Below are 57,671 nucleotides of genomic sequence, written 5' to 3' on the forward strand. Positions count from 1 at the left end.
GAGACTTTCCCAAACTTTGTGTAACTGCTTATAATCCATAGTAAAGGAGAATAAGCAATGACAAAACAAACAGAACTAAAAAAACTAGCCGAACAAATGGCCAAACACGTTGGCAGCTTTGAAGACATCAAAGCATTTCAAAAAGAGCTCATGCAGTCATTTATTGACACTGCATTAGAAGCCGAGATGGAAGAGCATCTAGGCTATCCTAAGCATGAAAAGGCGGATACCCCAAACAAGCGCAACGGTCACACCAAAAAGACAGTGCGCAGTGACACAGGTGAGATTGAAGTATCTACACCCAGAGACCGTGAAGGAAGCTTTGATCCTGTATTGGTTGCAAAGCATCAAACTCGTATCACTGGGCTCGATGATAAAATCATCATGTTTTACGCCAAAGGCCAGACAACCACTGAGATTGTTGAGAGTATCAAAGATATCTATGACGTTGATATCTCAACCAGTCTCGTATCAAGGGTTACTGACAACATCATAGATGACATCACAGCATGGCAGAATCGTCCACTAAGTAGCTTATATCCTATCGTATATTTAGACTGCATTGTCGTTAAAGTACGTCAAGACAAGCAAATCATTAATAAAGCCATCTATCTGGCCTTAGGCGTCAATCTTGAGGGCAAAAAGGAGCTACTGGGTATGTGGCTATCGGAGAATGAAGGCGCTAAGTTCTGGCTAGGTATTCTCACTGAACTACAAAACCGTGGGGTTCAAGATATTCTTATTGCCTGTGTGGATGGTTTAAAAGGCTTTAGCGAGGCAATTAATACGGTATATCCAAACACACAGGTTCAGCTATGTATTGTGCATATGGTACGTTACTCTATGAAGTTTGTACCATGGAAAGATAGAAAAAAAGTAGCGGCTGGTTTAAAGGCGGTTTATGGTGCTGATACGCTTGAGCTGGCAGAGGCTAGCCTTGAGCAGTTTAATGAGATCTGGGGCGATAAATACCCGCATGTGGTTACCTCTTGGCGCAATAATTGGGAGGGCTTAACCGTGTTCTTTGATTACCCGAAAGACATTAGAAAAGCCATTTATACGACCAATGCTATCGAGTCATTAAATAGCGTGATTCGTACCGCTGTGAATAAGCGTAAGATATTCCCATCTGATCAAGCGGCGTTAAAGGTTGTTTATCTAGCGACTCAGCAGGCGTCTAAAAAGTGGTCGATGCCCATCCGTAACTGGACGTCTGCTCTTAATCGATTTATGATTATGTTCGATGAGCGTGTTAGTAAGCATTTAATCTAAATTGCAGTTACACAGAATTCAGGATGGGCTCATGATATCCATAAACACCATAGCCATTGAAGATACTAAAAGGCACTAATTTCATTTAAATTAGCGCCTTTCTTATTTTGGGAGCAATATTTATTCAACAGACCCTAGTAGAAGCGACATTTTTATTTGATGTTTTGATGGTGATTAATTTGATCTCGTAACCATGCTTTTAGGTCTTCTGACATGGTAGCAAGCTGATCGCTTAAATAGTCATCGATACGGCTCTCTAGTTCTTTGACAAACTTATCATCAATTTCACCTTCGGTCGTTTCAAATTTAAAATCAGCTGATGCAGCTGGGTTTATATCAGCCATTTTTATCTCTATAATGTCATCTGCTACTAGTATTTTCGTAGTGTTGGATTGATGGTCATTATTACTTTCACTGTCGTTATTGCCACTGCTATTATTGTCACCGTTATTATTACTTTCATTGTTACTGCTACTGTCAGTATTGCTATCTGTCTTAGCAGTATCTGCATCAACGGACTCGGTATTAAGGGCTTCTGTATTGGCAAGATGACTATCAACAATGGCATCATTATCTTCTAACCTTAACTCATCATCTTTCCTTAACTCATCATCAATTGAACTTGGATTAGAGTCTATACTTTGTTCGATAATTTGACGGTTAGAATCGTCCAGATTAGAGACATTCACATTTGGAGTATCTGAGGTTAATACGGTATCTGAATCAGGGGTCTCATTGTCCTGTGTTTCTCGGTACAGGCTATGCGCTTCTTGATGCTCTTGGCGCAATCGCTCTACTTCGAGTTGGGCGTCGTGCTCTTTTGCCAATGCAATCTCTTCCAACGCTATATCGGCATAAATACTATCAATATATTGATTCAAATCAGGATTGGTAAAACAAAAGGTATCTAAATCAGTGTCATCGTCCAATAGCAGAGTAATGTCATCTAATTCTTGAATAAGTGCGCCTTTCACTTGTTGAGGGGCATTCGTCCAGTGATGAGCAAATTGGTGCGAAAACGCTACTTGTGACATAGTTTAAAATCTCCATATTGATATAACACGAATGTGCGACTTAACGTTAATCAGACCATTTTGCAAACACTAAAGAAGCGTTAGTACCCCCAAACCCAAAGCTATTTGACATGCTAAGCATTAAGTTTCTAGTAGGACGTGCTTGATTTGCAACATAATCTAGCCGGCAGGCCTCATCTTGGTTTTCTATATTTATGGTCGGTGGTGCAGTCTGATACTGCAAGGCTAAAACACTAAATATAGCTTCAATAGCGCCCGCCGCACCCAATAAATGGCCTGTCATAGATTTGGTAGAGCTGACTAATATCTGATCACAGCACTGCTCAAACACATGTTCAATCGCTTTAGATTCCGCGATATCGCCCGACGGTGTGCTGGTACCATGTGCGTTAATATATCCAATATCACAAGGTGCAATACCTGCATCACTAATCGCACTTTGCATGGCACGTGCTGCCCCTCCGCCATTAGCGGGTGGCGCAGTAATATGATGGGCGTCATCACTCATACCAAAACCTGCAAGTTCTGCTAAAATTGTGGCGCCTCTAGCAGTAGCGTGTGCCAAGCTTTCTAGTACCAGCACACCAGAACCATCTCCTAATACAAAACCGTCACGGTCTTTATCAAAAGGACGACTGGCGCGCATTGGGTCATCATTGCGGGTAGATAGAGCGCCCATCGCAGCGAAGCCTGACATCCCAAGTGGGCTAGACCCTTTTTCACTACCGCCTGCAAGCATCACATCACAATCACCATAGGCAATCAACCGAGCAGCCAGACCAATAGCGTGAGCGCCAGAAGTACAAGCAGTCGCTGTCGCTAAATTAGGACCCCGTAAGTTGTGTTTGATGGCCACCATACCCGCTGCCATATTCACAATAGCGCCGGGTAGACTAAAAGGTGATACACGGCGAGCACCTTTTTGAGCGAGGGTATCTCGGCTATCTTCAAGGGTTTGTAGTCCCCCGATACCTGAGCCAATAATCACACCGATGCGATCTGCATCAATACGCTGTACAGGGGTAGGTTGTGACGTTATCTCATCAATAAAACCGGCCTGTTTTAATGCCATACTAGCGGCGGCAATACCATAGTGGACAAAGCTATCATAACGTCTCACTTCTTTTGTTGCCATATAAAGACTGGGGTCAAAATCTTCGATGGTTCCTGCAAACTGTGAGCGAAAAGTTGACGCATCAAAATGGGTAATGGGTTTAATACCACTTTTACCATTAATCAATTGTTGCCAAGAGGTTTCGACATCTAACCCCAAAGGCGTCACTGCCCCCATACCAGTAATGACAACCCGTTGATGGTCGTCACGAGTATGATAAGGCGCTTTACGACGTGTGGCGCTTGAAGCACTAAAAGAGGGTTGCATAGAGTTAAGACTCATAATAGATTATTGCCTTATAACTTTACTTTTCGCCATATACTTTTAAATTGGTTGAAAAGGCACATTGCTTCATACGCGCGGATTGCACAACAGCATCACGTTCGCCATATAAACGCGATAATTTAGCGTTTCGAGCATTACTATTGTTACTCTTTCCTACACCAATATTAATATTGGGGGAAACCCCCCAGCGCCCAGCTGAAATACCGACGCCAACACCAGTTGTGGTAATGCCCGAATAAGCGTTTTTTTCATTACTGATATAATTTTGAATACGGTTGTATTCTTGAGACAATCCGGAACAATTATAACTTTGGTAGTTGCTAGGCGGTATATATTGCGGCGTTACATTTGGTGTACTGGCGCAACCACTTAACAATAGGCTGCCCAATAACACACCAGTTGACGCAGGCAAAAGTTTTAACATAAAGTATGGCATAGTAAATCCTGAATTCATGATAGGGTTAAACCCGAGTTAAAGCAGACGTTGTATTACCCTTATTTATTAGACTGATTATAGAGTATCTACTGATATAAAAAATGGGATCACAAACATTCAAATTATATGATGTTACCTGGTTTTATAAAGGCCAAGGTTATAATCCCAATGTAGGCAACTAACGCAATTAAGATACCAGCTTTGCTTTGGGCTAGTGTGGCAGTCGGTCTAAATGCTTTTATACTAGCACTTATTGCAGCAACAAGTAATATAATCTTGCCTGCCACCCACTGAAGCGGCACGTTAAGGCTTAACAGTGGCATGACCAATACGATTCCTGAAATGATTACCAAAGCATATGCCATATGAGTGGCAATTTTACCCTTTTTATCAAAGCGTTCACCTCGATTGATGACTAAAAAACTTTGCCATATAAACAACACAATAATTATCGCTACCATCAGCATATGTAAGTGTTTCATAAAATCCCTTCGCGGTTACCGTCACTTCGTTTTAATAGATAAGACTATAATTTAGATAATATCATCGTCAAAATAAAATTATAAGTCCATCCCAAATTTACCTATTTATTTTGTCCTGCACACAGCGGACTTGCGGGAACATCTTGATTTTTCTCATAAAGTTTATCCCACTCATCTGGGGTATAAGCATGTATCGCTAAGGCATGAACTTCGCCACCCTGACTTGTCATTAAAGGGTTTACCAAAGCATATATTTGCTGATGGCGCCCGACCAATCGCATACCTGAGAATTCAGGGCTGACAATGATAAGTTTGAAGTGGCTTTGTTTACCCTCAAAGTATCCTGCATGATTCATAGATTCATTAATCAGCTCGACATGTTCAGGATATAGGGGAGATAAGCTTTCTATGAGTGCATTATGCGTATCCAATGCGGTAGTCTCCTAATTTGAGGTAATATAATAGAGTCTTTACGTGCCTTAGACACCAATGATATTAATGACATAAATTCAATTTAAAAACTGGGCTTATTTTGTCTTGTGTTATCTTATCAAGGATTATTGAGCCTGCTCTATAGTTTGAATGTGAAATTGCTCGAATGTGAGATGTTTTGAATGTGAGATAGCTTGAAAGTTAGATAGCTTAAATGTGCATAATAAAAGACTACTTTAGAAGAGTTAACTAAATTAAAATTGAATAGAACGAAAAAACAGCCAAAGCATCGCTATTGACTGTTTAATAACTTTGAATTAAATATAACGGTTTGACTCTAATAGTTCAGAGTTATCTAGTTGTTATAATAAGGCATAACCTCTGGAATCAAGCTTTGCAACGTAGCAATACGGTTTGCGCTTGAAGGGTGAGTGCTTAAGAATTGGGGCGGCTCACCTTGGCTGGCGCGCTGCATTTTTTTCCATAAGTTCACCGCTGCGTTGGGGTTATACCCCGCTCGAGCCATTAGTACCAGTCCGATTTTATCCGCTTCAGCTTCTTGGGTACGACTGTTTGGACGTGAGATACCCAAATCACCAGCAATATTGGCTAAGTCCGCTTGACCTTGCGATAAGCCAAATATACTCGCCGCAATACCGATACCTGCTTGGGTAGCATATTGACTTGATATACGTTCACGAGAATGCTCACGAATGGCATGCGCCATTTCATGTCCCATGATAGCAGCAATTTCAGCATCAGTTAGGTTTAAACGGTCGATAATACCTGAGTAAAACATAATTTTACCACCAGGTAATACAAACGCATTCAATTGGTCAGATTGAATGGTATGCACTTCCCAATCCCAGTTTTTAGCATCACCACGGTATAGCTCTGCTTGATTAATTAATTTACGTGCAATACGATTTAAGCGGGCCAATTGTGCAGGATTGGTATCTAATACCCCTTGTGCATTAGCTTCTCTTAATAATTGACTATAACTCTGAGCAGACATTTGTAATACTTGTTCATTAGAGACCAATAATAGCTGCTGCCTTTCACTACCGAGGACCCCTGAATTAGTGGTTGAGGTACAGCCAGTAAGTGCCATAGCTCCGATAGAAGCCGCTAATGTACTATGTATTAAAAATTTCTTCATTATAGTCCTCTCTAAGTAATATAATCCGTAAATATGGTTGAGTGGCTGGTAGTTATGGGCGGTTAACAGTTTTGAGTAGTTGATAGTTTTAAGTAATTGATGATTTCGAACAGCTGGAAGTTTTAGAGATAAATAATTTTGTAACTAGCTCTATTTATGGCTCTATTTATGTATCTTGCTTTATTTATATAGTCATTAATATCCGTAATCTGCTTTAAATAACCCTAATGTTCTATTAACTAAATATAAGATTTTTTGAACACCAACCTATACAAACACAAATGTATATAGGATTCTATATTAAACATAATTTTGCTTACCTACAGTAACAAAATAGGTTTTTATTGTAAATCTATGCGTATAGCCTGATAGAGATATCAAAAATATAGCTATTAAAAAAGTATTGACAGATGTTTCATTTCGTATATAATATCCCACCTATCAAGACGTAGTAGAAGTTTCAGTATAAGCGGGATTAGCTCAGTGGTAGAGCATAACCTTGCCAAGGTTGGGGTCGAGAGTTCGAATCTCTTATCCCGCTCCATATTTTAATATAGACTTTTAAGAATCGTTTGATAGATAATTTGTTGTAACTATTAACTCATATTTGTTAATGACTTCAAGTTCTTACCTTATGCGGGAATAGCTCAGCTGGTAGAGCACGACCTTGCCAAGGTCGGGGTCGCGAGTTCGAATCTCGTTTCCCGCTCCAAATATGCTTATTTTATCATTTGATAAATAAATAAAAAATATATAGCCAAAACCCCACCATTCAATTAAGAGTAGTGGGGCTTTTTGTGGTTGGTCGACTAATTAAAGTATCTACATTTTAACTTATTCGATCATTATTTAACTATCCCCTCCAAATGTAAATTCAGTTACACCCCTTTACCTTAGACCTACGTTCTATAGGTAGATACTTGTATTTAGTAATATCACTTACCTATAATCACTACAAACGCTTCACAGTAATAAATTTGTGCACTCATATACTTAATCAGGACTAAGCTTTAAGCCTGTAAAAACAAGATTTAATAAATGAGGGTATGAAATGTTGTTTATTATCTCGTTATAAACCCATTCGTAGATGGTTTTATTGTCTGGGAAGTTATTATCTCGCAGTTAATCCATCTGAGTGCTTATAGATTTAAATCACGAAGCTTTTGAGGAACAATAACTATTTTAGTTATTTCTAATTAATAAATTATTCAATAGGATGAAATCATGAAATTATTAACCAAATCAGTTTTAACTTGTGCAGTATTGGGCGGTGCACTAACTGTGAGTGCTTGTCAAAACACACCAATGAATCAAGGTAATGTTGTTACAACGACGCCGCAGGCTCAAAAAAATATGGTGGTACTGTCTGAAAATCAAATTCTAAAAGTATTAAGCACAGCAAACAATGGCGAGATTATGCAAGCTAAAGTGGCTATGCCAAAGTTACAATCTGCATCAGCACGTACATTTGCTGAAAAGATGATTGAAAAGCACACTGAAAATGAGATGAAAGGACAGGCTTTAGGCAAGCAGTTGGGCCTAGTGCCACAAGCCAGCCATACGAGTAATGCGCTGCAAGTAGATAGCAATAATATAGTCACTAAACTTTCTCAAGCTTCTGCGCCAGCCGATAAGATGTATTTGATGGATCAAGTTAAAGTTCATGCTAAAGTTTTAAACACTATTGATAATGAGCTTATGCCAAATGCAAAAACACCTGAACTACGTAATTTCTTAGCGCAAACCCGTGCAGCGGTAGCTATGCATCTAAATGTGGCTCAACAATTAGTTTCTGCAATGTCTTAATAACTTATGCCTATTATTAATAGGTTGTATATAAACTTAGGTCCTATAAGCATTTTTCATGCTTTTAGGGCTTTTTTATATATGCTCATTCATAAGATAGACATTTAAATCAATCAATAAAGTATTATAATAATATAACGTTACATATGGTCAATTTGTAGTAACTTTCAGCTATAGCAAATAAAGTATTAAATTTGCGTTTATATGTGATTGTTATCACTTAAATTACTTATTAATTAATTAGAGAATGAGTTAAAATCTACCAGTGGGTTATAAGGAGGCTCTATGGCACATCAAATCATACCCAGTCATTGGAAAGTTAAGCGTTCAACGCCTTTTTTCACAAAAGATAACGTACCCAAATCTTTATTAAATCATCACAATACTGCACAAGGTGTTTTCGGACAGATTTGTGTGATGCAGGGCGTAGTAACTTTTTATGGCTTTGCTAATGAACAGTCAACTGAGCCTGAGAAAAAAGTCATTATTAACGCAGGTGAGTTTGCGACCAGTCCTCCTCAATATTGGCATAAAGTTGAGTTAAGTGATGATGCTCAATTTAATATCGTATTTTGGGTTGAGAATATAAAAGAAAGTGGCAGTAAGCTTATGACTCAATCCAAAATTCATAATCAAGATATGCACGAGATATTTGATACGCCAAATCCGTAATCGATGCTTTTAATACTATCGCTAAATCATAAACCATACTCAGTCAAAACTTAATTTTAAAACGCATTTTTTCTTATAAAGGATGGATAAAAATCATATCCTCATATATAATAGGGGATAGAAAATTTATAACATTACTTATGATTTTCAAGCCAAAATACTTCAAGCCCTAAGCGAATTTATATAGCAATAGTTTATACTATAAAATTAATTGATTTCTTTTATAAAATTCGCCCCTTTAATATAGATTTATTAATAAAATTTCGCTCGATATTCAGTCAGTCTTCTACTAGTTTTATTTATTAATTATTTTAAAATAAGATTAGCGCATTTAAATTCAATGAATATAAAACATATGCTAATTTGTTGATAAGTTTGTTCAAATATCGTACTAATTATTGTTATAAAAAAATATAATAATTCTTTTCCTGCCAATTTTATACAGTCCCTAATACTTTGATTTTAATTCCCGTATATCACTACAAACATTAATACGTACAGCTAAGTACATATATATAAATACATAAAAAATAGTCTAAAGCCATAAAATTACCGGAAGGGGAAACCTATGCAATCAAATACTCAACCTGTAAAGCGTGAATGGTTAACAGTATTGATAATGTCATTTATTGCTTTGCCAATTATCGCGCTATTATTTATTTGTGCCTATGGCTTTATTGTTTGGTTTGGTCAGCTTCTATTTTGGGGACCACCAACTTAAGTCAAACTTGCTCAAAATTTATATAATACTGAGCATTATTTTATTGAGACAAAAATTTTAAGGTGGCATTTTAAAATTAGGTATCTCTCACTAATATACTAATTTAATTTCTCTACCTAGATAAGATTTGAATATGGCAAGGAATTATTATGAACGCAATTAAACGCTTTTTTGGCTGGCTGCGTCGGCTCTTATTTCAACCTTCCGCCAAAATTGGGCTAGGTCTGCTAATCATTATTGGTTTTGCAGGTGGGGTATGGTTCTGGGCTGGTTTTAATGCTGGATTAGAAGCGACAAATACTGAAGAATTCTGCTTGTCTTGTCATACGATGGAAGACAATATGTTGCCAGAATTACAAAAAACCGTGCACTGGCAGAACCGTACTGGGGTTCGTGCAGAGTGTCAAGATTGTCATGTACCCCATGACTTTACTGATAAAATTGCGCGTAAAATGCAAGCGTCTCGAGAAGTATTGGGCGAGATCGTGGGTAGCATAGATACCCGTGAGAAGTTTTTGGAGCATCGTGGTGTACTTGCACAGCGCGAATGGGCGCGGTTTAAGGCCAATAATTCCAAAGAGTGTCGTAATTGCCATGACTACGACAGTATGGACTTTAGCGCTATGCGTGTGACATCGCAAATGATTATGCGCAGTGCAGCAGAGCGTAATGCCAGTTGTGTGGATTGCCATAAAGGTATTGCTCATGAATTGCCAGTTCTAGAAGGTATGCATAATCCAGCCTTTGACTCATTAGTGTCAGAAGCTTCGGGTACTAAAATTACTGTTGGTGAAACATATTACAACATCGTACCTCAGCCGCTATATTTAGACTCTGAAAAATCAAAACAAGCCGGAACTATTGAAGTGGCTGCACCTGCTAAAGTTATTGCTCATGAAAATGGCATGACTCAGATTGAGCTTGATATGTGGCGCAAAAATAAAGGCTATGGCCGTGTTTGGTATACGCACTTTGGTTTAAATATTGTGGATGCCATTATTGACAAAGAGTTATCTCGTGATGAGTCATTGATTACGGTTAAGGAATCTAAAGAAGATCCATTAACAGGTCTAGAATGGCAAAAAGTCAGTGGTCAGTTCTGGGTAGAAGACGGCTTGATGATGGACAGTCTAGAGCCTGCTTGGGATATTGCGGGTCAAACCTATGCTGATAATTGTAGTGTATGTCACCGTCAGCCAGATCCTGCGGGTCATGATGCGAACCAATGGCCAGGCTTGTGGGCTGGTATGGTTGGATTCACTAATCTAGATGATGATACTGGCGCATTGGTATTGAAGTACTTACAGCTTAATTCATCAGACTTTTCACGTAGTAATCATGCACCAGGTTCGCCTGAGAATGCGGTACAGACTGCACGCCCATAAGGCACCAATACGTTTAAGATAAAGAGGTTATTATGAAAAATATGAATCGTAGGGGCTTTTTGAAATCGTTGGCAGCTCTATCGGGTACAGCCATGCTACCGATGCCGCTACTGGCTGATGATAGTATTTTGACTAATGCTACTGGCGAAAAGGCGCAAGATTGGAGCGGCTGGAAGATGTCAGGGGCTCACTGGGGCGCCTTTCGCGCCAAAGTTGAGGCGGATACTTTAATTGAAATCAAACCTTTTGAGTTTGATCAATATCCTACAAAGATACTAGATGGTGTACCCGGCATTATTTATAGCCCCTCTCGTGTTCGTTATCCAATGATTCGCGTAGATTGGTATCGAAACCGTGAAAACAGTGACCGCACTCAGCGAGGAGACAATCGCTTTGTTCGCGTAAGCTGGGATGAGGCGCTGGATATTCTTTATGAAGAGCTTGAGCGCATTCAAAAAAACTATGGCCCATGGGCACTGCATACTGCGAACGTGGGTTGGCGCTCGGTAGGTAACATCCATAGCTGTGGTAACCATATGCTTCGTGCGATCGCCATGCATGGCAAGAGTGTCGGAACGGCTGGTGACTACTCGACCGGTGCAGGACAGATGATTCTGCCTTATATATTGGGTTCTACTGAGGTTTATTCTCAAGGCACATCGTGGCCATTGATTTTAGAGAATTCAGACTTAATAATCTTCTGGGCAAATGACCCCATTAAGAACCTGCAAGTAGGCTGGAATACTGAAACTCATGAAGCTTACGAATATTATGAGATACTGCGCGATAAAGTTAAGAATAACGAGATAGAAGTTATTTGTCTTGATCCTGTTAAAAGTAAAACGCAAAACTACCTTGAGTGTGACCATCAGTATGTCAATCCAATGACTGATGTGCCTCTCATGTTAGGTATCGCTCATACGTTATATACCGAGAACCTTTACGATAAAGAGTTTATCGATATGTATGCGCTCGGTCTCGATGAGTTTACTCCATATCTTATGGGAGAGACCGAAGATAAGGTTGAGAAAACGCCTGAATGGGCGGCTAAGATATGTGGCGTAGATGCCGATACCATCCGTAATCTAGCTCGTAAGATGGCAAAGAGTCGTACTCAGCTTTGCTTTGGTTGGGCAATTCAACGTCAGCAACATGGCGAACAGCCCTATTGGATGGGCGCTATTATCGCAGCAATGCTAGGTCAAATTGGTCTGCCTGGCGGTGGTATCAGTTACTCGCATCATTATAGCTCTGTAGGTGTGTCCGCATCTGGTGCCTCTATGCCTGGCGCTTTCCCGCTTAACTTAGATACTGGTCGTAAAGCTAAATATAGCAATGGTGACTTTGAAGGGTACAGCTCTGTTATTCCGGTTGCTCGGATGGTGGACTGCTTGCTAGAGCCGGGTAAAAAGATTAATTTCAATGGTCATGAAGTCACGTTACCGCCACTGAAGATGGGTATATTTACGGGTAGTAACCAGTGGCATCGACATCAAGACCGCAACCGTATGAAAAAAGCATACCGCAATATGGAAACGGTTGTTTCTGTAGATTACAACTGGACCGCGACGTGTCGATTTGCTGACATCGTCCTGCCAGCATGTACACCATATGAGCGTAATGATTTAGACGCCTATGGATCGTATAGTAATCGTGGTGTGATAGCGATGCACAAACTGGTGGATCCGCTATATCGCTCAAAGTCTGATTTTGATATTTGGTATGAGTTCACCAAGCGTATGGGCCGTTCGACTGAGTATAGCCGTGCGATGAATGAAATGCAGTGGATTGAGGAGATCTATGAAAACTGCCGCGCTGAAAATCTCAAGAAAGATTTCTTCATGCCACCATTTGAAGAGTTCTGGGAAAAAGGATATGTTCTGTTCCCTGAGGGCGAGAACTGGGTACGCCATGCTGATTTCCGTGAAGATCCAGAAGTGAATGCTTTAGGAACCCCTTCAGGATTTATCGAAATAAGTAGCCGCAAGATTGCAAGCTATGACTATGATGATTGTAAAGGGCATCCTATATGGATGGAAAAAGCGGAGCGCTCACATGGTGGTCCAGGATCAGATAAATACCCATTATGGTTACAGTCTGTTCACCCAGATACGCGACTGCATTCACAGACTTGTGAATCTGAAGAGCGACGTGCGACTTATACGGTACAGGATCGTGAACCTTGTTATATTGGTCCTGAAGATGCCAAAAAACGTGGTATCAGCGATGGTGATTTGGTACGCGTTTATAATGATCGCGGCCAATTATTGGCGGGTGCGGTTGTCTCTGATAACTTCCCACCTGGTATTATCCGTATTCAAGAAGGCGCGTGGTATGGTCCTACTGGTCCAGAGATTGGGGCCATAGATACGTATGGTGACCCCAATACCTTAACGTTAGATATAGGCACCTCTATGTTAGCGCAAGGCCCTAGTGCCAATACTTGCTTGGTAGAGATCGAGAAGTTCAAAGGTGAAGCGCCAGCCGTAACTTCGTTTGGTGGTCCAATTTATGTCAATCCAGACGGTACTCGAGTCAAAATCTAGTCTTATTCGTATCGGTGTCTAATTTGGCTACATGATACAAGTACAAGTTGGGGGCTTTGCTTATTATAATGAGCAGAGCCTTTTGATTTGGCGACTTATGAATTAATAATACTCGGCAAAATACTAAGTTAAATCCATATTTTTAAATACTATCTATGCATTAGGAATACAATGATTGATAATCAACAATGGCAGGCAGCAAATCTGGCTCGTGCTGCTTTATATCGCTGGTTTGCAGATGTTTTTGCAAGTGAATTTACTAAACAAAACTTATCGGATCTAAAAGAACAATACTTAAGTCTGCATGAAGCTTTTGTGAATTTAGGGTTAGACTCGCAAAGTAGTAGACTACAGAAAGCTTTAAATGATTTAAAAGTCATTCCTAAAGATGAGCAAGCTTTAGAAGTTGCGGCAGACTTTGCCCATATTTTTTTATTAAGTGGCATTGAGAGCGCACCGCCTTACGCCTCATATTATCTTGAAAGCGACCAAATGCTATACGGCAAACCCGCACAGCAGATGGGTGAGTTTTTAAAGCATCAAAAGCTGGCTTTGCATCCTGAATTTAAAGAACCAAAAGATCATATCAGTATATATTTACAAGTAATGGCATTATGGATTCAAAACGATCATAAAGATACGGTAGATACCGACAGTAGTACGGTGTCTAGTAATGAGGTATCTAGTAACGTGGTATCTAATCACGCAGTATCTAATAAGGCAAGCGATCAAAAAGAGTTCTTGCAAGATGCGTTACTAACTTGGCTGCCAATGTTTAATAGGCGTTGTCAAATCATACGTGTCAAAACGGATGTGTATCCTGCATTAACAGAGTTACTCCTACATTTTGTTGAAGCTGATGCACAAGCATTAACAGACATCGACCTTTAATAAGGTTTAAGTTTAGTTATATAGCCATATTTATATAGTCATCAATACATAACAACCCATTTTTGAAAGAGCTATCTTATGATTACTGTTGAAGAGTTAAAAGCCGCCATCAGCGAGCGAATTACAGCTTACAATAAGGATGACTCGCCCTTTAATCAGCGCGGTACTGAAAGTCGTGATTTATTAAACAGCATTAATCATATTCTCGCTACGGATATCGATTCTCCGTTTGACATACCACGTCAAAACATTTCAGCGATGGACGGTTATGCCATTGCCACTGGCAGTGACCTTGTAGACGGTACGACCATCAATATAGTGGGTGAGTCTCAAGCCGGATCACCATTTACCGGCTCGCTTACTGCCGGTCAAGGAGTACGTATTTTTACCGGTGCGGTAGTGCCTACGGCATGTGATACGGTAGTGATGCAGGAAAACACCAACCTTGCTGATATAAAAGACAGCATTGATAAGTCACAAAGCTATCCCATTACCCTGACCAAAACCGCCAAAGCTGATAGTAATATTCGCAAACAAGGCGAAGAGATTGAGTCTGGCGAAACGGTGTTGCAGGCAAGCAAGCGTTTAACACCAGCAGATATCAGCTTATTGGCTAACCTAGGACTGGATAAGGTTGAGATTTATAAACCGTTAGTGGTCGGTATTTTAGCCACAGGTGATGAGTTGGTAAAAGTAGGACAGCCACTTGAAACGCTGGCGCAGATTTATAACTCAAATACGCCTACCTTAAAGAGCATGCTTGCTGATTTGCCAGTACAGATCCATGATTATGGCATTATCCCTGATCATTTGGAGATGACCAAACAAGCTGTACTTAGCGCCATGCAGGAGTGTGATGTATTGATTTCTACCGCAGGGGTATCTGTGGGCGATTACGACTTTTTGACCACAGTGATTGAAGAGCTGGGCCAAATTAATCACTATAAAGTGGCCATGAAGCCTGGTAAACCCTTTGTGTTTGGTGAGCTTACTCAAAATTTAAAGGTGCCTGTACTGTATTTCGGACTACCTGGTAATCCCTTGTCCACAGTGGTAGGTAGTTTACAATTTATTATCCCTGCACTCTGGCACTTATCCGGGGCCAAAGAGTCTGAAGTACCTTTATCATTAACCTTAAATGCAACGTTAACCAATGATGTAAGAAAATCAGCGGGTCGTGCTGATTTTCAGAGAGGATGTTTTAGTCAAAATGAAGTAGGGGAGTATGAAGTCAGTACTGCAGGTAAGCAAGATTCGCATCGTATTAAGCAGCTTAGTCTGGCCAATTGTTTGATCGTATTGGCTAAAGATTCAGGCAGCTTGAGTGCAGGTGAAAAGGTAACTATTCAACCGTTCCCTTGGAGTTAAGGTTACTAAGTTAGTTTAATAACTTATAGCTACTGAGCATTTTTTATTACGTTGTCTGAGTGGTAAAGCCAGAAGCTTAAAAAATAATACCCAGTATCTCTTAGATAAAACAAGACTAGTAAGAGCTTGTCAACTCAATACTACTAAAGGAGTATACTGCATAGTAGTGTCGCTCCTTTAGGGTAAGTATCTATTATTTTTTAAACTGCTATAATATCCTTTACCATATAAAGAACGTTACGAAAAAACTTACGAAAAACATTAAAATCATCTTATTAGAAATTAAACCCACAACCTGAGGCAACGCTTAGAGCACATTAACTTATAATGACTACGGTACCTATTATGACCCCTCTTACTTCTAACCTAGGGAAAGCTAGGCTGTATACTCCTTCCCCCAATTCAGCTATATTTGATGGTCATGACCGAACGTCATCTGTTAATTCTACCTTCGATAAGATCAGCCTTTATCCTCTATCGAAATCCTTTGCTATTGCTACGATGCCAGATTTTTTAGCTCCGGATCTTTTCGCTAAAGGCACGGTCAAACCCCCATCTTCTATCACTACCTCATCGCAGCCTGCTGATACCGATGCAGGGTTATTGACCGATGGATTTTCACGTCGTCTCACTTATTTGCGTTTATCCATTACCGACTTTTGTAATTTTCGCTGTGGCTATTGTTTGCCCAATGGCTATCAAGGCAAGCGTCCTGATAATGAGCTGACCTTGTCTGAGATTGATGTGCTTACCAAAGCGTTTGCTGCAGTCGGCACAAAAAAGGTTCGACTCACCGGCGGTGAACCTTCTATCCGTAAAGATGTGACCGAGATTATCCGTCTGGTTAAAAGCACTCCAGGGATAGAAACGGTGGCCATGACCAGTAACGGTTATAAGTTGGGCAAGCATATTGCTAACTGGCATCAAGCCGGCTTAGATCAGATTAATATCAGTGTTGATAGCTTTGATCCAGCTACCTTTAAGCAGATGACTGGCTTTGATATGTTGCCGCAATTGATAGAGGATATGGATACCTTGCTACAGACCACCGATATCAAGCTTAAGCTAAATGGTATCTTGATGGAAAACACCGCTTATGACAGCCTAATGTCTGCATTGGACTATGTCAAAACGCGTCCAGTTACTTACCGTTTTATCGAATTTATGCAAACCAGCGATAACAGTGATTTATTTTTTGCTGAGCATGCACAGTCGGCTTTAATCACTGAGTATTTATTAAATAATGGCTGGCAACCTCATCAACGCGCGCAAAATGATGGCCCAGCTATTGAGTATAGTCATCCTGATTATGTGGGCAGAATTGGTATGATTGCCCCTTATGCCGCTCATTTTTGTGATAGCTGTAATCGCTTACGAGTGAGTAGCTTGGGTAAGGTTCATCTGTGTCTGTTCGATCAAGGTAATTATGATATCCGTGATTATCTGCAAAACCAAAATGTGGATGGTCTAATTCAACAACTACACCAGTTTATGCCAATCAAGCCTGAGCATCATCATCTCGCTGAGTCAAATAGCGGCATTATGAATAATTTATCCATGATAGGCGGCTAAAGGCTAACCATTAAAAGCCGAGAATTAGAGCTAAAAACTAAAGCCTAACAATTGAAACCTAAGAACGAATACTAAGCTTTATCCCACAAAAAACTGCTATTAATTTATATTAATGTTAACTGTTAGTAAGGCGATACCATGTCAAAAGAAAAAATATTTACTGCTCTAAATGTGGCCGTTTTAACCGTATCTGATAGCCGTACCTTAGCAGAAGATACGTCAGGTCAATATCTTGCTGACTCGCTACAAGAAGCGGGTCATAATCTTGCTGATCGCCAGCTAATTACCGATGATATTTATAAAATTCGTGCTGTGATTAGTGGTTGGATAGCTGATCCTGAGGTTCATGCCGTGATTACGACGGGTGGCACCGGTTTTTATATTCGTGACAGTATGCCAGAAGCGGTTAGCATATTATTTGATAAGCAGGTCGATGGCTTCGGTGAGATGTTCCGGTTGATCTCTAAAGATGAAATTGGCATGTCAACCTTACAGTCTCGCGCCATTGCAGGTATGGCTAATAATACGGTGATTTTCTGCTTACCAGGCTCATCAGGTGCATGTCGAACGGGTTGGACCCAGATTATCAAAGAGCAGTTAGACAGCCGTACTGGCCCTTGTAATTTTGTTCCGCATTTAATGCGGGTGAATCCTGGCCATGACTGATAGTCAGAAAAACACTAATAATCTAGAAGTGGCTAACGAACAGTCAGAAAGTTTATTGGTGGACAGTTTGGAAGTGGACAGTTCCATATTAGGCAGCTTGGTAATAGACAGCTTAGCTGGGGTAGTGGTGTTAGCAGGGGGGTTGTCGACTCGAATGGGGTCTCCTAAAGCACTATTGACGCTACCTTCAGGAGAAACCCTACTGGATTATCATGTGCGCTGTGCTTCCAAGCTTGGAAAGCCGGTGTTGATTGCTGATAATGAGCAAGGGTTTCAGCCAAATATTGACAGTAGTATTGAGAATGAGCTTGAGAATGAGATTGAGCTTATTCATATTAATGACTATCAACCGCAAAGCAGCAATCCACATGCCAAGCTTAAACACTCAGCGGGCCCTTTAGGGGCTATATTGTCGGCCATGCAGCACTTGCTACCCTCAGCGTCAGCTTCTCAGTGGTTAATCGTTGTCAGCTGTGACAGCTTGGTTAGTGCTATTGATATCCATAATACTCGACATCAGCTAAATGAAAAAAACAATCTAGAACAAAAAAGTAATCTAGATCATAGCTATCCAGTGTATTGCTTAAAAGACGATGAGCGACTGTATCCCCTGTTAGGCAAGTATCAGCTAACTGTGGCTGAAAAGCTTAAAATCTATTTGGATACAGGCGAGCGTAGGGTGATGAATTTTATTACCCCGCTATGTCAGCCCGTGGTTATGCCTAAAGCGTGGTATCCACTATCTAATTTAAATACGCCGGAGCAGTTTAAACTGGCTTGTCAAAAGCTATAGATTTAAAAAAAACCTGCCTTCATATTAAGCAATCGGTCTTATTAGAATTGGTTATATTAATAAATTGGGTCAAAACGCACTATGTCAAAAACAAAATCAACTTCAAAGCTGTCACACTTAGACGCCGATGGTGATATCCATATGGTGGATGTGGGTCATAAAACAGTGACGACTCGAGAAGCTGTGGCGCAAGGGTTTGTGGTGTTCCCAAAGGATATCTATGCTGAGATTAAAGCGGCCGATGGCATGACCAAAAAGGGCAGTATTACCCAAACGGCACATATTGCTGGGATTATGGCGGCTAAGCGCACCCATGATCTAATTCCTTTGTGCCATCCACTGCCTTTGGATAAAGTGGGGTTAAGCTTTAGTTATGAAGATGATCTTAATGCGATTAAAGTAACGGCAAAGGTGCGTGTGACTCACAAAACTGGGGTCGAAATGGAGGCATTAACCGCTGTCAGTGTCGCTTGTTTGACCCTTTATGACATGACTAAAGCGTTGTCACATGACATTCTGATTGATGATATCGGGTTAGTGACTAAGACGGGTGGTAAGTCCGATTATAAAAAGGCTTAGACTATTAAAGAGGTTGAATACATTATGAATATTACGATTTTGTTTTTTGCAAGCCTAGCCGAAAAAGCACAACAAGGTCAGCAGCAGTTAAGTTTGGATAGCAAATTAAGCTTGCCTGAGCTTTATGCACAGTTAAAGCAAGATCATGGCTTTACCCTTGAGCCTAGCAAGGTACGAGTGGCGATTAATGATGAGTTTGCCAGTTGGGAGGATACGATTGAAGATGGTGATACCATCGCCTTTATTCCTCCTGTGGCCGGTGGCTAAGTTTTTATTTAGATAAAATTTTGGAGTCTTACATGGACAGTCAAAGGGCTTTAGACAGTCAATCGGTTATAGATAATGCCAAACAACCGCATCAGCAGGCAAGTCGGATTTCGCATAGCATTGAGCAAGCGTATCAGCTAGCACAGACTCAAGGGTTTGCGCTACTTGATGAAGCGATTGATGACCAGCGGCTTAAAGCTTTTTTACAAGATGAGCAGTGTGGTGCATTGGCGACGTTTGAAGGCTGGGTACGCAACCATAATAATGCAGCGCCAGTGACTAGCCTTACTTATTACGGCTACGAAAAACTGGCGATAAACCAAGGTAAGTTAATTATAGAAGAAGCCAAACGTTTATTTGATATTGAAAATGCGGTCGCTATTCACCGCATAGGCGCATTAGATATTGGTGATATGGCAGTCTGGGTGGGTGTCTCCTCTAAGCATCGTTATCCTGCTTTTGATGCGTGCCGTTGGATTTTAGATACCATCAAGGATGACATTCCGGTCTGGAAGCAAGAATATTATGAAGATGCGTCTTCTAAGTGGCTTAGTAATAATGGCTAGTCTTAAAAGTAAAACCTAAGTCTGTATAGGCTGGGCTCTTAGCCCCGCTAAATAAAGCACAGCTTTTATTTATACAAAGTCAGGTCTAAATAAGTCTATTCATTTGGAGCTTTTAAGTATTGGTAGCTTTATTATTACTTTTACCATTCACTCGATTATTAACACTAGCAATTAAGCCTACCAGTACTATCCCTAAAGCTATCAATAATAATGACAAGGTGTGTGCCATGTCATAGTTTAAAGCTTCTACCTGCTCATAGATAGCAATAGATATCACTTTAGTCTCTCCTGCAATACTACCGCCTATCATCAATACCACACCAAACTCCCCAATGGTATGGGCAAAGCTAATCAAGCTACCCAATATAATCCCTGTTTTCGCTTGCGGCAACGCCACTGCGGTAAAGCGGCGTAGGGGGCTTGGCTCAAGTAATAAAGCCATGTCACTGACACTTTTTGGAATGCGTAAAAACTGGGCATAAACGGGCTGCACATAAAAAGGCAGGGAGTAAACAATAGAGCCTATGACCAACCCTTCAAAAGTAAATGCCAAAGTATTGAGGTTATGAGCAACGAGCCATCTTCCTATCATAGAGTTTGGGCTTAGTAATAAAAGCAGGTAAAAGCCCAATACGGTAGGCGGCAGTACCAGCGGCATGGCTATGATGCCCATAAGCATAATTTTGATACGGTCTAGTAATTTACTTGAGGAAGGCTTGGCTAGCCAATAGGCTATCGGAGTCCCAAAAACCATCAAGCACAGCGTGGTAATACCCGCAAGCTTAAGACTAAGCCATAGTGGTAGCAACATATCCGATAGGTGGGGAGAAAGCAGTGACATAAGCCTATTATACGGTTTTAACTCAGCTTTAGGAGAGGGATTAAGGTTTACATTTTGCTATTTCTCAGTTTGCTGTAGCCTATGTAACCTATGTAACCTGTTTAGCCTGTTTAGTTTGATACTCATTTATTCAGCTCGCTCACTGGTAAATAGCCTGCTTCTGAAAGTATTTTTTGTGCCGGTTGAGATATTAAATAATCACTAAAATCAGTGGCTAGAGGATGCTCACTGACGACGATACCGTCTTGTAGGATAGCGGGATAGCTTTGCGGCGGCAAAATAACATAATTATTAGGGTTAACCTTAGCACTAATTAACTGTGACAAGGCCACAAAGCCATAGTCGGTACTACCGGTATGTGTATATTGAAATACTTGCCCAATGTTTTCAGCTTGAATTAGCAATTTACTGTTAACAAGTTTGTCGTAAACCCCTTGTTGTTTTAAAAAAGCTTTTGCTGATGCACCATAAGGGGCCAATTCTGGGTTAGCGAGGGTGATTTTTAACGCAGTTTTACCTTTGCCAGGCGCAGAACTAAATAGCTGCTGTAGACTGGTTTGGTTTAAAGTGTTAGTTGAGTTTAAATCATGAGTACTACTGTAGAGTGCCAATTGACCTCGGGCATAGGTAAAGGGCTCAAGGTTGGTATTGTTTACCGCTGCTTGCTGCTGAGCATATTTAGAAGTAAATTCCTGATCAGCTGATAAAAACAAATCATACGGGGCACCAGAGTTAATCTGAGCAAATAGCTTACCAGAAGAGGCATAGGTAACTTCGATCTTTACCGCAGTAGCATTTGTAGCTTGCTTAGCAGTGCTTTGATAGCTTTTAATGACAGTCGGTAACACCCCTGCGAGATTAGCAGCAGCGGCAATACGCATGACGTCAGTGGCGTCTGCATTGCTATTAGTCATTGCCATATTGGATTCACTCGTATTGTCTGAGCGTGAACAACTGGTAAGTAGCAGTAACAATGATGAGAAAATTAATAAAAACAATAAGTGTATTAATAACGGCAGACTAGAGAAAGGTTTTGAACAAGGAGTCATAGGTTACCTACACAAATATAATCATGAAAGTGGTTAGCTAAAAGAATATGCTTAACTAAAACAATAAACTAAATTTTAATAAGACTATATTCTGCCTGAAATGATGTGATTAGGGAATATGCTATTGGTAGTGTCGTCTATTTTAAGAACCCAACAAAAAAGCCGAGCATTCGCTCAGCTTTTAAATTAAACCTATATTTCGTTTTAATAAGCTTTAGTCTTTAAGCACTTCCGCCATGGCATTGGCCACATAATCAACGTTATTAGTATTAAGACCCGCCACACACATACGCGAGTTGGATACCATATAAATACCGAACTCAGTTTTTAAGCGCTCGACTTGTTCAGGCGTAAGACCAGTAAAGCTAAACATACCATTTTGGGTGGTCAGATAATCAAAGTTACGACCCGGTACTTTGGCTTCAAGCACTGACTTAAGCTTTAAGCGCATGGCTTTAATGCGGTCACGCATGCCATAAACTTCACCTACCCATTGCTCGTGTAGCGCATCATCGTTCATGACGATGTCTACTACATGACCGCCATGTGAAGGTGGGCTAGAGTAAATACGGCGTACGGTGAATTTAAGCTGTCCAAAGACGCGATCCGCTTCATCAGCGGTAGGGCATACTACGGACAACCCACCCACACGCTCACCATATAGTGATAAGTTCTTCGAAAATGAATTACTGACAAATAGGTTTAAGCCCATATCGACAGCTTTACGAATAGCGTAAGCATCGCTGTCCATGTCTTCACCAAAGCCTTGATAAGCGATGTCCATGAAGGGTATCAGTTCACGCTCTTTAATCACTTCAAGTACTTGATCCCATTGTGCTTGGGTTAAATCCACACCTGTTGGGTTGTGACAGCAAGGATGAAGTAAAATCACGTCATTCTTATTTAGGCCACTTATGAAATCAATCATTTCATCAAATTTTACAGACCCAGTTTCTTTATCATAGTATGGGTATTTAGCAACTTCGACACCACTGCCTTCAAAGATAGCAATGTGGTTGCCCCATGTGGGGTCGCTGACGTAGCATTTGGCTTCGGGAAACCATTTGTTGATAAACTCAGCACCTACTTTCAAAGCGCCTGAACCGCCAATGGTAGCTATTGTTGCTACACGATTTTCAGTCAATACTTCTGCGTCTTTACCGAATAGCAAGTCTTGGCAACCTTTACGGTGTCCAGGCAGTCCTTCCATAGGAAGATAAGGGCGCGGTGCTACTGAATCAGCCATACGCTTTTCAGCAGCTTTCACACAGTCAAGTACTGGCAATTTGCCATCTTCATCATAATAAACGCCAACACCAAGGTTTACCTTGTTTGGGTTGTTGTCATTCGCATATTGGACCATAAGTCCTAAAATTGGATCGCCGGCATAATATTCGACACGTTCAAACATGTTTTATCCTTATAAATTGTAGGTCTCACTGCTTAAAGAATAAACTAGATTGGCTGTTAACTCAATATAAGATTCATGTGTTGTTACAGGTTTGTCGTTAGTCGTGTAATCTGCGAAAATAAGCGCAACAAAAATCTTAACAACGTCATATTAATAAGCGCTTATAGTGCGCTACTTTTCATAGCGTAGCGTATGATGATAAAGTTTAGCGTATGATGAAGCAAAATCTTCATATGAGTCCGTATTGCATGCAAAATATCTTAAAAAGATTAAAAACTTTGCAGGTATGAAGACTCGACAAAAACGCCAACGATTCAACTGGATAAGGTATGCTTTCTACTCAAACAGTGTCACCGCAAGTTAGTCCACAAGCCGCTTTTATGATTGCAGTGACGATTATTTTGATTATGGGTGTCACCATGATCGGCTTTGGCTGGGTGCCGCACTTATCACTTATTTTAGCCATTTGTGTGTTAATGCTGATTGGTATCAGTAAAAAAGTTAGTTTCAATGAGATGCAAGCAAAAATGGCCGAAGGTGTTGTGAGCGGCATCGGTGCTATTTATCTATTTTTCTTTATTGGACTAATGATTGCAGCTTTAATGATGTCGGGTGCGATTCCTACCTTGATGTATTATGGCTTTGAGCTGATATCTCCTAAGTTTTATTATATTTCAGCTTTTATTCTTACCTCAATTATTGGGGTGGCGCTCGGTAGTAGCTTGACCACGGTTGCAACATTAGGTGTGGCTTTTATTGGTATGAGTCACGCGTTCGATGCCAATGTTGCCATTGCTGCTGGCGCCGTCGTATCTGGCGCTTTTTTTGGCGATAAAATGTCTCCCTTATCTGATACGGGTACCATCGCTTCCTCTGTAGTCGGTATCGATTTATTTGAGCATATCCGTAATATGATGTATACCACCGCACCGGCATGGGTAATAACGGTGCTACTTTTTTGGATACTGTCGGGCGATACCCGTACTGCAGATCTAAGCGAGGTTACGTCACTTCAATCGCAATTGATTGATAGTGGTTTGATTCAGGGTTATGCTTTATTGCCGTTTGCGGTACTTATCATACTGGCGCTATTACGTATTAATGCAATTTATACTATTATTTGCACTATAGTGGTGGCGTTATTCATCACTTATGTGCACAGTCCATTAGGTATTGAACAATTAGGCAGTTATCTATTTGCAGGCTATGCACCAGCAACTACGCTAAAGCTTGGTGAGGTAGGTGATATGTTGTCACGTGGTGGGGTTCAAAGCATGTTCTTTACCCAAACTATAGTTATTCTTGCTTTAAGTTTGGGCGGGTTATTAAAAGCATTGGGCGTTCTACCTGCTCTAATCTCCGGCATTCGTGACAAGATGGTCACCGCAGGACAAGCTATTTTTGCAGGCGCTATGACGGCATTAAGCATTAATGTCTTAATTGGCGAGCAGTATTTGAGTATTTTATTATCGGGTACGTCATTTAAGACCACATTTGAGCGGCTCAATTTGCATCCTAAAAACCTATCACGCACCATTGAAGATGCGGGTACGGTAATTAATCCATTGGTACCTTGGAGTGTCTGCGGTGTGTTTATCAGTCAAGCTTTGGACGTACCTGTCTTAGACTATTTACCCTATGCTTTCTTTTGTTATTTATCTTTAGGGCTTACTTTAGTCTTCGGATTTACTGGCATCACGATCAGTAAAGTTGACGCTATAAAATAAATTCTTAATTTATAGCTATAGTCAGCGAACTACTAAACGGTTACGGCGTTAACCTCGCTAAGCCTACATGAGTAGTTCTTGAAATCGGTTGCCTTATAACCATTTTAAACTTCTTAGACTATACATAAATTTATAGTTAGGTATCATAATCTAAAACCCAATCCGCTACCACCACTCAGGCTCATTGTCTTCAAGCTTTTGACGTAGCTTTGCAGCGGTTCTGCGTTCAACCGTTACAGTGCTACTGGGTACTTCGCTTACAAAACGGGATACCATGTCAAAATAGCCTGAATAGCTTGATATATAATCAGGAGCAGACAGATAAAGTTTGCTTTTGGCACGACTACACGCCACATAAAATAATTTACGCTCCTCTTCAAGCGCTTCAAACTCTCCTGATGAGCGATGATGCGGCATCAGCCCATCGACCAAAGCATTAACAAAGACTATCGGCCACTCCAATCCTTTGGCGCTATGAATGGTTGAAATGGTTACCGCATCTTTGTCTTTTTTATCAGGTTCACTGCCCGCTGCCACCGAATCATTGGGAGGATCGAGTGCTAAATTTTCAAGAAAATTATCCAAACTTGAGTGCTCGTCTGCTAAATTTAACAATACCCTAAAGTCTTCGGCACGCTCGCGCCAGTTCTCCTCTAGGGTTTGCAGAACAGGCACATAAAATTCGAGTAACATCTCTAATATGTCACTAACACTTTCTTTATTTTCTGCCTGTAATAACACATGATATAGCTCGGTAAGATGCTCATCTTTTTTGTTTAATTTGGGGTCTAGTAGTGGGTCAAGCTGATTATTATTATCAATAATAGCGCGGGTAAGTTTAATAGCAGTCACATCGCCGACCCCTTTAAATAGCGTTAATATACGGTGCCAAGCGATGGTATCATTAGGGTTATATAACACCTTTACGAGTGCAAGCACATCTTTAATATGACGCTTTTCAATAAACTTGATACCCCCTACAACCACAAATGGAATATTACGTTTCATAAATTCGAGCTGAATATGATTGGATTGAAATGATGTTCGGCCCAATACGGCAAAATCAGTGTAGTCGTAATCAGCCTTAAGCGATATCACCGTATCAGCAATAAATTTTGCTTCTTCGGTTTCGTTACTACGGCGGCAAAAGATAGGCTTTTCACCTTCAAAAGGAGCGTCTGAAAAGAGCTCTTTTTGATACCCTAAGGTGATCTGTTCAGATAAAGCGTTCACAAATTCAAGCACAGCGGGCGAGCTGCGATAGTTTTGTTCTAGTTTGATAAGTTTGGCCTCGGGATAACTATCGCCAAAATTTAGAATGTTATGGTAGTTTGCCCCCCGAAAAGCGTAGATACTTTGATTGTCATCCCCAACAACCATTAGCGATACCTCATCAGGTTCACAGATATAATCGATAAGCTGCTTTTGCGGAATGTTTGTATCTTGATATTCATCGACCATGACGTAACGGTAGGTATCTTGAACAATTTGGCGAAAGCGGGCGTTGGTTTCTAAATGCTCAACCACTTGCGCGATGATATCGTCAAAGTCATACAAGTGATGGGCACGTTTATAGCGATCAAAATCCTTGGCAAGTTTCTCAATAGAGGGAATATGTATGACCAAATCTGGATGATCGTTGGTAATTAGATCGTGCAGCGGTATTTCTCGATTGCGAGAAGCAGACAGAAGTTCTTGAAGCTTTTTTTTACGTGGAAATGCTTGTTTTTGATTTTTACTGCTGTAACCACGCTCTTTACTAATCATATCAATGGCGTCTTCGCTATCGCTGGTATCCAAAATGGTGAATTTCGGGTTGATACCTAACAAGCCTGAATAACGGCGCAAAAGCATATTACAAAAAGAGTGAAATGTTCCGCTAGTGATGCTATTGATATCACGTCTATCCGACAAGCTATCTGATAACAGCATTTTGACACGGGACTTTATTTCGTTAGCAGCTTTGCGGGTAAAGGTCAGCAGTAGGATGTTTTCGGGATTAGCGCCATTTTCTATGAGGTAACTTGTGCGGTAAGTCAGTGTTTTTGTCTTACCAGAACCTGCGCCAGCGATTACCAATACCTTACCTGAGACAGTAGTAGCTGCTAAATACTGATTGGGATTCAGCTCTTTTTGGTAATCAATAATTAATGGGTGACCCAGGCCTGTCTGTACGCCTGATGCGCTATCTTCATTGAGATTTGAGTGTTGACTAGATTCTGAGGACTTAAGAGGATGAACGTCATTGCCATCTAGATTCTCAGAGTCAGGTGTGATGAGATGGGATTCAAGCTTATTGATTGAGGCTTTTAACGCTCTTATTTTGGCCTGATCATCTGGATGCATCATTGGGTAAGTATAGTTTTCAGTCTCAAAAAGTGACGAGGTATCAGACATAAAAATTTTATTTCCTAGCGATCATATATAATGGTTTGATATGGCGTGCCTAACTATTTAACATTTATAATATTTGTTAGTTTATCACTATAGGAAGTTAGGGCGTATCTTCATTTACAACTTTATAATTTATGGGATAACCAGTTTATAGGTAGAACCAGGGCTATATTTGTTTGAAACGCTATGCTAAAACCAAAAATTAGTCATAGTAAAAACCTAAAAAGACCAGATTCTCCAAAAAGTGAATCTGATCTATTAAAGTGCAGTGTTTTTAAAGCGTTCTGATTTTACAGCGTATTGTCTTTACAGCACATTGTCTTTATAGCGTATTGTCTTTATAGCGTATTGTCTTTACAGCACATTGTCTTTATAGCTAATGGTGTTTTACCTAATTAATTTTACGAAATAATAAAATATAAGGTACGGCCATTAAATACATAATCACACTATAAACAGCAGCAGGTAGCGCGAAATCTGGAAGTATCTGAGTGGGTGAGGATGCTATTAGTCCTGATAATGCAAGCGCCATCGTACTGTTTTGAATGCCAACTTCCATGCCGATAGTTTTTGCATCAACCCAAGACAAATTAAACAGCTTAGGTATGCCAATACCAATAACAAAAAGCGCCATCAACATGGTCGCAATCATTACCGTCACCTGTCCTGATTCTTCAATCAAAAGCTCACGATTACTGACAATCGCTAAAATAACCAATATCACAAATAGTACCGAGGCAAGCTTCATAAATGTCGTGCGGTGCTTGTCAGTAAAGGTTGGTTTTTTTTCATTAATATAAATACCAAGACTTGCCGGGAGCGCGGTAATCAAAAACATCTTAATACCCATGCCGAGCAAGCTTATATTACCTGCACTAGAGCCTATAAAATGATTATAAGAAACCGTTGTAAGAATGGGCACGGTTATAATAGAGACCAAACTCATAACAGAGGTTAGAGCGACTGAGAGGGGTAAGTTGCCTTTTACGAGAGTACACAGCATATTACTGGTGACTCCGCCGGGACAGAAGCTTAATAGCATAAAGCCAAACGCTAAGACAGGATCAGGCTTGAGCAAAAGAATGAGTATAAAGGTCACAAGGGGTAAAAGTACCAATTGTGAAATAAACCCAATCATAAAAGGTTTGGGAGCCTTGATGACATATTTAATGTCAGCGACTTTCATCGATAAGCCAAGTGCGAACATGATAAATGCAAGCACAAGGGGCAACAATGCCACCGTAAGTGTGTCCATACTTAAATCCATTTAGGTATGTAAAATGATAAAAACGGATTCAAGTATAGGTAATTGAGATGCTGTAAACAAGTATTAGTTTCATGACGCTTAATCTCAAGCAGTTTACCTTAAACCAATTACTAAGGGTTTATTAATAGGAATTAAATAATAAGTGGCTGGCACGATGTGTAAATTATTAATCGACCATTACTAAATATTCATTACTAGGTATAGTGATGGCTAAGTATTAATAAGTGTCATAGTGGAGTGCGCAATAGTCTCTATTTAATTGTTAATAGTTCAGTTTCATACCACATAAAAACAGCTATAACGCCAAAAACTGTCTTAACATTTGAGCAAATATCAAAGCGGCATCTAAAGGAACGGCATGCCCTAAATCTTAAATCTCGACCACTTGGCAATTGGGCAGCTGCTCAGCAATCTTGCGTTGCCAGCTTGGGGCATACAATTTTGATTGACCACCAGTAAGGATAGTGACGGGAATGATAATAAATAGGTTAGGGGCCAGCGTTAGTTTCTGACTGAGTTTTTAAAACATATAGCATCTTAAAAGTTATCAAGTTTGTGAGAAGCTTTGTTCTCTCAGAGTTTGAAGCGGTCAGACAACCCAAATTAGAGCCTAAGCAAACAACTAAGCTCTAAAAGCTAATCCTTAAAACTAGGCTTTAGACTCTGGTGAATCGACGCACTCAACAACATTTAAATCAAATCCTGATAAGGCATTGAATTTAAGCGGTGTAGACAACAAGCGCATGTCGCGGACACCCAGATGACGCAGAATTTGAGCGCCCACCCCGATACTACGGTATGGCTGATTGGACAGTGTAGAGACAGATTGGTTGTTTTGAGCACGCTCTAGCACTTCTCCTAAATCGACAGGTTGGTTGCTACCAATCCAGACCAAAACACCACGTTCAGACTGGCTAATCTCTTTTAATGAATTTTGCACACTCCAGCCGCTACGCCCAGTTTGATCGCGTTTGGCAGCGAACAAATCACGTAAAGGGTGAAAACCATGCACACGTACGGTGCTAATACCCACATTTGGGTCGCCTTTAACCAACGCTAGATGCGTTTCGGTAGCGCCATACTCTTTAAATTCATATAAAGTAAACGATCCAAATTCTGTTTCAAAAGGACGTTGTCCTACCTCTTCTACAGTTTGCTCATTTGCAATACGGTAGTTTATTAAATCAGCGATAGTACCTATTTTTAGATTATGTTCGGTAGCAAACTTTTCTAGGTCATCACGGCGTGCCATGGTACCGTCAGAATTTATAATTTCAACGATAACTGCAGCAGGCTCTAAACCTGCCAAACGTGCCAAATCGCATCCCGCTTCGGTATGGCCTGCGCGGTGTAGAACACCGCCAGTTTGTGCCATAATTGGGAAGATATGACCGGGTTGTACGATGTCCTCAGGTTTGGCAGAAGAGGACACAGCTGCCTGAATAGTACGGGCACGATCCGCAGCAGAGATACCTGTAGTAACGCCTTCTGCCGCTTCAATAGAGACTGTGAAATTCGTACTGAATTTGGCTTCGTTATTATCGCTCATAAGTGGCAGTTCAAGCCTGCGACAACGCTCTTCTGTTAGCGTTAAACAAACCAAGCCGCGTGCATGGGTAATCATAAAGTTAATATCTTCACTGTTGACATGAGTCGCAGCTAAGATAAGATCACCTTCGTTTTCGCGGTCTTCATCATCCATCAAAATAACCATTTTACCGGCACGAATGTCATCAATAATGTCTTCAATATTACATAATTTCATAATATGCTATCTCTTTTAATGTGGAGTCTTATAGGTATTAGTGTTTAAAACAAAGTGCGATATATCAAAAGTGTTTTAAATAACAAGTATGTTAAATAGATGGTTTTAAATAAGGTGTTTTTTCAAAAATTGATTTTAAATAATAAAGCGCTTAATAAATCAGCCTTTTATTTGATTTGTCGTATGTACTTTTATTGCTACGATCATTTAAGCTTAAGAAGTATAAGCATTTAAAGCAGTTAACAACGCTTTAAACGCTCTAAAATACGGTTAAAATTTTGCTGACTATTGTAACCTTAACCACGTTTAACTTCTATAGCCGCGTCCAAACAAAAGTTACAACCAAACAAAAGCCGCAGCCAATTAAACTCATTTGCTACAACTTTTAAAGAAGTATTGAAGGTTTACTTTTTTGTCGCAGACTGATCGTGTAGCCACTGCATAAACTTCAAACTATGCTGCTCACGTTGATTGTCTGCATACTGATAGAACTGTTTGCCCACTAGCGCATCAGGTAGATATTGCTGTGGGTAGAAATGATTGGGGTAATCATGAGGATAGATATAATCTTGACCGTATCCTTGAGATTTCATGAGCCCAGTCACCCCATTGCGTAGATGCAGTGGGACCGCAGACTGATCTTTTTTTGCAAGCTGCATGGCTTTGTTAATAGCCATATAGGTACTGTTGCTTTTTGCGGAGGTCGCTAAGTACACCACAACTTGACCTAGGATGATACGCGCCTCTGGCATACCAATAGATTTTACAGAGCGCAGCGCCGCATCTGCTAATAATAATGCGTTAGGATTGGCATTACCAATATCTTCGCTGGCTAGTATGACTAAGCGTCTGGCTATAAATTCTGGCGGTTCACCTGACACCAGCATGCGCGCCATCCAATATAGTGCCGCATCAGGATCTGAACCTCGTACCGATTTGATCATGGCTGAGATCATATCGTAATGCTGATCGCCATCTTTATCGTAACGCTGTAACGTGGTTTGGGCCACGCTCGATAACAAATCATCATCGATAACAATAGGCGACTGGCTGAGGTCAGCTGCTTGAACGGCCATCTCAAGTAAGTTAAGGGATTTTCTCGCATCACCATGTGCAAGTTTAGCTATTTGTGCCCCAGCCGTAAGCTTAATATCGAGAGTGCTTAGTACGCTATCTGTAGTCATAGCTCGATCAAGAAGACGTTGTATCTGTTCGGCATCCAAAGGTTCCAAACGATAAACTTGACAGCGTGATAATAATGCATTATTAACACTAAAAGAGGGGTTCTCCGTAGTGGCACCAATTAAAGTAATGTCACCCGATTCTACAGTGCCAAGTAAAGCGTCCTGCTGCGATTTATTAAACCGATGAATCTCATCAATAAAAACCACAGGCGCAGCAAAATCCAAACCACTTTGACCTGACTTGCCGCCTGCATCTAATACTTCACGCAGCTGTTTTACGCCTGTATTTATCGCTGATAAAGGATAAAAGGGTCGACCTACCGCATCTGCCAGCAACATGGCAATAGTCGTCTTACCTATCCCGGCTTCACCATGCATAATTAGGGAAGGCAAATGGCCGTTTTCAACAAAACGGCGTATAGGTGCGCCTTTGGCCAATAGGTGCGTCTGCCCAATGACCTCATCGAGTGATTTGGGTCGTAGGCGCTGCGCTAAAGGAATATCAGTTTGCGGTTGCGAGGTGACATTCGAGGGAGTATTAAGTAGTGTTGACATAAAGAAGATTACAGCCTAAAACATAGTGAATTGCAAGCACAGTGGGTGTAGCGAGTGATAAGATTTGTAATATACAGCATATAACTACTTGCACCTTGACGGTTTAATATTCATGATTAGTAAGTAGTTCATGGTTAGTAAGTAGTTCATGAGGTTAGTCGTCCATCATGTCAATACATATATATCGATTAATACCATTTTATGCACTTGATAAATAGGCTAAGGCGGCGTCATGCTGAGTAAATTTAAGAAGCTTATGCAATTTTTGAATTTTGGACAACTTATGCAATTTACGCAACAGCTGGGACATGATTTAGATAAAGCAGTGCTGGATAAACGGCAAATCAAATTCTCCAAATTGGAATCAGAGCCTTCGCAGTGTTATGAATCCAGTGTGGCAGCTAACTTATCTAAACTATCTGAAGCACCCAAACTCTCTGAAAGATCTAAGCGATATGAAGCTCCTAATAGAATCAATGTAATGAAAAATTCAGTGTTATCAAGGCTCAAACGGCCACAACGAAGCCGATCATTAACGGATGCAGAAATAGAGATGGTAACTTCTGTGTTCGGCGATCAATTAGATGTCAGCAACGTACGTCTAAAAACAGCATGGTGGGTACTTAAAGGCTATGCAGTCAGCCCAAATGGTAATATATATTTTAATGAGCAAGATTGGATCGAGGACTTTGCTAAAGTATCGCTGAGCAAGCAAGGTTGGTTAATACATGAGCTGACCCACGTTTGGCAATTGCAGCAAGGCATTAAAGTCGTACGAGGCGCCCTGTTCGACAGGCGGTATCGCTATAAGCTTAAGCATGGTAAGTCTTTTTTTAAGTATGGGATAGAGCAGCAAGCACGTATGGTGCAAGATTATTTTATTCGGCGTGAAATGGGAAAAAACTGTGAACCTTGGCAGGCGTGTATCCCTTTTTTGCAACAACAAAGACAATAGACTACCGTAGATGATGCACAAATCTGACGGCACAATTAAAAACATTTAAACCATGATTTACTGATACAGTTTTAAACATTGTTAGGTTTTAAACATTGTTAGGTTTTAAACATTGTTAGGTTTTAAACATTGTTAGGTTTTAAACGTTGTTATAGTACAAAATAAAAGAACAATTACCACTTAAAGGGCATCACTTATGCAGGGTAGAGAAAATAATAACAATACAATGAATACCAAAGAGTCTTCAAACAGCGATCAAAATATTAACCTATCGCAATCAAAGCTATCGCAATCAAAGCTATTGCAATCAAAGCTATTGCAATCAGAGCTGTCTCAGTTAATGCCGCCATCACTTAGACCAGAAACTTTATATTTTAAAAACAATATTAATAGTATGAAGTCATTTAAAGGTTTGATAATAGGGTTAAGCTTAGGGCTACTCGCTCTCTCAGGCTGCAATTCTGACCCGCAACCTGAAACAGACACAACGACTAAAACAGACGCCCAAAGCGAACCTAATATAACCGTTGATCCTAAAACTGCGGCAACTATCGAAAAATTTGAGCCCGATTTCATAAATAAAATGACGAACCTACAAGAGAGTCAACAAGCAGAGTATGAAGCGCTACAAGCTGCTGATGCGCCAGATATGGGATTCGTAGCATCTGATAATGAAAATGGCTCAACTGCTACTTCAGGTAAAAACACTTCTGGTGAAAACACTTCTGATCAAAATACGCAAACTCCCTCATCCATAGAGTCAACGGATCAATCCAATATCGATACTAATAATTCTACTGCAGGTTCAGCTACTAACACGCCAGCTAATTCATCAGGCAATACATCAGGCAATGCATCAGGCAATTCAATAAATAGTCCAGACACCGCGCCAGCCACGAATACGGCAACCTCTAATGCCGCTACGAGTGAAAGTGGCACAAGCGCCGATAATACGGGTGCGGATAATGCTATAGATAATAGACTAGCCAATGAAGGAGCAAGTAACAGTGAAGCAAGAGAAGGTATAAGGGAAGTGGAAAGAGAGGGTGCAAGTAATGCCCCTAAACTTGAAGCTCTTGAAGAAGTTACCTTACAAGATTTGCCACTAGCAACCAATCGCGTTATTCATGAACCTGTAATGTTGACCACAAGTGAGATGCGTAATCGTTATAATACGGCGCTTCAATCTTTGTACTTACCTGATGATGTTGAGCTACCAGCACAAGCCGTGGATACCTTACTTAATATTGCGACATTAACCCCAGGTGTGTTCTCTGATTCTGAATTAGCATACCGTTTGGCCAAAAAAACTCCGGCGTTAGCCCGACTACTCAAGCAGTACCAAATGTGGCAACGGATACAAATCGAACAATCTAATGAGCTTGAAGCTATTAAGCAGGAACTTGTCATTGCCCAAGAAAAGCAGTCTGAAGAGTTTGGTTCTTTAGCTGAGGAATTTGAGGCTAAAATCAAAGATTATGACATACAGATTGAGAAGTATGAAAAAATGCTTGAAAAGATAGATATCACTAATTAAGCACATGTCTTAGATAGCTTGCGTCCCTATATAAGTTTTATACTTATCGAACATAAAACTAAGCCCTCCATATGGAGGGCTTTGATTAAATAATAGATTAATTAAGCGAATTTATCACATTACAACTTATCGATAAGCTATTAACGATTTTTAAGCTCAACAAAGTCACGTTTTTTCTCACCAGTATATAACTGACGCGGGCGACCTATCTTATACGGTGCACGGTTCATTTCGATCAAGTGACTAATCCAGCCTGAGGTACGTGCCAAGGCAAAGATAACCGTGAACATAGATGTTGGAATACCAATTGCTTTAAGAATGATGCCTGAATAGAAGTCAACGTTTGGATACAAATTACGTTTAACAAAGTACTCATCTTCAAGCGCTATTTTTTCAAGCTTCATAGCAAGTTCAAGTTTAGGGTCACTAATACCTAGAGCACCTAAAACCTCATCACAAGTCTCTTTCATTACTTTAGCGCGCGGATCAAAGTTTTTATAAACACGGTGTCCAAAGCCCATTAGCTTCACTTCTTTGCGTTTTACTTTTTCCATGAATTCTTCGACATTTTCAACCGTGTCGATTTCATCTAGCATCTGTAGAACTGCTTCATTAGCGCCGCCGTGTGAAGGGCCCCAAAGCGCTACGATACCAGAAGCGATACAAGCATAAGGATTAGCACCAGTAGAGGCTGTTAAACGCACGGTAGACGTAGACGCATTTTGTTCATGATCAGCATGCAAGGTAAAAATCTTGTCCATAGCTTTTGCTAAAATAGGATCAACTTTATAGTCTGCATCGGATGCGTCGCCAAACATCATATATAAGAAGTTTTCAGCATAACTAAAGTCTTCACGTGGCTCGACAAAGCTTTCACCTTGAGAGTATCTATAACACATAGCAGCAAGCGTTGGGACTTTGGCGATAAGACGGGTTGCCGTCACATCTTGTACGTCTTCTTCTGAAATATCAAGACCATCGTGGTATTGAGCAGCTAATGCACCCATCACACTGATCATCATAGCCATAGGATGCGCATCGCTACCAAAACCGTCATAGATTTTACGGATTTTTGCATCAACTTTATTATTTGCTTTGATATTTGTATAAAATTCAGTCTTTTGCTCTGCAGTTGGTAGCTCGCCATTTAATAAGGCGTAGCATACTTCCAAATACTCTGCATTATCAGCCAATTGTGCGATAGGATAACCACGATGTAGAAGCTCGCCCTCTTCACCATTGATAAAAGTAATTTGAGATTCCACAGGCGCAGTAACTTTAAAGCCTGGATCATAAGTCCAATAACCTGCTTGCTGGAATGCTGACACATCAATTACTGAATGACCCAAAGTTCCATGTTGAATCGGTAGCTCATATTCCTTTTCATCTACCTTTAAATATGCAGTATTGTTAGCCATAAAATCCTCTTAATTGTTGGTATAACTCTTAGTTGTTGGAATAAATCGGTAATTTTGATAAATAAGACGTCTTTGTGAATAAACTTACTCTATAAAACATCTAAACTGTGCATATAAAAACCAATCATTTAAGTTTATTATTTATCGCAATTATTATTTATATCAATTAAAAATATATAACCGATGTTAAAAAAGAATCGGTCATCAGTAAACACTATATAAGTAAAACCTTACATTGGTAAAAATTATAAACGGTAAATACTATCATGTGTTGCACAATTGAATATAAATAAATTCGCTAATATATTTTTTGCTAAAATTTGTAGATCAATTTATAACATCGAGATTGAACACGCGTAATTATCATTGCTTTTGACTACGCGGTAATTACGGTTAGTCTTTGAAACCATTGGTATTGATACAAGTAACATTGAGGTAAATAATTATGATGCAATTCATATAGCTATTAATAACAAGTTAAGTAGCTACGAATATTAACGAATATTTACGAGTACTATCAAATAGAAGCGGCGATTAAAATAACAGTATATATGAATAACATACGAGAGAGATATGAAGGCATTAATAAAATATATACTAAATTAACCTTCACTCATAGAACCCAAAACAGTGGACTTGCTTTAAGCCTTAATCTTAATCACTACTATAGATCACAAGTATATTACCAGTTAATGCATAGAATTGAAAAAACTTTCTATAGTTAATACGTCAATTTAGGGACTTAGAAAGTTGTATTGATAAATAATTGTACCTATTGAAGTAGCAACAAAATCAATAGTAGTTTTTGCACTCAGTTATTAAATTGCTTAATTGCATGAACCGTGATGATAAAAATTTGTGTATACAATGCATCTTTAAAGTCTTTATTAGGTATTTTATTTGTAATTAATAAAAACAAACTCTATAATTATAAAGTTATAGATGCTGACTAGTTCTATTACCAAAACTTTAATAGCTGGAATTAAATAACTGTATTAACAAATCGTTAATTTGAAAAAATCGAAATGTTATTATGATCTCATACTTTTTTTCAAATATTAATATAATTCTTATGTGGTTTAAGAGAACGATGCTTATGTTAAAGGTTTTTTTAAGTTATAGAATTTTTGAGTTATAGAAAAAGTCGCCAACGCGTTTCAAGTTTTCATTATTTTTAAGCTAACAATAAGCTTTCTACAATTTATTTTCCTGCAATTAAGGTGTACCGCAATATGGATATCTATTATTGTATTGGCACTTAATGTATTGGCACTTAATGTATTGGCACTTATTGTATTGCAACATTGCTAAGGTATTTATTCTTAAGGATTTAATATCTGGTACTAGGATATTCATACTTGGATATTAATAATAGGATATCAGTAATAGATACCTAAATAGTAGAAACCTTAAAAACTGCAACCTTAAAATATGAATTAAAAACTTGACGATACTTAAGAGTTTAATCGATAGCGTCAGCCCTAGCATCAAATCTGAATACTCTATAGCTAGTTCGATAACTGGTATATTCAAATAACTGGTATAATAAATACTATAGAGCACTGTAAGCTTTACAGTTTGGCTAATCTGAATTTAGCCAGTTAGCTACTCCTTAACTTATCCGTCTCATGAACGTTTGAACAATGACTTGTACAGTAAAGCATGAGTGCAAGTATTGTCGTTAGCATGAGTGACAACCGCAAAAGGACGCCCGCTGTGAAAAGCAACCGACCGATAAATCTGCCGCTTAGCCAAGTGATTAGCGTAAATAGCTCACCTACGGCAAGAGCTTCTATTATGCACCGAATTTCGGGAATTATTTTATTTATTCTTATTCCTGTTCTATTGTGGTTATTGCAGACCTCTTTATATTCACCCCATCATTTTGCTGCTATTTTTGACAATATTGCGTTACGATTTATTGTTTGGATCTTTGTTGCAGCAACTGCTTACCATTTTGTTATGGGTATAAAGCATTTATTAGCTGATATGGGTTTTAACGAAGAGCTTAAGTCTGGTAGAACAGCTTCAATAGTGTGTTTTGTAATTGCCGCTATATTGATAGTGCTATCATTTATATGGGTGATGTTGTAATGAAAAATGATTCTGGAACTAAAAGCGCGACAGGTCTAACTGGCACAGGGACACGTGATTGGATGATGCAGCGAATCAGTGCTGTCATTCTAGCGGTATATACTGTGGTACTGGTTGGCTTTTTTTTATTAAATGGCGCTGTTGGCTATGAGCAATGGGTAGGCTTTATCATGAGCATGCCTATGCGTATATTTAGTTTGTTGGCAATTGTTGCTTTGGCAGCACACGCTTGGGTCGGTATGTGGACGGTGATTACTGATTATGTCAAAACCACAGGGCTGCGTATCGTACTACAGACGGCTATGATTATCGCAATTGTAGTTTACCTATTTTGGGGCATTATGATTTTTTGGGGTCGTGGTATCGGTATTATGTAATGACTTAAATGTCATTTGATAACTGACTTATTATAAGTGATAGGTTAAATAGATAGCTTGAATAGAATAAATAGTTTGAATAAATAGATGAACTAAATGATATTTTAAAAAGACCTTTCTATTGACTAACGTATGATTAACGAACGTATGTTTCACAATCTATCTTACTTAAAGTCATAAGATACCTACTCAAAGTGCTTATATAAGCCAACTGGTAATGAAAGCTGTATTTAACACTGATTTATACTATTAACCTAGTTTGTTTTTATTAATCTTGTTTGTTCTTATTAACTCAGTCTATTAGCAGAGTAGTAATTATAAATATACGGCTAATAAAATCTAATATACAGTGATTTTATATATGCATCGCCAGCTAAAATAACGAATAACGTATTCATTAGGAAAACGTAATGGCAACTAGACAAGACAACACAATTAGTAATATCAAAACTCTAAATTACGACTCAGTTATCGTAGGTGGTGGCGGTTCTGGTATGCGCGCTGCACTCCAGCTTGCAGAAGGCGGTATGAAAGTCGCTGTAATAACCAAAGTATTCCCAACACGTTCTCACACAGTTGCAGCTCAAGGTGGTATTGGAGCAAGCCTGGGTAATATGAGTGATGATAACTGGCACTTTCACTTTTACGATACCGTTAAAGGGTCTGACTGGTTAGGTGATCAAGACGCAATCGAATATATGTGCCGTGAAGCACCCAAGGTTGTATACGAGCTAGAGCATATGGGTATGCCATTTGATAGAAACCCAGATGGTACTATCTATCAGCGTCCTTTTGGGGGTCACACCTCAAATTACGGTGAAAAAGCAGTTCAACGTGCTTGTGCTGCCGCTGACCGTACTGGGCACGCTTTGCTTCATACCCTATATCAAAAAAACCTTGAAAAAGGTACTGAGTTCTTTGTTGAGTGGATTGCACTAGATCTTATTAAAGATGAAGATGGTAATATCAATGGTGTGGTGGCAACTGAACAAGAAACAGGAACAGTCGCTGTATTCCAAGCCACAAATACAGTACTAGCTACTGGTGGCGCTGGCCGTATCTTCTCAGCTTCAACTAACGCTTACATCAATACAGGTGATGGCTTAGGCATGGCAGTACGTGCAGGTATTCCTCTGCAAGATATGGAATTCTGGCAATTCCACCCTACCGGTGTATTTGGCGCTGGTGTTTTATTAACGGAAGGTTGCCGCGGTGAAGGCGCTATCTTACGTAATAAAGATGGTGAAGCCTTTATGGAGCGTTATGCTCCTACTGTAAAAGACTTAGCACCTCGTGATTTGGTATCACGCTCAATGGACCAAGAGATTAAAGAAGGTCGTGGCTGTGGGCCAAATGCTGATCACATCGTAATGGACATGACCCATTTAGGTGTTGATACTATTATGAAGCGTTTGCCGTCTGTATTTGAGATTGGTAAAAACTTTGCTAACGTCGACATCACAAAAGAGCCAATTCCAGTAATTCCAACCATTCACTATATGATGGGCGGTATTCCAACTACTATCCACGGTCAAGTCATCGTACCTGATCTTGATGGTGAGGTCGATGAAGAAGGGTTATACGTTGATAGTAAGATCGTAAAAGGTCTTTATGCAATTGGTGAGTGTGCGTGCGTGAGTGTGCATGGGGCAAATCGATTGGGTACGAACTCATTACTTGATTTGGTTGTCTTTGGGCGCGCTGCAGGTAAGCATATTATAGATAGCTTTAGTGAATCAGATCACAGCTACCATCCTATGGACCCTCGCGTATTAGACTTTACTGTTGGGCGCTTAAATAAGCTACAGCAATCAACATCAGGTCATAATGCTCAAGACGTTGCTGATGAGATACGCGCGCTTATGCAAAAGCATGCCAGTGTTTTCCGTACGCAAGAGCTTATGGATGAAGGCGTTGAAAAACTTTTAGCTCTACAAGAGAAGGTTGATAACATTTACTTAGCTGACAAATCGCAAGTGTTTAATACCGCACGTATTGAAGCATTAGAAGTTGCTAACTTGTATGAAGTTGCTAAAGCGACAATGTTATCTGCTGCAAACCGTCATGAGTGCCGCGGTGCTCACACCGTACTTGATTATGATCGCCCAGAAGATGACGCTATCGCTCCAAATGGTCGTAACGATAACGAGTGGATGAAGCATACGCTATGGTATTCAGAAACTAACAAAATCATTTATAAACCGGTTCGTAAAGTACCATTAACGGTTGATTACGTTGAGCCAAAAGTACGCGTTTACTAATTTTCATTTCTAAATAGTGTACGTTTGAAGAGTGTATGTTTAAAGATAGCCGTTTTAAGATTAAAGGGTTGCTACCCAGTAAGTAAGCATTGCAATATATATTGATGTTAATTTTTATTTAATTTAAATTTGTAAAGCTGTTTTAATAGGACTCGCCTCAATGCGTTTGTTAAAACAGCTCTACACCGTGTGGAGTTAGCACTATGAGCCGAGGTACTCGCACCATTGAGTTGTACCGCTACGACCCTGATAAGGACGCAGCCCCTTACATGCAGACTTATACGATTGAGCTTTTAGAGTCAGATCGTATGTTGCTAGATGTTTTATTACGTTTGAAAAAACAAGATGAGACGATCACATTCAGACGCTCTTGCCGTGAAGGCATTTGCGGTTCAGATGGCATGAACATTAATGGTAAGAATGGATTGGCATGTTTGATAAATATGAACACATTGCCAGAAAAGATTATCATTCGACCATTACCAGGTTTGCCTGTGGTACGTGATCTAGTTGTCGATATGAATCAGTTTTATGAGCAATATGAAAAAGTGCATCCATACTTACTGAATGATCAGCCTGCACCACCTACTGAGCGTCTACAGTCCCCTGATGATCGTGAAAAGCTAAATGGGCTTTACGAGTGTATTTTATGTGCTTGTTGTTCAACCAGCTGTCCATCGTTCTGGTGGAATCCTGATAAGTTCTTAGGACCTTCTGCATTACTCAATGCATATCGCTTTGTAGCTGATAGCCGAGATACTGATACTCAAGCGCGTTTAGCGCGTATGGATGATCCATATAGTCTATTCCGTTGCCGTGGTATCATGAACTGTGTTGCTGTATGTCCAAAAGGTCTTAACCCGACTCGTGCCATTGGTCACTTACGCAATTTGCTACTTGAGCAAGCGGGCTAAGTCGCAGTAATTTTTATACAAATGGCTACATTAGATATTAATAATTTAATAATATTAGATTTAAGCGATATTTTATTGAGCTACTGTCTAAGCCTACGGTATTAGTATATTAACTAGTTTTTAAATTACGTGAATACCACAGACCTCTATTTGTTGATAGAGGTCTTTTTTTGTTAAAATGACATTTAAATAATAACCGCAATTTATAATATGAATGCTCACTATTAAACAAACTAACACAGAATTTTATGGTTCCATGTTACTCTGTTTGAGTGAGCAAGTGTGTTCCGGAATTAAACACAATTTTTTATTAATATCGTTAACTTTACCGTGTTAGCCAATTTAATTTTAAGTCTGAACTTATAAGTCATATGGCACGTTTAATGCATACTTATTAGACGATACTTATAACAACAGTAAGTTTTTATATTAAGCATAAACATTTAAAGTGATAATACATGAAATTAATTTGTTTAAATTAATCTGCTCGAAGCAGTGGCTATAAAAGCTAAGTTTATAAAAGCTGGTTATAAGAAAACTGCGGTTTAAACTAAGTAAGGTTAAAGTTTATATAAAGTTAACGTTTAATGCTTAATTGCGGTATACATTCTATTCATATGCGCTCGACTAAATATAAAAAGTAAATTGAGAAAGTATATAGCAACTCTATACAATTAAAACTATCCATAGCAACTGATAATCTCGTTTTGATTTAATTGACTCTAATTAATTGAACTTAAATATAAATAAGAAATGACTATGAATACTATGACTAATAATGATGCTTTGAATGCAGCCAATACAACAGAACTTGCAGGCGATAATGCAAGCTATATTGAGTCATTATATGAACAATATCTTCAAGATCCTGATAGTGTTGATTCAGATTGGCAAGCTTATTTTAAAGAATATGAAACCGCCAATGATGCTTTACATCACAAAATTCAGGATCAGTTTTTATTATTAGCCCGCAATCAAACAGCGAATAAAGGCGTAGCAAGTCCAGCTAGTGATAGCGCTGCTTCAGATGCCAATTGTCTCGACCCACGACATATGGGAGTACAGAAACTTATTTCTGCCTATCGTCGCCGTGGTCACCGCCGCGCTAAGCTAGATCCACTACAGCTGCATCCTCGTGCACCTATTGAAGACTTAACTCTTGAGTATCACGGGCTATCAGAGGATGATTTAGATACGGTATTCTCTACCAGTGATTTTAATATGGGTAAATCCGAAGCCCCACTTAGAGAAATCATCGAAACGCTAAATAGAGTGTATTGTCGTCATATCGGCCTTGAATATATGCATGTAACAACCAGTACTGAAAAGCGCTGGTTTGAAGAATACATGGAAAGTGATCTTGGCTATATAAAGTTTGACGATGAAAAAAGAAAGATGATTCTTGAGCGTCTAACCGCTGCAGAAGGTCTTGAGAAATATTTAGCACGTAAATATACTGGGGTTAAGCGTTTCGGTTTGGAAGGGGGTGAAAGCTTCATTCCGGCTGTCCATGAAATCATCCAACGTGCTGGTGGTTACGGTACTAAAGAGATGGTAATTGGCATGGCTCACCGGGGTCGCCTAAACTTACTCGTGAATATTTTAGGTAAAAATCCAGCCGACCTGTTTGATGAGTTTGATGGTAAGGTAATACCTGAAAAAGGGTCTGGTGATGTTAAATATCATAATGGTTACTCATCAAATGTAATGACGCCAGGCGGAGAAGCACATTTAGCATTAGCTTTTAACCCATCGCATCTTGAAATTGTATCTCCAGTATTAGAAGGATCAGTTCGTGCCCGCCAAGTACGCCGTAATGATACCGATGGTAATTTAGTATTACCCTTAGTGGTACATGGTGATGCAGCAATAGCTGCACAGGGTGTGGTTCAAGAAACTTTCCAGATGTCGCAAACACGAGCATACACAACTGGTGGTACGGTGCATTTAGTCATTAACAACCAAGTTGGCTTCACGACCAGCCGTCAAGAAGATGCTCGCTCTACCGAATATTGTACTGATATTGCCAAAATGGTTCATGCGCCTATCATTCACGTTAATGGCGATGATCCAGAAGCGGTGGTGTTTGCAGCACAAATGGCACTCGACTATCGCCATAAGTTCCATAAAGACATCGTCATTGACTTATTCTGTTATCGCCGTAATGGTCATAACGAAGCCGATGAACCTTCAGCGACGCAGCCTTTAATGTATGCTGTTATTAAGAAGCTACCTACGACACGCACTCAGTATGCCCAAAAGCTTCTTAATGAAGGCGTTATTTCAGAAGGCTATGATAAAACACTTGAAAATGATTATCGTGAAGCGTTGGATGATGGTGAGTATGTAGCAAACTCATTGGTTCGAGATCCAAACGAAAAGTTATATATTGACTGGAGTCCATATCTAGGTCATGACTTAGAAGATGATTGGGATACTAGCGTCGATATCGAAAAGCTTAAAGAATATGGACGTAAAATGGCGCAAATGCCAGAGGGATTCACCTTACAGCGTCAAGTTAAAAAGGTGGTTGAACAGCGTTTGGCAATGCAAACAGGCGAAGAGCCTTTAAACTGGGGTGCTGCTGAAACCTTAGCGTATGCTTCATTGGTCGACGAGGACGTACTGGTTCGTATTACAGGTGAAGATGTTGGCCGTGGTACCTTCTCGCATCGCCATTCTGAGATCTATAATGTTACTAATGGTGAGATGTATGTGCCGCTAGCACACATTGATGAGAACCAAGCCCGCTACGCAATTTATAACTCATTATTATCAGAAGAAGCCGTATTGGCATTCGAGTATGGCTATGCGACAACCGTACCTAACGCATTGATTGTATGGGAGGCTCAATTTGGTGACTTCGTAAATGGCGCACAGGTTGTTATTGACCAATTTATCTCTAGTGGTGAGACTAAATGGCAACGTGTGTGTGGATTGACCATGCTACTTCCTCATGGTTTTGAAGGTCAAGGACCTGAGCATTCGTCTGCGCGATTAGAGCGCTTTTTGCAGCTTTGTGCTGAAGACAATATGCAAGTAATCACACCAACTACGCCCGCGCAAATATTCCACGTATTGCGCCGTCAAGCAATCCGTCCTAGCCGAGTACCGTTAGTGGTCATGTCGCCTAAGAGTCTATTGCGTCATAAGCTTGCAACCTCAGAGCTTGAAGAATTGGCAAACGGTAAGTTTGAAACCGTATTGCCAGAGTTTGATCAATTAGACAATGACAAAGTCACTCGTGTTGTACTGTGTGGCGGTAAGGTCTATTACGATCTACTTGAGCAGCGCCGCGCACTTGAGCTTGATCATGTGGCTATTGTTCGTATTGAGCAGCTCTATCCTCTACCTGAACAAAGAATGGTAGAAGAGATCCAAAAATACGCTAATCTTAAAGAGATCGTTTGGTGTCAAGAAGAGCCGTTAAACCAAGGTGCTTGGTATTACCTAGCACCGCATATGTTCCGTATCTTTGGTCCACGTGAAGATGAACCTCGGGTAACGAAGGCGCATGTTGTTGATCCTGTTGCACGTCCTGCATCTGCGGCACCTGCTACAGGCTTACCTGCTATCCATCAGCGTCAACAACGAGAGCTGATTGCTAAAGGTCTTGGTGTTGAAGTTGATCAATTAACCTAATAGGTTTATGGAAATCTTTAGAATATGCATACTAACTAAGACAGACTTTGTTGAATTAAAATTCATATAGAAGAAACTTTTTTAAACCATACAACTTATTATGTAATGAATAAAATACGTTAATAAAATAATGTTGTTTATTAAAAATATAATAAATAGTTTATAACTCAAATTTTTACCTAATACTTAATATTAAAAATAGGAGCAGTTCCCATGGCAGAGATTAAAGCGCCCGTATTCCCAGAATCAGTTGCTGATGGTACGATTGTCGAATGGCATTATAGCGAAGGCGATCAAGTTAATCGCGACGATATCCTAGCCGAAATTGAAACAGATAAAGTTGTGCTAGAAGTAGTCGCCCCAGATGATGGTGTGTTATCAAAAATTGTTAAACAAGTAGACGATATTGTCCTTTCTGATGAGGTTATCGGTGAGTTTGAAGCAGGAGCTTCAGGTAACTCAGGGGATAATTCATCAAACGAAGATGCTAATGACAAAGAAAGTACTTCTGAGCAAAGCACTTCTAAAGAAGAGCAATCCGCTGAAGGCGGTGAGCCCAAAAAAGCCCCAGTTGAAGAAAAAGACCATAAAGATCAAAGCCCAGCGGTACGTAAAGCAGCTAAAGAATCTGGTGTTGATCCAAGTAATGTTGAAGGCTCGGGCCGTGGTGGACGTGTTACCAAACAAGACATGGCAAATCCTAACTTAAAAGCGGACAGCTCTATCAAGTCTGATAGTGGACGCCCAGTGGCTGAATCTGTAGGTGAGCGTACTGAAAAACGTGTTCCGATGACGCGTCTGCGTAAGACCGTTGCTAATCGTTTGTTATCGGCAACACAAGAAACTGCCATGTTAACTACCTTTAATGAAGTTAATATGAAGCCGTTAATGGATCTACGATCTCAGTATAAAGATCAGTTTGAGAAGCGTCATGGCACACGTTTGGGCTTTATGTCTCTATTCATTAAAGCGGCAACAGAAGCACTTAAACGCTTCCCAGCAGTTAATGCTTCAATCGATGGAGATGATATTGTTTATCACGGTTACTATGATGTCGGTGTTGCAGTATCTTCAGATCGTGGCCTGGTAGTACCGGTACTACGCGATACAGACCGTATGAGCATGGCAGATATAGAGAGTGGTATACGCGAATATGCTGGTAAAGCCCGTGATGGTAAGCTGTCGCTGCAAGAAATGACAGGCGGTACGTTCACTATTACTAATGGCGGCGTCTTTGGTTCATTGATGTCTACGCCTATTTTGAATCCACCACAAACCGCTATTTTAGGTATGCATGCCATCAATGATCGCCCTATGGCAGTGGATGGTGAGGTGAAGATTCTACCTATGATGTACCTTGCATTGTCTTACGACCATCGAATGATTGATGGTAAAGACGCGGTTCAGTTCTTAGTAACTATTAAAGAGCTGGTAGAAGACCCAGCTAGACTACTCCTAGATCTTTAATTAAATAGGCTTGCGTCAGAGTAAATTTGACGCAAGCTTTTTAGTTTAGCGTTAGGATTAGTATTTTAGGATTAGTATTAAAGTTAATCAAGATTAAATATAGCGTATCGTGCTTAATAATAAGTTTGAATATATAGCACATTGAACCCTATTACTTTAATCCATTCATATAAATAATTATAAATATAATAGCTTTTAACATTCATCTATTAAAAGACAGGATATATTATGAAAGACAATTATGATTTAGTGGTCATCGGTGGTGGTCCTGGCGGTTATGAAGCCGCTATCCGCGCAGGTCAATTAGGTATGAGCGTGGCTTGTATCGAGAAACGAGTTTATAAAGGTGAGCCTGCACTTGGCGGTACTTGCTTAAACGTTGGTTGTATACCTTCTAAAGCATTGTTAGATTCGTCTCATCGTTACGAAGCTACCAGACATGAGCTAGATGAACATGGTATTACTACTGGCGATGTTGAAATAGATGTGCCAAAAATGATTGAACGTAAAGAAAGCGTTGTAAAACAGCTTACTGGCGGCGTTGCCATGCTATTAAAAGGTAATGGCGTTGAATGGTTACAAGGCTGGGGTACTCTAATCGACGGTAAAGGCGACGATAAAAAAATTAAGTTTACCGCTTTAGAAGATGAATCAGAGTCTACCATTACGGCAAAAAATGTTATCTTAGCATCAGGCTCTGTGCCTATCGATATTCCTGTGGCTCCAGTCAACAACGAAGAAGGTATTATCGTTGATTCAACAGGTGCTTTAGATTTCACTGAAACGCCTAAGCGTTTAGGTGTCATCGGTGCTGGCGTTATCGGTCTAGAGTTAGGTTCAGTATGGCGTCGTTTAGGTGCTGAGGTTGTCATCTATGAAGCACTTCCTGAATTTTTAGCAGCTGCTGATAATGACATCGCTAAAGAGGCGAGTAAGCTATTAAAGAAACAAGGATTAGATATCCGTGTCGATACGAAAGTAACCAATGCAGAAGTCAAAGATGGTGAAGTTGTCGTCACTAGTGAAAAAGGTGGCGAGTCATCTGATGAAACCTTTGATAAGCTTATTGTCTGTGTAGGACGCCGTGCGTATTCTGAAAAACTACTTGGTGAGGATAGCGGAGTACAGTTAACAGAACGTGGATTAGTCGATGTAGACAAACAGTGTAAAACTAATTTGGATGGTGTGTACGCTATTGGTGATCTAGTGCGTGGTCCTATGCTTGCGCATAAAGCTATGGAAGAGGGCATGATGGCTGTTGAGCGTATTCATGGCGAGAAAGCACAAGTAAATTACGACACAATGATCAATGTCATTTATACGCACCCTGAAATTGCATGGGTGGGTTTAACCGAGCAAGAAGCCAAGGAAGAAGGCTACGACGTTAAGACAGGTTCATTCAACTTAGCAGCCAATGGACGCGCATTGGCACAAAGTGAAGGCCAAGGTTCAATTAAAGTCGTCGCTGATGCTAAAACGGATCGTTTACTGGGTATGCATGCCATTAGCGCAGGCGCAGGCGATATCGTTCACCAAGGCATGATAGCCATGGAGTTTGTGTCAAGCGTAGAAGACTTGCAGCTGATGACTTTTGCTCACCCAACGATTAGTGAAGCTGTACATGAAGCAGCTTTATCAGCTGATGGGCGTGCTATTCATGCTATACAACGTAAAAAACGTAACAAGAAATAAGCTAAAACTAAATAAGCTAAAACTAAATAAGCTAAAACTAAATAAGCTTAGCTATAGCTATATAGGATCTTGTTTAAATAACAGCTGGTGTTTGGTTAACTAAGAGTAATAGGTATACCAAACACCGGTCTTATAACTTGAAATAAAAAAAATTAAAGGATAACTTTATGAATTTACACGAGTATCAAGCAAAATTATTGCTAGAGAGCTATGGACTGCCTATTCAAAAAGGTATTATTGCGTATAGCGGTGATGAAGCTGCTCAAGCGTTCGATAAGACGCCGACCGATGTAGCGGTAATTAAAGCACAGGTTCATGCTGGTGGCCGCGGTAAAGCTGGTGGTGTAAAGCTTGCGAAAACACGTGAAGAGGCCAAAGAAATAGCAGATGCTCTAATCGGAACGAATCTTGTTACTTACCAAACAGACAGTGATGGTCAGCCAGTAAACTTTGTATTGGTTGCAGAAGATATGTATCCGGTACAAAATGAATTGTATCTTGGCGCTGTTGTAGACCGCTCTACACGCCGTGTTACGTTTATGGCATCTACAGAAGGTGGTGTTGAGATTGAAAAAGTTGCAGAAGAAACACCAGATAAGATATTTAGCATTACCGTAGATCCTTTAGTTGGATTAATGCCTTTCCAAGCACGTGAAGTGGGTTTCAAGCTTGGTCTTGAAGGCAAACAAATCAATCAGTTCGTAAAATTGATGACAGGTGCTTATCAAGCCTTTATCGAAAATGATTTTGAAATGATCGAAATCAACCCATTGGCTATTAGAGAAAATGGTGAACTTGCCTGTGTTGATGGCAAGATTGGGGTGGATTCAAATGCACTATTTCGTCAGCCAAAAATCGCTGAGTTACATGATCCCTCACAGGAAAATGAGCGTGAGCTAAAAGCTGCTGAATTTGACCTAAACTATGTTGCTCTAGAGGGTAATATTGGTTGTATGGTAAATGGTGCTGGTCTTGCGATGGCAACTATGGACATCATCAAACTATATGGTGGTAAACCTGCAAACTTCCTAGACGTTGGTGGCGGCGCAACTAAAGAGCGCGTTGTTGAAGCGTTCAAAATCATACTAGAAGATGATAGCGTTAAAGGGGTTCTAATCAATATCTTTGGTGGTATTGTACGTTGTGACATGATTGCCGAAGCCATTATTGCTGCGGTCAAGGAAGTGAATGTAACGGTACCTGTCGTGGTTCGCTTAGAAGGTAATAATGCTGAATTGGGTGCAAAACTATTAGATGAGTCTGATGTTGAAGTTATTTCTGCCCAAGGTTTGGCTGGTGCTGCACAAAAAATCGTTGATGCAGTTACTGCTTAATCATATTTATAGTATTTAAATTTAATAACCTTATAAGTAAATAACCTAATTATAATAGGTAACCAAAATTCGGAGTAAATAATGAGTGTATTAATCGATAAAGATACCAAAGTATTGGTACAAGGATTTACCGGTAAAAATGGTACGTTCCATTCTGAACAAGCCATTGAATATGGTACCAAAGTGGTTGGCGGTGTCACCCCTGGTAAAGGTGGTCAAACACATTTAGGTCTTCCTGTATTTAACACCATGGCAGAAGCTATGGAAGCGACTAACGCTGACGCGTCTGTAATTTATGTTCCTGCCCCTTTTGTTCTTGATTCTATTATCGAAGCTGTCGATGCTGGTATTAAGCTAATTGTTGTGATCACCGAAGGTGTACCGACATTAGATATGCTTAAAGCGAAGCGTTATATTGAACAAGCGGGTGATGTCAAAATGGTAGGTCCAAACTGCCCTGGCGTGATTACACCAGGCGAGTGTAAAATTGGAATCATGCCAGGACATATCCATATGCCAGGTAAAGTAGGCGTCATTTCACGCTCTGGTACATTGACGTATGAAGCGGTGGCTCAAACCACTAAGCTTGGCTTTGGTCAGTCTACCTGTATCGGTATTGGTGGTGATCCCATCCCAGGTATGAACCAAATCGATTGCTTGAAAATGTTTCAAGATGATCCACAAACCGAGGCAATTGTACTTATTGGTGAGATTGGTGGTACCGCAGAAGAAGAAGCTGCCGCTTATATCAAAGACCATGTTACTAAGCCAGTTATTGGTTATATTGCTGGTGTGACTGCACCTAAAGGCAAACGTATGGGCCATGCAGGCGCAATTATCTCTGGTGGTAAAGGTACTGCTGAAGAGAAATTTAAAGCGTTTGACGATGCTGGCGTTGCGTATACCCGTGACCCTGCTAAAATCGGTGAAAAAGTTAAAGAAGTTACAGGCTGGTAAATTACCAAGAGCGCTCAATTAAACGCTGGTTAAAAAACCTGCCAGCACGCGCTCAAAATTTGTATATTTAATACACTAGTGTCATTTGGTATTTAGTATGATAAAGAGCATCCTACGGGGTGCTCTTTTTTTATGACTTATATTAGGGACAGACCTTAGTATTAGTTGCTACAATAAGTCTATTAACTGGCATATCACACTTACTAAAACAAGAAACAAACGATTATGACTAATACCCAAGTTACCCACGCTGTTATACCTGTTGCAGGATTTGGAACCCGCATGTTACCGCTGTCTAAGTCAGTACCAAAAGAGCTATTACCTCTTGGTAATCGACCTGCTATTCATTACGTCATCGAAGAGGCTATCGCTGCGGGGATCAAAAACATCGTGTTAATAGGGCATGCTCAAAAAAGCGCCATAGAAAACTATCTTGACCTTAATGCAGAGCTTGATACTCAGCTCAGACAAAAAGGTAAAGATGATCTTGCAGATAGCTTGAACTGGTTACCAGAAGATGTTTCTGTCTCTATGATACGTCAAGGTAAAGCGCTGGGTCTGGGTCATGCTGTGCTTAAAGCTAAGCCTATTGTTGGTGATCATCCGTTTGCTGTCTTATTACCAGATGTGGTGATCGACCCTTTTACGACCAATATGGAAAAAGATAACTTGGCGTATATGATGCAAGCGTTTAAAACCTCTCAACACTCGCAGATCTTAGTGAGTCAGGTAGCTGATGCTGATGTGCATAAATATGGTATCGCCAAACTTAAAGAATCGGAACAACTGTCTGATGTAGCAGGTGATAAGAACCACCATTTTGCAGTTGATGGCTTTGTTGAAAAGCCTTCGCTTGAGGATGCCCCTTCTAATCTTGCTGTGGTTGGTAGATACGTATTTACTGCAGATATTTTTGAATATTTGGCCAAAACCAAACCTTCGGTCGGTGGAGAGATTCAGCTTACAGATGCTATTGACGCATTAATCAGTACTCAAGGCGTTGATGTGACCACCATGCTTGGAGATAGCTTTGATGCAGGCAATATGACCAGTTATATGCAGGCATTTATTTATTTTGCGCAGCACATTCTGGATCAGTCCTAAGTAAAAACGTAGAGTCAAGTAAGAATATAAAGACAAGTAAGAGCGTAAAGACAAATTAGAACGCTAAGATAAGTAAGTACAATGAGTGCTTATTTTATAATCATCGCATCGCCATCATAAGTATGCAGGTTATGCATCAGATCTATTAATAGGTTACAACCATGTCATTCGCTTCATATCATAAAGAGATAACGTCAGATACGACCTTGCCGAATCAATTACCAGCGTGGAAGCAATTAGAGCAGCTAGCACAAAGACGCTGGTCGCTAACGCAGCTGTTTGCCAATGACAAAAATCGCGCGCAGCAGTTTGGCTGCGATACCCAAGGTATTTATTTTGATTATTCTAAGCAGTGTATGGACAGTGAGGTTAAGAGGGCACTTATTGACTTGGCCTCAGCGTGTGGTCTGCCGCAGCGAATCTCAGCATTATTTAATGGGGATAAGGTCAATACCAGTGAGAATCGTGCGGCGCTACATATGGCATTACGATTTCCCAAAGATGCCACGCTTTTTGTAGATGGTCAAGATATGGTTAGCGAAGTTCATGCCAGTTTGACCAAAGCGGCAAATCTAGTTGAGCGCATACGTAGCGGCGTGTGGCGTGGCTACTCTGGTAAGGCCATAACGGATGTTGTTAATATAGGGGTGGGTGGTTCAGATTTAGGGCCGTTAATGGCAAATGCCGCTTTAGACGAATGGGCAGATAGCGACATACGCGTACATTTTGTATCGAACATGGATGGTACACAGTTAGGCAGCTTACTTGAACATCTTAATCCTGAAACGACATTATTTATTATCTCGTCTAAATCATTTGGTACCGTCGATACGTTATCAAATGCGCAAACAGCTAGGGTTTGGTTGTCCATGACTGGTGCCAGTCAATCCACTCTATTACGGCGCCATTTTATAGGTATTTCTGCTAATCCTGATAAGGTGAGCGAGTGGGGTATTGTTGAACAACACCAACTAAAGCTATGGGACTGGGTAGGGGGCAGGTTCTCAATGTGGTCTTCTATTGGACTGGCAGTTGCTATCCGTATCGGCATGCCAAGATTTTATGAGATGCTGGCGGGTGCTCACGAGATGGACACCCATTTTCAAACCGCTGATTTTGAGAGTAATCTACCGGTATTATTAGGACTTATAGGTGTTTGGAATAGTAGCTTTTTAAATATAAATGCGCATACCGTTTTACCCTATGATGGAAGGCTAAAATACTTACCAAGCTATTTAACCCAGCTTGAGATGGAGAGTAATGGTAAGTCGGTTACCCACACCGGCCAGCCTGTTGCTTATGCAACCTCACCTATCCTATGGGGCGAGATTGGATCAAATGCGCAGCATGCCTTTTATCAGCTACTACACCAAGGCACTCAAAGAGTCTCTTGTGATTTTATCGCGTGCGTCAATTATTACGAAGATGCAGGTGCCAATGAGCTCAAACATCAGCATGCGCTGTCTCTAGCGAATTGTTTGGCTCAAAGCCGAGTATTGGCGTTTGGTAATGATGCCTTAGCGTCTAAGCCGAATGAACCTAAATTAGACATCGATAAATTCAAACGTTATCGAGGCAACCAGCCCTCGACAACAATTTTACTGGATGAGCTAACGCCCAAAAGCTTTGGCGCACTCATAGCGCTATACGAACATAAAGTGTATGTGATGGCCAGTCTATGGGATATTAATCCATTTGACCAATGGGGGGTTGAAATGGGTAAGAAAGTTGCTGATGAAGTATTTAAATATATATTGTTAAATAGTTCATCTTACGCTCATAATGCGGATAACACATCTGAAACAAAGGATAACGTCGAATCTGCGCCTTCTGAAATTAATATATTAGATGGTTCTACTCAAGCATTAATCAATCATATCAATAAGGTATAGTCTAACCACTTTTAAGATTAATTAATTTGATTGAATGACTTGATTTGATGATTTGATATAAGGGCTAGGTTAATTGACTGAGTTGATTAACTGAGTTGATCGGCTCAGTTGATTGATTAGGTTAAATGACTATACAAACAATACTGACTCCCAATCAAAATAATAGTTGTCACGAAATCAATAACTATTCTAAGGTCTTACACAGTGCTGTAAGGCCTTTTTTTGATATTCTTATTCTGCCTTTACTTTTTCTAACTCTTAATCTAGCCATAAAAGCAGCTGACTTTTTATTTAAGCCGCTGGCTACGCTGATGATAGATAGTACATAGCTTACACGCCAAAATGATGCATTTTATCGCCGCTAAAATCATGCTTGATTTAAGCTTTCTTTTGGCAAGTAGACGTTTTGTGAACGCTGGGTAAGCTTGATAGCTCAGGCAATTGACTCATATACTAGCGGCTTAAGAAAAACTGCGATATAAATTTGAGATGTTAATTTAATATAGAGGAAGTTTAGAATGTCCAATAGCCTTGACGCTGCGTTAGATAACTTAGTTACCCCACACGGTAGCCCAGCACTAAATGTACTTCTTCTTGAAGGTGAGATGCTTGAAAACGCTAAAAATAAAGCCAAATCACTGTCCAGTATTACGATGACATCACGTGAGCGTGGTGATTTAATCATGCTAGGTATTGGCGGTTTTACGCCACTTGATGGGTTTATGAATAAAGCAGATTGGCAAGGTGTGTGTGACGAGATGACACTCAAATCTGGTGAAAATAACAAACTGTTTTGGCCCATTCCGATTACGTTATCGGCGAGTAAAGACGAGTCTGATGCCTTTGCAATAGGGGATGAGATCGCCCTTAAAGCTGAAGACGGTGAAATCATGGGTATTTTGACACTAGAGGAAAAATATAGCATTGACAAAGAACATGAGTGTAAAACTGTATTTGGAACCACAGACACTGAGCATCCTGGTGTCAAAAAAGTAATGGAACAAAAAGATATTAACCTAGCAGGACGTGTTGAAGTCTTTAGCCAAGGTGAGTTTCCTACTGAATATGCAGGGATTTATATGACGCCCACGCAAACCCGCGAAGCGTTTGCAAAAAAAGGCTGGAAGAAAGTAGCGGCTTTTCAAACCCGTAATCCGATGCACCGCTCGCATGAATATCTGGCGAAAATAGCTGTGGAGACGTGTGATGGGGTGATGATTCACTCATTATTAGGCGCATTAAAACCGGGCGATATCCCTGCAGAAGTCCGCCAAGACGCCATTGGCACATTAATAGATAATTATTTTAGAAAAGATACGGTCATTCAATCAGGATATCCATTGGATATGCGTTACGCAGGACCTCGTGAAGCGTTACTACACGCCCTATTTAGACAAAACTATGGCTGCTCAGAGCTTATCGTAGGACGTGATCATGCTGGTGTGGGGGATTACTATGGTGCATTTGATGCGCAAGATATCTTTGATGAAATTCCAGAAAATGCCTTAAAGACCAAGCCGATCAAAATTGATTGGACGTTTTGGTGTGATGCCTGTCAGTCAATGGCATCTACCAAAACCTGCCCACATGATGCTGAGCATCACGTCAAAGTATCTGGAACCAAATTACGTAAAGCATTGTCTGAAGATCAGCATGTACCTGAGAACTTTAGCCGCCCAGAGGTGCTTAAAATCTTGCGTGATTACTACAGTACTATCGCTAAAGAAGACCGTGCGAAAGTTGAACTAAAAGGAGCGTCTGCGGTTTAGACCTTGAATAAGCCTAACAACTTGAGCATTCTTATTATATAGTCAGCGAAATACTAAACGGTTGCGGTGTTAACCTCGCTCGCCCTACTATAGTAGTACTTGCACTTAGTTGCCTTGTAACCATTTTATATTTCTTTGACTATAGTGATATATAGACCAAATATTTAGCTGAGTACAACGAAGGAAACTTATGAGTAAAGCAACAAACATCGTCTGGCATGATGCCGCCGTAACCCCCGCTGAGCGCCAAGACAAACTCGGCAACAAGCCTTGTATATTATGGTATACCGGTTTGTCGGGCTCAGGAAAGTCAACCCTTGCTAATGCTGTGGATCGCATGTTACATGACAGAGGTTATGCCACGTATTTATTAGATGGTGATAACGTCCGCCACGGGTTAAACAAAGATTTAGGGTTTACAGATGCAGATCGTGTTGAAAATATACGCCGAATCGCAGAGGTAAGCCGTTTGTTTAACGATGCAGGATTGATCGTCTCAACAGCTTTTATCTCTCCATTTGAAAGCGATAGAAACGCCGCCCGTGAGCTGGTTGGAGATGACTTTATTGAAATCTTTGTCGATACCCCGTTAGAAGAGTGTGAAAAGCGTGATCCTAAATCCCTGTACAAAAAAGCCCGCGCTGGTGTCATCCCTAACTTTACAGGTATTGATTCGCCCTATGAAGTACCGACCAACCCTGAGCTATGTCTACACACTCATGATAAAAGTATCGAAGAAGTTGCTACGCAAGTTATTGAGTATTTGATTCAAAATAACTATATCAAGTGATTTTTAATTAATTTGCAAATGTTTTTGAATGAATACCGTACCGTACTTTAACCAAACGAAATTAGGCAATGGCAACTTATCTTGATGTGTTTAATGGTGATGCAGATGGTATCTTTTCGTTAATTCAGTGGCGTAAAGCGTATCCTATTTATGCTTCTAATGACGATGATCATCGGTTAATAACTGGCGTGAAGCGGGATATTAAGCTGGTTGAAAACCTACCGAATGAATGGGTGCAAGACGCTTTTATAAGTGTCTTTGATATTTCATTCGATAAGAATGTAAAAGGGGTTAAACACGCTTTGATGGATTGTCACAGCGTGTTTTATTGCGATCATCATAAAGCAGACGCACTGTTTGAACATCCAAAACTTACCACGCGTATCAATACCTCTCCAAACGTATGCACAGGACTACTGGTCAATAACGAATTAAAAGGCCAGTATGCCCTTTGGGCGCTGTGCGCTGTATTCGGAGATGGACTAGATGATGTGGGCTATCGTTTCGCTAACACTCTAAGCTTAACTCATAAACAGTGCGAACAAATTAAGACGCTTGGCGTTTTAGTCAATTATAATGGCTACGGCAGTGCGGTAGCTGATTTGCATTTCCCTCCCAGTGAGTTATACCATCAGTTGATCCGTTACGACACTCCCTTTGAGATTGTTGCAGCGTCAGACTCTATTTTTGATTGTCTACAGCACGGCTACAACGAAGATATAGCAATGGCGATACAGCAACAGCCATTAGAGCATAAAAACTTAATCGCTGTTATATTAGAAGATGCGGCTTGGGCACGTCGGATAAGTGGCACTTACGGCAACCTTCTTGCTGCGAACACACCTAGTAAGCCCGTTATTATCATCACCCATAATAATCATTTAGAATCTTATACAATCAGCCTACGTGCGCCTAAAGACAATCCATATGGAGCCAGTAAGCTATGTAGTCAATATGCCACAGGCGGTGGACGAGAAGGTGCAGCAGGTATCAACAGATTACCTATCAATGAATTAGATGCGTTCTTAAAAACGGTTAGTGACTATTACGATCATTAATCTATAACATATACCTTATATCTTATATCTTACATCTTATATCTTGCCATATCTATCATTTGTCTTCATCTATACTCAATATTTAAAGGTATTAGCGTTGGTGAGATGCTATTAAAAATATGCTCAAAATATATAAATATAGACTAACAAGCACGGCAGACTGATACCACA

At 40.1% G+C, this 57,671-nt stretch carries 45 protein-coding genes and 2 tRNA genes; 33 read left to right on the forward strand and 14 right to left on the reverse strand.

The genetic code is table 11. The annotated features are described in order from the left end of the window. The first annotated feature begins 57 nt into the window (after window positions 1-57). A complete protein-coding gene (locus AC2SLP_RS07065; RefSeq protein ID WP_486535535.1) occupies window positions 58-1,272 on the forward strand; it encodes an IS256 family transposase in 1,215 nt (404 codons plus the stop codon). A gap of 152 nt (window positions 1,273-1,424) precedes the next feature. Here AC2SLP_RS07065 and AC2SLP_RS07070 read toward each other — a convergent pair whose 3' ends face one another. The 6 genes from AC2SLP_RS07070 to AC2SLP_RS07095 form a co-directional block, all read right to left on the reverse strand. Further along, the gene (locus tag AC2SLP_RS07070; protein WP_486535970.1) at window positions 1,425-2,306 is read right to left on the reverse strand and encodes a hypothetical protein; all 882 of its coding nucleotides are present in this window, start codon (window positions 2,304-2,306) and stop codon (window positions 1,425-1,427) included. 46 nt (window positions 2,307-2,352) lie between these two features. After that, window positions 2,353-3,687: a beta-ketoacyl-ACP synthase II gene (gene fabF, locus AC2SLP_RS07075; protein ID WP_486536052.1), complete on the reverse strand. Its 1,335-nt coding sequence runs from the start codon at window positions 3,685-3,687 to the stop codon at window positions 2,353-2,355. Between the two features lie 37 nt (window positions 3,688-3,724). Then, a complete protein-coding gene (locus AC2SLP_RS07080) occupies window positions 3,725-4,141 on the reverse strand; it encodes a hypothetical protein (RefSeq protein ID WP_486535971.1) in 417 nt (138 codons plus the stop codon). A 122-nt stretch (window positions 4,142-4,263) separates the two neighbouring features. Continuing rightward, window positions 4,264-4,623, reverse strand: a complete 360-nt coding sequence (locus AC2SLP_RS07085) for a SirB2 family protein (protein WP_486535972.1) — start codon at window positions 4,621-4,623, stop codon at window positions 4,264-4,266. A 101-nt stretch (window positions 4,624-4,724) separates the two neighbouring features. Continuing rightward, complete coding sequence (locus tag AC2SLP_RS07090) at window positions 4,725-5,054, reverse strand: BolA family protein (RefSeq protein ID WP_486535973.1); 330 nt, start codon at window positions 5,052-5,054, stop codon at window positions 4,725-4,727. Between the two features lie 356 nt (window positions 5,055-5,410). Further along, window positions 5,411-6,214, reverse strand: coding sequence for a M48 family metallopeptidase (locus AC2SLP_RS07095; protein ID WP_486535974.1), 804 nt, complete (start codon window positions 6,212-6,214; stop codon window positions 5,411-5,413). Between the two features lie 469 nt (window positions 6,215-6,683). Between AC2SLP_RS07095 and AC2SLP_RS07100 the strand changes: the two genes are divergently transcribed. From AC2SLP_RS07100 to AC2SLP_RS07170, 15 genes are all read left to right on the forward strand, one after another. Next, window positions 6,684-6,758 (forward strand) — tRNA-Gly (locus AC2SLP_RS07100). 92 nt (window positions 6,759-6,850) lie between these two features. After that, window positions 6,851-6,926, forward strand: a tRNA-Gly gene (locus AC2SLP_RS07105). A gap of 512 nt (window positions 6,927-7,438) precedes the next feature. After that, window positions 7,439-8,020, forward strand: coding sequence for a DUF4142 domain-containing protein (locus AC2SLP_RS07110; RefSeq protein WP_486535975.1), 582 nt, complete (start codon window positions 7,439-7,441; stop codon window positions 8,018-8,020). A gap of 285 nt (window positions 8,021-8,305) precedes the next feature. Continuing rightward, window positions 8,306-8,692, forward strand: coding sequence for a TehB family protein (locus AC2SLP_RS07115; RefSeq protein WP_486535976.1), 387 nt, complete (start codon window positions 8,306-8,308; stop codon window positions 8,690-8,692). Window positions 8,693-9,260: 568 nt separating this feature from the next. After that, window positions 9,261-9,413 carry a periplasmic nitrate reductase, NapE protein gene (locus tag AC2SLP_RS07120; RefSeq protein WP_486535977.1) on the forward strand — a complete coding sequence of 51 codons (153 nt, stop codon included), beginning with the start codon at window positions 9,261-9,263 and terminating at the stop codon, window positions 9,411-9,413. A 149-nt stretch (window positions 9,414-9,562) separates the two neighbouring features. Beyond that, on the forward strand, window positions 9,563-10,798 hold the full coding sequence (torC, locus tag AC2SLP_RS07125; protein WP_486535978.1) for a pentaheme c-type cytochrome TorC: 1,236 nt from the start codon (window positions 9,563-9,565) through the stop codon (window positions 10,796-10,798). Window positions 10,799-10,830: 32 nt separating this feature from the next. Then, window positions 10,831-13,344, forward strand: coding sequence for a trimethylamine-N-oxide reductase TorA (gene torA / locus AC2SLP_RS07130; protein WP_486535979.1), 2,514 nt, complete (start codon window positions 10,831-10,833; stop codon window positions 13,342-13,344). Between the two features lie 171 nt (window positions 13,345-13,515). Next, window positions 13,516-14,235: a molecular chaperone TorD gene (torD, locus tag AC2SLP_RS07135; protein ID WP_486535980.1), complete on the forward strand. Its 720-nt coding sequence runs from the start codon at window positions 13,516-13,518 to the stop codon at window positions 14,233-14,235. A gap of 78 nt (window positions 14,236-14,313) precedes the next feature. Next, entirely contained in the window at window positions 14,314-15,603 is a 1,290-nt protein-coding gene (locus AC2SLP_RS07140) for a molybdopterin molybdotransferase MoeA (protein ID WP_486535981.1), read from the forward strand. Window positions 15,604-15,948: 345 nt separating this feature from the next. Beyond that, window positions 15,949-17,175 (forward strand): GTP 3',8-cyclase MoaA, encoded by a 1,227-nt coding sequence (gene moaA / locus AC2SLP_RS07145; protein WP_486535982.1) that lies wholly within the window; start codon window positions 15,949-15,951, stop codon window positions 17,173-17,175. 138 nt (window positions 17,176-17,313) lie between these two features. Next, window positions 17,314-17,841: a molybdenum cofactor biosynthesis protein B gene (gene moaB / locus AC2SLP_RS07150; RefSeq protein WP_486535983.1), complete on the forward strand. Its 528-nt coding sequence runs from the start codon at window positions 17,314-17,316 to the stop codon at window positions 17,839-17,841. Then, window positions 17,834-18,634: a molybdenum cofactor guanylyltransferase gene (gene mobA / locus AC2SLP_RS07155; protein WP_486535984.1), complete on the forward strand. Its 801-nt coding sequence runs from the start codon at window positions 17,834-17,836 to the stop codon at window positions 18,632-18,634. Before moaB ends, mobA begins: the two co-directional genes overlap by 8 nt. Window positions 18,635-18,715: 81 nt before the next feature. After that, window positions 18,716-19,213: a cyclic pyranopterin monophosphate synthase MoaC gene (moaC, locus tag AC2SLP_RS07160; protein ID WP_486535985.1), complete on the forward strand. Its 498-nt coding sequence runs from the start codon at window positions 18,716-18,718 to the stop codon at window positions 19,211-19,213. A gap of 24 nt (window positions 19,214-19,237) precedes the next feature. Next, window positions 19,238-19,480 (forward strand): molybdopterin converting factor subunit 1, encoded by a 243-nt coding sequence (gene moaD / locus AC2SLP_RS07165; RefSeq protein WP_486535986.1) that lies wholly within the window; start codon window positions 19,238-19,240, stop codon window positions 19,478-19,480. 32 nt (window positions 19,481-19,512) lie between these two features. After that, window positions 19,513-20,046 carry a molybdenum cofactor biosynthesis protein MoaE gene (locus AC2SLP_RS07170; RefSeq protein ID WP_486535987.1) on the forward strand — a complete coding sequence of 178 codons (534 nt, stop codon included), beginning with the start codon at window positions 19,513-19,515 and terminating at the stop codon, window positions 20,044-20,046. A gap of 112 nt (window positions 20,047-20,158) precedes the next feature. On the opposite strand, the gene modB is transcribed toward AC2SLP_RS07170, so the two are convergent. The 3 genes from modB to AC2SLP_RS07185 form a co-directional block, all read right to left on the reverse strand. After that, window positions 20,159-20,887, reverse strand: coding sequence for a molybdate ABC transporter permease subunit (gene modB / locus AC2SLP_RS07175; protein ID WP_486535988.1), 729 nt, complete (start codon window positions 20,885-20,887; stop codon window positions 20,159-20,161). 122 nt (window positions 20,888-21,009) lie between these two features. Then, a complete protein-coding gene (modA, locus tag AC2SLP_RS07180) occupies window positions 21,010-21,936 on the reverse strand; it encodes a molybdate ABC transporter substrate-binding protein (RefSeq protein WP_486535989.1) in 927 nt (308 codons plus the stop codon). A 214-nt stretch (window positions 21,937-22,150) separates the two neighbouring features. Further along, complete coding sequence (locus AC2SLP_RS07185; RefSeq protein WP_486535990.1) at window positions 22,151-23,347, reverse strand: amino acid aminotransferase; 1,197 nt, start codon at window positions 23,345-23,347, stop codon at window positions 22,151-22,153. A 329-nt stretch (window positions 23,348-23,676) separates the two neighbouring features. Between AC2SLP_RS07185 and nhaC the strand changes: the two genes are divergently transcribed. After that, window positions 23,677-25,074, forward strand: coding sequence for a Na+/H+ antiporter NhaC (gene nhaC, locus AC2SLP_RS07190; protein WP_486535991.1), 1,398 nt, complete (start codon window positions 23,677-23,679; stop codon window positions 25,072-25,074). 165 nt (window positions 25,075-25,239) lie between these two features. Here the strand turns inward: nhaC and AC2SLP_RS07195 are convergent, their stop codons facing one another. From AC2SLP_RS07195 to AC2SLP_RS07210, 4 genes are all read right to left on the reverse strand, one after another. Then, window positions 25,240-27,471: an ATP-dependent helicase gene (locus tag AC2SLP_RS07195; protein WP_486535992.1), complete on the reverse strand. Its 2,232-nt coding sequence runs from the start codon at window positions 27,469-27,471 to the stop codon at window positions 25,240-25,242. Between the two features lie 388 nt (window positions 27,472-27,859). Next, complete coding sequence (locus AC2SLP_RS07200) at window positions 27,860-28,723, reverse strand: bile acid:sodium symporter family protein (RefSeq protein ID WP_486535993.1); 864 nt, start codon at window positions 28,721-28,723, stop codon at window positions 27,860-27,862. A gap of 661 nt (window positions 28,724-29,384) precedes the next feature. Next, window positions 29,385-30,500 (reverse strand): bifunctional 3,4-dihydroxy-2-butanone-4-phosphate synthase/GTP cyclohydrolase II, encoded by a 1,116-nt coding sequence (ribBA, locus tag AC2SLP_RS07205; protein ID WP_486535994.1) that lies wholly within the window; start codon window positions 30,498-30,500, stop codon window positions 29,385-29,387. 404 nt (window positions 30,501-30,904) lie between these two features. Next, window positions 30,905-32,239 (reverse strand): replication-associated recombination protein A, encoded by a 1,335-nt coding sequence (locus AC2SLP_RS07210; RefSeq protein WP_486535995.1) that lies wholly within the window; start codon window positions 32,237-32,239, stop codon window positions 30,905-30,907. 481 nt (window positions 32,240-32,720) lie between these two features. Between AC2SLP_RS07210 and AC2SLP_RS07215 the strand changes: the two genes are divergently transcribed. After that, window positions 32,721-33,194, forward strand: coding sequence for a type IV secretion protein Rhs (locus AC2SLP_RS07215; protein ID WP_486536053.1), 474 nt, complete (start codon window positions 32,721-32,723; stop codon window positions 33,192-33,194). Between the two features lie 196 nt (window positions 33,195-33,390). After that, complete coding sequence (locus AC2SLP_RS07220; protein WP_486535996.1) at window positions 33,391-34,731, forward strand: hypothetical protein; 1,341 nt, start codon at window positions 33,391-33,393, stop codon at window positions 34,729-34,731. 140 nt (window positions 34,732-34,871) lie between these two features. On the opposite strand, the gene AC2SLP_RS07225 is transcribed toward AC2SLP_RS07220, so the two are convergent. Beyond that, a complete protein-coding gene (locus AC2SLP_RS07225; RefSeq protein ID WP_486535997.1) occupies window positions 34,872-36,149 on the reverse strand; it encodes a citrate synthase in 1,278 nt (425 codons plus the stop codon). A gap of 1,716 nt (window positions 36,150-37,865) precedes the next feature. Here AC2SLP_RS07225 and sdhC point away from each other — a divergent pair. The 14 genes from sdhC (at window position 37,866) to AC2SLP_RS07295 (ending at window position 57,500) form a co-directional block, all read left to right on the forward strand. Beyond that, entirely contained in the window at window positions 37,866-38,243 is a 378-nt protein-coding gene (gene sdhC, locus AC2SLP_RS07230; protein WP_486535998.1) for a succinate dehydrogenase, cytochrome b556 subunit, read from the forward strand. Beyond that, window positions 38,243-38,620 carry a succinate dehydrogenase, hydrophobic membrane anchor protein gene (gene sdhD / locus AC2SLP_RS07235; protein ID WP_486535999.1) on the forward strand — a complete coding sequence of 126 codons (378 nt, stop codon included), beginning with the start codon at window positions 38,243-38,245 and terminating at the stop codon, window positions 38,618-38,620. Before sdhC ends, sdhD begins: the two co-directional genes overlap by 1 nt. A gap of 410 nt (window positions 38,621-39,030) precedes the next feature. Beyond that, on the forward strand, window positions 39,031-40,881 hold the full coding sequence (gene sdhA / locus AC2SLP_RS07240) for a succinate dehydrogenase flavoprotein subunit (protein ID WP_486536000.1): 1,851 nt from the start codon (window positions 39,031-39,033) through the stop codon (window positions 40,879-40,881). A gap of 203 nt (window positions 40,882-41,084) precedes the next feature. After that, window positions 41,085-41,795: a succinate dehydrogenase iron-sulfur subunit gene (locus AC2SLP_RS07245; protein ID WP_486536001.1), complete on the forward strand. Its 711-nt coding sequence runs from the start codon at window positions 41,085-41,087 to the stop codon at window positions 41,793-41,795. 759 nt (window positions 41,796-42,554) lie between these two features. After that, entirely contained in the window at window positions 42,555-45,437 is a 2,883-nt protein-coding gene (locus tag AC2SLP_RS07250) for a 2-oxoglutarate dehydrogenase E1 component (protein ID WP_486536002.1), read from the forward strand. A gap of 213 nt (window positions 45,438-45,650) precedes the next feature. Continuing rightward, entirely contained in the window at window positions 45,651-46,904 is a 1,254-nt protein-coding gene (gene odhB / locus AC2SLP_RS07255) for a 2-oxoglutarate dehydrogenase complex dihydrolipoyllysine-residue succinyltransferase (protein WP_486536003.1), read from the forward strand. A 228-nt stretch (window positions 46,905-47,132) separates the two neighbouring features. Beyond that, window positions 47,133-48,596, forward strand: a complete 1,464-nt coding sequence (lpdA, locus tag AC2SLP_RS07260; protein ID WP_486536004.1) for a dihydrolipoyl dehydrogenase — start codon at window positions 47,133-47,135, stop codon at window positions 48,594-48,596. 167 nt (window positions 48,597-48,763) lie between these two features. After that, entirely contained in the window at window positions 48,764-49,930 is a 1,167-nt protein-coding gene (gene sucC / locus AC2SLP_RS07265; protein WP_486536005.1) for an ADP-forming succinate--CoA ligase subunit beta, read from the forward strand. A gap of 81 nt (window positions 49,931-50,011) precedes the next feature. Further along, window positions 50,012-50,887, forward strand: a complete 876-nt coding sequence (sucD, locus tag AC2SLP_RS07270) for a succinate--CoA ligase subunit alpha (RefSeq protein ID WP_486536006.1) — start codon at window positions 50,012-50,014, stop codon at window positions 50,885-50,887. Between the two features lie 225 nt (window positions 50,888-51,112). After that, on the forward strand, window positions 51,113-51,991 hold the full coding sequence (locus tag AC2SLP_RS07275) for a UTP--glucose-1-phosphate uridylyltransferase (RefSeq protein WP_486536007.1): 879 nt from the start codon (window positions 51,113-51,115) through the stop codon (window positions 51,989-51,991). A gap of 161 nt (window positions 51,992-52,152) precedes the next feature. After that, window positions 52,153-53,883: a glucose-6-phosphate isomerase gene (pgi, locus tag AC2SLP_RS07280; RefSeq protein WP_486536008.1), complete on the forward strand. Its 1,731-nt coding sequence runs from the start codon at window positions 52,153-52,155 to the stop codon at window positions 53,881-53,883. Window positions 53,884-54,401: 518 nt separating this feature from the next. Then, on the forward strand, window positions 54,402-55,652 hold the full coding sequence (gene sat / locus AC2SLP_RS07285; protein WP_486536009.1) for a sulfate adenylyltransferase: 1,251 nt from the start codon (window positions 54,402-54,404) through the stop codon (window positions 55,650-55,652). Between the two features lie 190 nt (window positions 55,653-55,842). Continuing rightward, a complete protein-coding gene (gene cysC, locus AC2SLP_RS07290) occupies window positions 55,843-56,442 on the forward strand; it encodes an adenylyl-sulfate kinase (protein WP_486536010.1) in 600 nt (199 codons plus the stop codon). 68 nt (window positions 56,443-56,510) lie between these two features. Beyond that, on the forward strand, window positions 56,511-57,500 hold the full coding sequence (locus AC2SLP_RS07295) for a hypothetical protein (RefSeq protein ID WP_486536011.1): 990 nt from the start codon (window positions 56,511-56,513) through the stop codon (window positions 57,498-57,500). Window positions 57,501-57,671 lie beyond the last annotated feature (171 nt).

The sequence above is a fragment of the Psychrobacter sp. CX21 genome, from assembly GCF_057396255.1.

What these genes read in the sequence shown, in the direction of transcription:
- AC2SLP_RS07065 (WP_486535535.1), top strand. Translation starts at nt 58, where the DNA reads ATGACAAAACAAACAGAACTAAAAAAACTAGCCGAACAAATGGCCAAA.
- AC2SLP_RS07070 (WP_486535970.1), bottom strand. Translation starts at nt 2,306, where the DNA reads ATGTCACAAGTAGCGTTTTCGCACCAATTTGCTCATCACTGGACGAAT.
- fabF (WP_486536052.1), bottom strand. Translation starts at nt 3,687, where the DNA reads ATGCAACCCTCTTTTAGTGCTTCAAGCGCCACACGTCGTAAAGCGCCT.
- AC2SLP_RS07080 (WP_486535971.1), bottom strand. Translation starts at nt 4,141, where the DNA reads ATGCCATACTTTATGTTAAAACTTTTGCCTGCGTCAACTGGTGTGTTA.
- AC2SLP_RS07085 (WP_486535972.1), bottom strand. Translation starts at nt 4,623, where the DNA reads ATGAAACACTTACATATGCTGATGGTAGCGATAATTATTGTGTTGTTT.
- AC2SLP_RS07095 (WP_486535974.1), bottom strand. Translation starts at nt 6,214, where the DNA reads ATGAAGAAATTTTTAATACATAGTACATTAGCGGCTTCTATCGGAGCT.
- AC2SLP_RS07110 (WP_486535975.1), top strand. Translation starts at nt 7,439, where the DNA reads ATGAAATTATTAACCAAATCAGTTTTAACTTGTGCAGTATTGGGCGGT.
- AC2SLP_RS07115 (WP_486535976.1), top strand. Translation starts at nt 8,306, where the DNA reads ATGGCACATCAAATCATACCCAGTCATTGGAAAGTTAAGCGTTCAACG.
- AC2SLP_RS07120 (WP_486535977.1), top strand. Translation starts at nt 9,261, where the DNA reads ATGCAATCAAATACTCAACCTGTAAAGCGTGAATGGTTAACAGTATTG.
- torC (WP_486535978.1), top strand. Translation starts at nt 9,563, where the DNA reads ATGAACGCAATTAAACGCTTTTTTGGCTGGCTGCGTCGGCTCTTATTT.
- torA (WP_486535979.1), top strand. Translation starts at nt 10,831, where the DNA reads ATGAAAAATATGAATCGTAGGGGCTTTTTGAAATCGTTGGCAGCTCTA.
- torD (WP_486535980.1), top strand. Translation starts at nt 13,516, where the DNA reads ATGATTGATAATCAACAATGGCAGGCAGCAAATCTGGCTCGTGCTGCT.
- AC2SLP_RS07140 (WP_486535981.1), top strand. Translation starts at nt 14,314, where the DNA reads ATGATTACTGTTGAAGAGTTAAAAGCCGCCATCAGCGAGCGAATTACA.
- moaA (WP_486535982.1), top strand. Translation starts at nt 15,949, where the DNA reads ATGACCCCTCTTACTTCTAACCTAGGGAAAGCTAGGCTGTATACTCCT.
- moaB (WP_486535983.1), top strand. Translation starts at nt 17,314, where the DNA reads ATGTCAAAAGAAAAAATATTTACTGCTCTAAATGTGGCCGTTTTAACC.
- mobA (WP_486535984.1), top strand. Translation starts at nt 17,834, where the DNA reads ATGACTGATAGTCAGAAAAACACTAATAATCTAGAAGTGGCTAACGAA.
- moaC (WP_486535985.1), top strand. Translation starts at nt 18,716, where the DNA reads ATGTCAAAAACAAAATCAACTTCAAAGCTGTCACACTTAGACGCCGAT.
- moaD (WP_486535986.1), top strand. Translation starts at nt 19,238, where the DNA reads ATGAATATTACGATTTTGTTTTTTGCAAGCCTAGCCGAAAAAGCACAA.
- AC2SLP_RS07170 (WP_486535987.1), top strand. Translation starts at nt 19,513, where the DNA reads ATGGACAGTCAAAGGGCTTTAGACAGTCAATCGGTTATAGATAATGCC.
- modB (WP_486535988.1), bottom strand. Translation starts at nt 20,887, where the DNA reads ATGTCACTGCTTTCTCCCCACCTATCGGATATGTTGCTACCACTATGG.
- modA (WP_486535989.1), bottom strand. Translation starts at nt 21,936, where the DNA reads ATGACTCCTTGTTCAAAACCTTTCTCTAGTCTGCCGTTATTAATACAC.
- AC2SLP_RS07185 (WP_486535990.1), bottom strand. Translation starts at nt 23,347, where the DNA reads ATGTTTGAACGTGTCGAATATTATGCCGGCGATCCAATTTTAGGACTT.
- nhaC (WP_486535991.1), top strand. Translation starts at nt 23,677, where the DNA reads ATGCTTTCTACTCAAACAGTGTCACCGCAAGTTAGTCCACAAGCCGCT.
- AC2SLP_RS07195 (WP_486535992.1), bottom strand. Translation starts at nt 27,471, where the DNA reads ATGTCTGATACCTCGTCACTTTTTGAGACTGAAAACTATACTTACCCA.
- AC2SLP_RS07200 (WP_486535993.1), bottom strand. Translation starts at nt 28,723, where the DNA reads ATGGACACACTTACGGTGGCATTGTTGCCCCTTGTGCTTGCATTTATC.
- ribBA (WP_486535994.1), bottom strand. Translation starts at nt 30,500, where the DNA reads ATGAAATTATGTAATATTGAAGACATTATTGATGACATTCGTGCCGGT.
- AC2SLP_RS07210 (WP_486535995.1), bottom strand. Translation starts at nt 32,239, where the DNA reads ATGTCAACACTACTTAATACTCCCTCGAATGTCACCTCGCAACCGCAA.
- AC2SLP_RS07215 (WP_486536053.1), top strand. Translation starts at nt 32,721, where the DNA reads ATGAAAAATTCAGTGTTATCAAGGCTCAAACGGCCACAACGAAGCCGA.
- AC2SLP_RS07220 (WP_486535996.1), top strand. Translation starts at nt 33,391, where the DNA reads ATGCAGGGTAGAGAAAATAATAACAATACAATGAATACCAAAGAGTCT.
- AC2SLP_RS07225 (WP_486535997.1), bottom strand. Translation starts at nt 36,149, where the DNA reads ATGGCTAACAATACTGCATATTTAAAGGTAGATGAAAAGGAATATGAG.
- sdhD (WP_486535999.1), top strand. Translation starts at nt 38,243, where the DNA reads ATGAAAAATGATTCTGGAACTAAAAGCGCGACAGGTCTAACTGGCACA.
- sdhA (WP_486536000.1), top strand. Translation starts at nt 39,031, where the DNA reads ATGGCAACTAGACAAGACAACACAATTAGTAATATCAAAACTCTAAAT.
- AC2SLP_RS07245 (WP_486536001.1), top strand. Translation starts at nt 41,085, where the DNA reads ATGAGCCGAGGTACTCGCACCATTGAGTTGTACCGCTACGACCCTGAT.
- AC2SLP_RS07250 (WP_486536002.1), top strand. Translation starts at nt 42,555, where the DNA reads ATGAATACTATGACTAATAATGATGCTTTGAATGCAGCCAATACAACA.
- odhB (WP_486536003.1), top strand. Translation starts at nt 45,651, where the DNA reads ATGGCAGAGATTAAAGCGCCCGTATTCCCAGAATCAGTTGCTGATGGT.
- lpdA (WP_486536004.1), top strand. Translation starts at nt 47,133, where the DNA reads ATGAAAGACAATTATGATTTAGTGGTCATCGGTGGTGGTCCTGGCGGT.
- sucC (WP_486536005.1), top strand. Translation starts at nt 48,764, where the DNA reads ATGAATTTACACGAGTATCAAGCAAAATTATTGCTAGAGAGCTATGGA.
- sucD (WP_486536006.1), top strand. Translation starts at nt 50,012, where the DNA reads ATGAGTGTATTAATCGATAAAGATACCAAAGTATTGGTACAAGGATTT.
- AC2SLP_RS07275 (WP_486536007.1), top strand. Translation starts at nt 51,113, where the DNA reads ATGACTAATACCCAAGTTACCCACGCTGTTATACCTGTTGCAGGATTT.
- pgi (WP_486536008.1), top strand. Translation starts at nt 52,153, where the DNA reads ATGTCATTCGCTTCATATCATAAAGAGATAACGTCAGATACGACCTTG.
- sat (WP_486536009.1), top strand. Translation starts at nt 54,402, where the DNA reads ATGTCCAATAGCCTTGACGCTGCGTTAGATAACTTAGTTACCCCACAC.
- cysC (WP_486536010.1), top strand. Translation starts at nt 55,843, where the DNA reads ATGAGTAAAGCAACAAACATCGTCTGGCATGATGCCGCCGTAACCCCC.
- AC2SLP_RS07295 (WP_486536011.1), top strand. Translation starts at nt 56,511, where the DNA reads ATGGCAACTTATCTTGATGTGTTTAATGGTGATGCAGATGGTATCTTT.